Source organism: Nodularia chucula CCY0103 (assembly GCF_963923915.1).
GTDB lineage: Bacteria > Cyanobacteriota > Cyanobacteriia > Cyanobacteriales > Nostocaceae > Nodularia > Nodularia chucula.
This window is the reverse complement of the sequence record NZ_CAWUOL010000030.1, coordinates 1-48485: the sequence shown is the minus strand read 5'-3', so window position 1 is coordinate 48485 and position 48485 is coordinate 1. Positions and strand designations below refer to the sequence as shown.

Genomic DNA, 48485 nt, shown 5'->3' with positions numbered 1-48485 from the left:
CTTCCCACACTTCCCACACTTCCCACACTTCCCACACCTCCCACACCTCCCACACTCCCCACACTTCCCACACCCCCTGCACCTCCCTTTAACCGCTCCTCCATCGGTTGATAGCTCGGAAATATGCCCCCACGGGAATCTGATAAATTTCCACCCAAATCCACAGAATAATGGATAAATGTGACAAAAAAGTTAGGATAGTCCAGATGTATGGCAACCAACTAATTGGATCATCAGATACAGGCGGAAAGTAGTAAGCCACTAGAGCAATTAAACTTGTAGGCAGCACCACAAAGGCAACTGCGGCTAGCCCATAACCCCAACCTAAAGCCACCCCCTCTAACTGAGCTTCTGTCCAGTTCCAGCCATTCCAGCGCCAAATCAGGGGAGGTTGACGAGCAGGCATCTTGAGTTGCTGTTTTTCTACGTTAACCGTAAAAATTTCATGGCAGAAATCACAAGCCATAGTCTCCATCATCGGCATCGGATAGATTTTACCTACCCGACAGACAGGACAGGGGTAAACTCCTTGAAAGTCAAACGATGTTGAGAATCTTTGAGAACGGGGCATAGGCAATAGGAAGTAGGGAGTGGGGAATAGTTGATTACAAGTAATCTGCTGTGATTTTTCAACCTATTTGCGTATTTGAGGAGTGGCTAGGGGTGCAACTATTCTATTATCTAGCTTAATTTCCTTTTAACCTTCAGCAGCAATCACTACACCTAGACTTTTTCTTGGGGTGGGGGGACAATACGAGTTTTTTTCAAACCTTGATCAATATCCCGCAGTAGTTGCAAATCCTCCTCTGGTAAAAGATATCTCTCACTAGTGGGATGTTTTTCTAGAAAAGAGAAGGCTTGACGAAACTCAGTAGGCTTCGATGGAATTGGTGAATCAAAATGACAAGGAATAATCCTCTGAAAATTCCAATTGGCCACTTTTTCAGCCCAATCAATAGTTTCTCTAGGTGCGCGGTTGAGAATCAGGGTTTGTAAAATTGGTGCGACAAACAAACGCCCCTCACCACTGAGGATCTCAAATGAGTTTTGCCAATGCACATCCCATTGAAAGGGATATAAACCAAAATAAGCTTTTTGTGAGCGATTAGGGGCTTTCGTTGCTTGACGGAATACTTCAGCCCATTGAGGTACTGATAATACACTGGGGCGAAAATACAAAGCAAATAAAGAAATCCTTTGCCATCCCTTGCGGCGATTGGTGGGATGATCTGCAACCATATCAGATGCCGAGTCTTTGGCGTGGAATAATAAAGGATATGGATCTAACTGTACGATGTCTAGCGGATCTGCTGATACAGATACTACAGCATCAGTTACTAATAAAGTATGCGATCGCCTGTGGAAAAATGCCACTTCTGCAAACTTCCCCAAACCCAGTTGAATAGGTCCGAGAATTTCATAGTCAAACTCCTTCGCAAATGGTGTATTGCGGCAATCTGACGGTAATATATGAGTTCTTTTAGCAGGTAAACCCAGCCAACTTAGGGGCAGATTTAATGGAAAACTCCATTGACCAGGAGCCACAAACACTTGAGCGGTGGGAAAATTTTTGGCAAAAGGAGCAACAAAAACTTTATGTTCTATACCTGAAATAGTTGGCAAAATTATATACTTAACATCACCGTGTTTTGCCACCAACTCTTCAACCATTCTCAGACATTCTGGAGTCGGCGCAACGGGAGCATATACCAGCAGCCCTTCTTCTGCCAGCTTAACTACAGTCATGCGAATCGGAACAACAACATAGAAAATCCCCTGCATTTGGTCAAAAGTCCAGATTGTATCTTTAACCACTTCTTCCCGGATTGTCCGCCGTTGACCATAGGGGTAGAGTGGCAATATTAACCACAAAGGCCAAGAAAAATCCTGTTGATTAATCTGCTTTGGCTTTTTTGTACTTTGATCATCAGCCACTCTGCAACCCCTCCCAATTTCCCAATAATCGAATGATGCAGCTAATAACTTGCTTTTATGAATGTCTATTATCTCATAATTTAGACAACATTTATGGTTAATATGTATAGTGATTGTGATTATTTTATCCATTCCCCAAGCTCAGGAAATTTAATAAGAATCATGACTGGAGATATCAGCGATCGCAAACTTTTGTGACCTGGTATTTTTGCCATAATCAAATTCAGATTAAATATAACTATTCAGCAGTTTCATGAATTACCAAAACCAAGATTTTTGCTTCTGTACATTAGCCTTAAGACATAAATATTGTCTTTTAGCACAACAATTAGCCAATGATTTATACAAATATTCCCCTGGGACAAAATTGTTAGTATTAACAGACAAACCCGATTTTTTTAGGGATCATGCTCATGTTTTAGCAGTCCAACATCGTCAAAATGGGATTTTACATTGCTATCATGACAAAAGTATTCTCATGGAAATAGCTTTATCCAAATTTTCTACAGCAATTCATATTGATGCAGACACGCGGATATTAGGAGCTTTGCCAGAGAATTTACAGTGGAAACCAGGAATTACAGCCGGACACTACGAAAACTTGGTAGAACACGTTAGCAAGTATAATCCCGAAAGATTACCATCCCTACAAAAGGTAGCTAAACATCTAAATGTCGATTTAGAAACTGTCACCTATATGGGAGAATCTTTATTTATTATGACTCGAGATCATGGTAAAGAAAGAGAGTATTTAAAATACTGGGCAATGATCGGCAGGTATTTAGAATTAAGAGGGATTCATGCTGGGGCTGGTAATGCGATGGGAATAGCTGCGACTAAAGTGGGTTGGCAAATTTCCCAAGATAATTGGCAAGCCATTAAAAATGTGACTCACCATACAGATGCTTCTTATACTAACCAGGAAAAGAATTTATGGGAGAAGTCGCAACGCAGAATCGGTTATCACTACCGTTTAAATTTAGCTAGAATTATGGCTTTAAAAAATGCCAAATTTTATTATAGTTAAACTCTCTAGTCCAAGTGAGATGCCTTTGTTTAGACAGCGTGTGGGGAGAAGAGGCAGGGGAGCAGGGAGCAGGGAGCAGGGAGCAGGGGGGAGTGTGGGAAGTGTGGGGAGTGTGGGGAGAAAGATTTTTAGTTTCCAGTACCCATTACCCATTACCCAGTACCCAGTACCCAGTCCCCAGTCCCCAGTCCCCAGTCCCCAGTCCCCAATACCCAGTCCCTATCTATGAATCTAAATCTAAAGCCTGCATTCCTTGACGTTTAGCAAAAGTTAGGAGACTTCCCAACTGCAACCAAACTAGTAAACAAGTTAATAGACTAACTGGTAAACCTACGCCTAAAGCTAAGGGTAAGGGAAAACCAAATATCTCTAAACCTGATGAAAGAAATAGGGAGACACCAGCAGTAATTCCCAGAAATGGTACGAATAATTGCTTTAATGAAGAAGGAGATTGAGTATCTTCTGTACTATCTTCCGTCCATTGACCGACGATAACTTTTAACGTGCCTGATAAAGCCAGACCCGAAGTTAATGCCATCAAAAAACCAATCAGGAGAATAAGGTAGGGTGGTTGCCCTGGGTAATAGTACATAAAAACTCCACATTTATATAAAAAATTATACAGTAAAAAATCAGTCCCAGTTATTTTTTACTGTTTGATTGCACACTACTAAAAGTAGCAAATAACCCAGATTGGGGCATGATAGCAGCTACACTTTCTCTGGATAACTGTGTCAACATTCCGATGGCTACATTTAACAAACGATTCGGTTTAATGTCATCTTTAACCAAGTCCCAGAGACGTTGCACTTCTATGGTGTGTAAACGGTCATCTTCTGTGAGTGCTAACACTAATTGTCGGCGGAGAAATTCACCTTCTTCAGATAGCAGATATTGTAATCCCATTTGGGCTGTGGGTAAGACATCAAAGCTGCTGTCAGTCCGAGCAATTTCTAACAAATCTTCTAAACGTTGCCACTGGAATTTACCATCTTTAAATAAGACGTTGAGGAGTCGTCGCCTCAATTCGGGAGATTCACCAGTGAGTAAGCGTCTGGCGATGTAGGGATAACCCACTTCGACAATTTTGAAGTCTGGGTTGAGACTGAGGGCGATACCTTCTTGAGTCACTAGAGAACGAATAATTAAGGCGAATTGAGCCGGAACTCGGAAGGGATATTCGTACATCAATTCCGAAAATTCATCCGTTATGGTTCTAAAGTTAAATTCGTTAACGTTTTTACCGATCGCATTGCCCAAGACTGATTCTAATGCTGGGATAATTGGTCTAATGTTGGTGTCTGCTGTCAGAAAACCCAAGGCGATAAAATCGGTGGCTAAATCTTGGTAGTCTTTGTTGACTAAATGTACTAGGGCATCTACTACAGTTTCTTTGGTGTTTTCCTCCAACTGATCCATCATCCCGAAGTCAATGAAGGCTATACGTCCATCAGGCATGGCGAATAAGTTGCCTGGATGGGGGTCTGCATGGAAAAAGCCGTGTTCTAGTAGCTGTTGTAGTCCTGAAGTTACGCATATTTGGATGATGACTTCTGGATCTAAACCTGCGGCTTTGATTCTGATGGTGTCGGTGAGTTTGAAGCCGTTAATCCATTCCAGTGTTAAAACATGGGTGTTGGTGTAACTCCAGTAAATTACTGGTACTTTAACTCGCGGATCGTTGCGGAAATTGTGGGCAAATTTTTCGGCGTTACGACCTTCGTTGATGTAGTCAATTTCTTCAAATAGTTTGATGCCAAACTCGTCCACAATTAATGTTAGGTCGTGACCGAGATTTAAGGGTAGCCAAGGTGCTAACCAACCAGCTATCCAGCGCATCAAATAAAGGTCGAGGGTGATTACTGGGCCTAAGTTGGGACGTTGGACTTTGACGGCGACTTCTTCGCCGGTGTGTAGACGACCGCGATAAACTTGTCCTAAACTAGCCGCAGCCACTGGGTTAGGGGATAATTCGCTATAAACTTCCGAAATTGGTCGGTCTAGTTCGGCTTCGAGAATTTGATAGGCGATCGCATTATCGAAAGATGGTAACTGGTCTTGGAGTTTGATCAGTTCCTCTAAGAAATCTTTCCGTACTAAGTCTGGACGAGTGGAAAGAGCTTGACCTACTTTAATAAATGTCGGACCAAGTTTAGTGAGTAGTTCTCGTAATTGTGTAGCGCGTTTACCTTTGTTCTGCTCAACTTGATCTTGCCATTCGTCCCACTTGAGACTGAAAATAAATCCGGCAAAGGACCAGATAACTTGTAGCATTCGTCCCCAAGCAAGCCAGGGACGGTAACGATAGTGACTAGCGATCGCGTCCGCATTGTAGCGTCTTAGCTGACCGGGTTGATACTGACCCACGCCTTTACATACCTCTTCAACTGGGAATTATATACTTCTGTTTTTTATTCCCCTGCTCATATATTAATTTTGAGCCTGGAGTATTAGTAGTTTTGTGAGAAAACTAGGAATTTAAATTACTTCCGGGTGATATTCTCGGCGGTTTTAGCCTACCGTACTCCCTGGATGTTTTTATCTTTTCCTTAATTATACTTCATAAAACTACAAATTTTGGGGAATGGGAATTGGGGACTAGGGAGTGGGGAGTGGCGAGTGGGAATAGGAAAAAGTTTTCCCCGTCATCAACACCCCATACCCCATACCTCATGGCTAATTACTATTAGATTTGGCTTCCAAACCTGACAAGCGACTATTCAGTTCTTGATTTTGTTGTTTGAGTTGGTCGAGTTCCTCACGCATTTGGCGTAAAGCATTGTCTGTACCCACATTTTTTTGGACATGGGCAATTTCTTCTTCTGCGTAGCGACGCACTCGGCCATCTGCTGTTTGGTCCGCTAGCGATCGCAAAATTCCCATCGCTTTAGGAGTTTCCATTTGTCCCAAGGCCATGACCACAGCCACTTGAGTTAAAAAGAAGGTTTCCTTGGCTAATTCTGCTAATTTGGCTAAAATCCGGGTTAAATTCATTGGGCTTTGACCCACAGAAATTTTACCTAAAGCCCGAATTGTAGCTAGACGCAACGGTTGCGGTACACCAGGTTTAGTGTACTCCAGCAGCAGATTTAAAGCGGCTTCCGAAGTTTTCAGTTGCGCTAAACCAGCCACTGCACCACTGCGTACCACTTCATTCCAACCAGCTTTTTTCTCTAAAACTGATTGCAGCAGTTGAATTACCTTTTCTTCCTTGGGTTTTTCTCCTAAATTCACCGATGCAATTGACCCCACAGCCCGACTCGCGGCAGCTTCCACGTAATAACTAGGGTCGCCCTTTTTGACTAATTTTTTCACCGCCTTATAACTATTATGGGTTTTGATGGTAGCCAATGCTTCTACTACAGAACGGCGGACATAGGCATTATGGTCTTGTAATCCTGGAACCAATCCATCAAAGGCTTGATCTAACTTAATTTCTGCTAGTTGTTGAGCGACTTCCACCTGTACACCCCAAAATGAATCATTTTTCAGTGCATGGGATAGGGCAATGGTAGCTTCTAATCCACCTTTTTTAGCTAACGCTTCGGCGGCATAAATGCGAGAAATGGGGTTAGGGTCAAATTCCAACTGTGCTTTTAACTCCGGTACTGAATATTCCAAAGTGACAGTTTTCAGGAAATTATTTCCCACATCAAAGCTGACAAATTGGGGCTTGTCTGCTAGTGGAAAGTAAAAGCTTTGTTCCCTTTCATGCACCCGCACAGTAAAAGTTGTGATTTGTGCAGGTTTTCCCGGTTGAGTTTCACCAAAACCAATGGGAATTTTCAGGTCAAACAAATCTTTACTATCATTTTTGTCGGCTTGGGTTTGAGTAACTGTGACTTTCGCCAACTTTGCATCCCCATCCCAAGAATAAGCTACTTTAAAATCTGGATGACCACCGCGATAAACATATTGATCAAATAGGAATGTTAGATTTCGTCCAGTGGCTTTTTCTATGGCGCGGAGTAAGTCTACTGTTTCTACAGTTTTATGGGCGTTATCTTGGACAAAGGTGTGAATTGCTTGCCAAAATAATTCTTCTCCTAATTCCGCCCGGATCATGTGATAAACACAGGAACCTTTTTCGTAAATGTGGCGATCGTAAAGTTCTATGGCTTCGCGGTAAACATGAGTTACCATTGGGCGGCGGTAGCGGTGGCTATCTTCACTTAAGTAACTTCTGGCTTCTAATAGTCGATAGTATGCGGCTTCTTGGTGGCCATATTCATGTTCTGTCCACATAACTTCAGAATAGGAAGCCATACCTTCCTTAATCCAAGCATGAGACCAATGTTTAATAACTAGCAAATCACCAAACCATTGGTGGGCTAATTCGTGGACTACTAAACTTTCGGTGTTGCGATTATCTAAGGCGGCGCGTTCATCGAGTAAACATCTATCTGTTAATAGGGTGGTGGAAGTATTTTCCATCCCGCCAAAGATGAAATCATCTACACAAACTTGGGCATATTTGGGAAAAGGATATGTATAACCATACTTTTGGCTCAAAAATTCCATCATCCGGGGGGTTTTCCCCATGCTGCGTTTAGCGTCGTCTTTTCTACTCTTTTCTACATAGTAGGTGACGGGTTTTCCTTGCCATTCATCACGAATTTCGGCAAAGTCTCCCACTGCTAAGGTCATTAAGTAGGTAGGATGAATTTGCTGTTGTGACCAATGGTAAATTTTGTAATCGCCGTCGTCTTGGGTGTCAATCAGTTCGCCGTTGGAAACTGCTATTAAATGTTGAGGAACTCGTACCCGAATTTCGGAAGTTGAAAGTTGTCCGGGATAGTCGAAGCAGGGAAACCAGTAACGTGAGTCTTCGTCTTCTCCTTGAGTCCAAACTTGGGTGGGCTTGTGGGGATAGTTTTGGTCTGGTTGAATAAAGTAGATACCGCGTTGGGGTTTTTCGGCACTGTAGGCGATCGCAATTAACAAATGCTGCCCAATCTGCGTTGGTTGGGATAATTCAATAACTAGTTGTTCGCCGTTATACTCAAAATTCTGTTCGATATCGTCTACTTTTACAGTTTGAATCTTCAGGTTGACAGCATCCAAAGTCAAACGATCAATACCATTGCGGATGGGTAATAAGCGAATGCTGCAAGTCCCCTGATAACTTTGGTGGGGAATATCTAAAGAGAGATCAAGAAATATATGCTCTACTTGTCCAGGACGATCCGGGTTATAGTGCGGCCTAGCCCCTGGTAATTCAAAAGATTTGTGACCGTTATTGTCCGTACCAAAATAAAAATGCGACATTGATCCTTAATGACCTTTTAATCCTGAAGAGTCTGTTTGTGTATTCAAATGCTATAGCAACCGCCAATAAATTTACGAAAAAAATAGATAACAAAAACTTTGCTATTAGAGATTTTCGAGCCTATTTTATCCATTTTTAGGAATGCTTTCAGCAAAATAATCAGGTTGAGAAATCACCGCCCTCAAAGTATGGTGACGATATAAAATCTAGTTAATATTGTACATTGCAGCAAATTGTCCCCAAGAGTCTTTGGATTATGCCAAAAACACCTTGAGGACTTGTGATTTACTACCGAAGTATGTGGAGTGGAATAATTTTATACCATTTCTGTGTTTGGGGGGTCAATAGGGTCCATAGGATCTGGTTCTGGATCTGGGGGTGCTACGGGGTCTTCCACGGGGGGACTAAAGAAAAATTGCAGTCCTGCAAAAGTTGCTGCTGCTGCTGCTACTGCTGCTGCTCCTTGTCTGGCTCCCGGAATTGTCATATCAGGGGAAGGACGGAAAATGGGTAGGGACAAAAATCCACCCATGACGCTTTCTTGCTGTTCTAAATTTACTGCTTGAAACAGTGGGTTTGTATGACTATTTAGAGTTTGTAGATTTGTGCTTTCTTTTTCTTTGTTTTTCATGATCATTTACCTGTGGATTAATGCGAAATATTACACAATCACCGTAGGGTTAGAGGGTGGTTTTTTCCATTTAATACAAAGGGATTTCTTCCTCTGTACCTTTGTTGCTGTGATCTTCTCTGTCAGTGCCAAAGTCCTGATATTCAATATCCCCAAAACTAACTAACTGACACTGCTGACCTATACCGCAACACTTTGGTGTTTGCTGCCATAAATAGCGTACAAACAATGTTTTACTTAACACTAATTAAGGTAGCATAAACTCTAGTATATGGGTAATGAAAGTCCAATATTTAATTGGATTCATGATTCAATAGGAATTTGATATTTTTTTTATACTCACAGGCGTAAATTTGTATAGTGGTTGGTATATGCTGCTTTTATGATGTAAGTAGAGGCATAGCTAGGATATTTGGCTATATTTCGCGGTTTTTTTGCTATTGCTATATTTACTGTGTTGTTACTGGGGTTATGGAATATTTTACTACCAGTAATTTAGTGATGATTCTGCACAGAAATGTATGTTGAGTTTTGTAAATACTGTGCCGCCATATTCTTGTTTATAACCCCACTCCCTACTCCCCACTCCCCAATCTCATGACAAACTTAAATTTTTTGCCGAGTTGATCATTAACTGGGTACATTGGAAGATAGATTCAGGAAAATTTTCTGTGCAAACCTGACCCCCAAATAGTCATGAAAAACTATTATCAAGATTTTTTGATTCGTAACTGGGAGATAGGCGATCGCACCAGAGCCGCTTCTGTCGTTAGTTATGTATTATCAGAATATGGTCTGGGTTGGGAACCCAAAGGCGCAGACAAAGATGTACTGCAAGTAGAGGAATTTTATTTAGAAAAGGGAGGTGAATTTTGGGTAATCGAACACCAAAACCAGCTAGTGGGTACGGGAGCATATTACCCGATCCAGCGTGGTAAAAAAGCCGTAGAAATCCGCAAGATGTATCTTTTATCAAGTGTGAGAGGTTTAGGGTTGGGTAAATATTTGTTACAACAGCTAGAAAGTGCGATCGCATCCCGTGGTTTTGAGGAAATTTGGATTGAAACCGCCAGTGTGTTGGTGGAAGCGGTGAAGTTGTATGAAAGTAATGGTTATCAAGTAGCAACAGGAGTGGAAACACCTCGGTGCGATCGCGTGTATGTTAAAGTGCTACAGAATAATTGATATAGCTGGGGAGTAGGGAGTGGGGAGTGGGGTAAAAGCCTTTCGGTGTCTAACTTTTATGATCAGTTTATGTCCTCATGTGTATGCGTAGTGCTATATTTTCCCCTATTCCTTGCCGATCAATGTCCACTTGGAAGCACAGTTTTAACAACTTTCTCAATCTGTTTTTGCAACCCCATTGTGTTTTATGTCAAAGGCCTGCATCTACTGAATTTTGTGTTTACTGTACTAGAGAGCTACAAAAATGTCAGCAGAAAAACCCGGTGGCTTTGTGGAAACAACCAGTACCTGTATTTGGCTGGGGAAGTTATGGGGGAATTGTCAAACGGGCGATCGCTGTGATGAAATACGAAAATCAGCCGCAAATTGCCCGACCTTTGGGACAATGGCTAGGAGAAGCCTGGTTATTATCAAATGTCTCCCAACGTCAAGCAACCCTTCCTGTAGTTGTTCCCATCCCACTCCATCCCCATAAGCAAAAAACACGTGGTTATAACCAAGCAGCACTCATCGCCCAAAGTTTTTGTCAAACAACAGGGTTAAAATTGCAGTTAAATGGTTTAACCAGAGTACAAGACACTCAAGCTCAATTTGGGTTATCACCATCTGAACGAGAAAGTAACTTAGCTGAAGCATTTACTGTGGATAAAAAATTGCGCGATCGCTGTGGAGATATCCCAGTATTATTAGTTGATGATATTTATACCACGGGCGCAACCGCTAGGTCTGCGATCAAAACACTGAATCAAAATAGCATTAGTGTTTTAGGTTTAGCAGCTGTCACCACTGCCGTTAAAGATCAATATGTTAAAAGTATCTAGGCAAGTTATTCTGATAAATTAACCAATTACCTGTTTTCGTGGGAAGACCTTCTAAATAATGATCAGTCTACATTTTGTAGTGGGTTTAAAAAAACTAATAATTATTCCTACCACTTTGTTAGTAATTGGCATGAATACAAGGGTAGGATTGGCTCAAAATCAGGTGTATAATCCAATTCCTGTAACTCCCAGTACGGAAATTTCTGATACACTTTCCGCAAAGGATATTCCCACAGGACAAGGTGGCTTTGGTCGTGATTATGTGGTGAAGCTGAATCAGGGTGATAACTTACTGATTGATGCTATTTCTGAAAGTTTTGATACCATTATTACACTTTTAGCACCCAATGGCACGACAGTGGCAGAAAATGATGATGGACCCGATGGTACGACTAATTCCTTATTATTTACCCGCATTAATGAAGCTGGTAACTATATTATCCGCGTCCGCTCTTTTGGGGAAACTGGGGTGGGACCTTTTCAACTGAAGGTGACGAAGTTACAACGAGTGAAGTAATTCGTAGTATTTCCTTCGGAAACGCTGCGCGAACGTAGTTCGTAATTAAAAAATGGTAAGGATACAGAGGAATAAGGCTTCTGTCCACTCGACTACTGCGCCATAAGTGTCTCCTGTGTGTCCACCTAGTTTGTGATGAAACCATAAACCTGTAACAGTGGCGATCGCACTACCAGTTAATATCATACTGAGTGCTAAAATTAGATATTTATTGTCTAATACTATCAGTAATCCGGTCAGGGTAAATAGTAACAACAGTCCTGGTAATAAATCTTGATATGAAGTAATAGCCTGTTTGTGAAATGCACCTTTTCCCGTGGGTTTTAAATAAGGATAACAGGCGATCGCTAATTGTTGTCCCCAACGTCCCCAACTACAAGCTCCCATCAGTATCAGCCAACGATGATCTGCAATATCTACTAAGGCTGTAGTTTTCAATAATATTAATGCGATCGCCGTCATCGCCCCAAAAGCACCTGTAGCACTATCTGACATCACCTGCAATCGTTTTTCCGGATTACCCACCGCCAAACCATCAGCAGTATCCATCGCCCCATCTAAATGCAACCCTCCAGTCACAGCAATCCAGATAATTACCACCACAGCGCTACGAGTGAGTATTGGTATTCCCAGATAATTCATACTGATATCACATAAGCTTAAAATCCCTCCAATCATCAGTCCCACGACGGGGACAAAATACGCCACTCTAGTTAAATCCAACCCATTTATATAAGGCAAAGGAATAGAAGTGTAAAATATTATACTAGCAAATAAATCTAAGCCTAACCTTTTCCACCAAGAGATTTGAAGCATTTTGTTAATTAATATACATGAACTAGCTGATCTAGCAACCGTGAAAGAGGATATTAAGACACAAACAGATTAAACCCACTCCCCACACCTCCCGTAAGAAGCAAGGGAGCGGGGAGCGGGGGGGAGTTAGAAATTACTTGACACGGACGGCAGCTTAACAACTTTTCCTCTTCTCCCTTGCACCCTGCCTTTCATGGGTTGAGTTTAATGGTAATAGGTCGTATTTTCTTCAAGTTAACAACCTTTCTTCTTCTCCCTTGCCCCCTGCCCCCTGCCCCTCTGCCTCTTCCCACTCCCCCAAATTTAAAGCTTTAAATAAGATCACATCGGATTAGAGACTCATTGATAAAACTTTGTTATGCTGTTTTCAGTAATATCTTCTTTTTAGTGCTGATTTTAACTGCCAGTCAGCAAAATTAGCCAACCAAACCGCTATAAACAAGAATCTGAATTAGACAATAGCCCTATTAAGTCGATCATTGTTTAAATGTAGGATGCCAACAAGCTGTTAAATCTAGCTTTGAGCTTTGTTGTTCCTCACCTTTGAGTATCTTCTATTTTCCTATGAGTCACCATCTACCCGATAACAGGACACCAGCTCCCTGTATTGTGAATACGGGCATTATTGTGAATAAGCTCGATATCCGGCGATTGCTGTCTGATTTAGGTCGAGTCCACTACATCCACACCCAAGAAGGTAAATTACAGAGCGAGGGTGAAGGAGATGTGATGGAAGTTTTTATTCATCCCCAACGGTCTACCCTGGTTGCTAACTCTGCACTTTACTTAAATCTTGATAGTTTTGATTACCTGGAACTCAAACAGTCACCAGAAAACCAAACATACTTTGACTTGTTGCAAGAAGGTATGTGCTTACGGTTGATTCCCCTTTCCACTCCTTCACAAGAACGGAAAGAACGCAACCTGAATGTGAGCGCTATAGAAGCAATGATGGAGCAGGTATTTTCAGCTAAATGGGATGCAGAAATTGATGATGATTGTTCTGATTCATTTTGATTGGTAACTGAGAAAGCATATACTCTAAGGGTTGGTCATGATTGATTCGTAAAAATGGTAGCTAAATTATTCTCTTGATTTTTTGTCAACAGTATCTGTGTAGTTGTATGGATTACTTTTAAACCACAGAGGCACAGAGAACGCAGAGAGAAGAAAGCTATTTTACGGGTTTCAATTCGTTGTTTATACATTTAGCGTAATAGCCTTAATTTTACCTTGAGTGCCAATTTTGATTTTGAATCCCTAGCCCAATGTAGCCAGACAAAAGCCAGGGCTGGTTTATTTCACACCCCTCATGGAACTGTGGAAACCCCTAGATTTATGCCTGTGGGGACTCTGGCAAATGTGAAAACTGTCACCCCAGATCAGTTGAAAAGGACTGGGGCGCAAATGGTTCTGTCCAATACCTATCATCTCCACCTACAACCAGGGGAAAAAATTGTGGCGGGAGGTGGTGGTTTACACAAATTTATGGGCTGGGATGGACCAATGCTGACCGATTCCGGTGGGTTTCAGGTGTTCAGCTTGAGCGAAATGCGGAAAATTTCGGAAGATGGTGTAACTTTTCGCTCACCCCACGATGGAAAAATTATTCATTTAACGCCGGAACGCTCCATAGAGATCCAAAATACTTTAGGGGCTGATGTGATTATGGCCTTTGATGAATGTCCCCCCTACCCAGCTAGTCGTGAAGATGTGGAAGCTGCAACCCAGAGGACTTATCGTTGGCTAGAACGGTGTATGAATTTTCATCAACGCAGTGATCAGGCGTTGTTTGGTATTGTCCAAGGTGGTGTATATCTGGATTTACGCGCCCAAGCAGCTCAGGCTTTAGCTAAATTGGATTTGCCTGGATATGCTATTGGTGGTGTGAGTGTGGGTGAACCGCCGGAACTGATGGCGGATATTGTGCGAACTACAGCGCCACTATTACCACCGGAAAAACCTCGTTATTTAATGGGTGTGGGTACTTATCGGGAAATGGCAATTGCGATCGCATCTGGTGTAGATTTATTTGATTGTGTCATTCCTACCCGTTGGGCGCGACATGGTACAGCAATTGTGCAGGGGGAACGCTGGAATTTAAAAAATGCGAAGTTTCGTGAAGATTATGCACCACTAGATGAAACTTGCCCTTGTTATGCTTGTCAAAATTTCAGCCGTGCTTACATATCTCATTTAGTGCGATCGCAAGAAATTTTAGGCTACACATTATTGAGTATTCACAATATCACCGAACTAATTCGTTTTACCCAAAAAATTCGTGAAGCAATATTAAGCGATCGCTTCGCCAGCGAATTTGCCCACTGGCTCAACTAAAATTAAAATAACTCATCCCCAATCCATGTTAAGATACCTTTCAATTATGAACTCTGTGTTAGATTAGGTGGATTTAAACAAACATGGAAGCAGCATTGTTATTAGCAAAATTGCCAGAAGCTTACCAAATTTTCAATCCTTTGGTAGATGTTCTCCCAATTATTCCCGTCTTTTTCCTGTTGCTGGCCTTTGTATGGCAAGCAGCTGTTGGCTTCCGATAAGCTAACCAATTATCTATTATGGGGACAGGTATTTCACCTGTCCTATTTATTGAGCAATTTTGCTTTATTAAACTTGATATTTATTAACATTTTGTAATAAGCTACCATAAATTAAGTAGGATAGTTGACGGAACTGTAAATAACTCAGCTTTTCCCGCCACGCCTACAGTCAAAGAGGTATCAATCAGCTATGGGTAAGATCAAATTTATCAAAGAAAATCAAGAAGTAATAGCAGCTGATGGGGCTAATCTTCGACTCAAAGCCATACAAAATGGCATTGATATATATAAATTTATTGGCAAAATGACCAATTGTGGTGGCGCTGGTCAATGCGGTACTTGCATTGTGGAAATAGTTGAAGGAATGGAAAATCTTTCCCCCCGCACAGATGTAGAAAACCAAAAATTTAAGAAAAAGCCAGATAATTACCGCCTAGCCTGCCAAACCCTAGTCAACGGCCCAGTCAGTGTCGTTACTAAACCCTAGCATCTCCACAGTAAAATTCGCCAAACCTGAACCATTACAGCCAAAGAAGTCAAAAAATTTCAGCTAACACAGGCATCGATAATGCTATTCTAAAGTTGTTAACTAGAAACAGAAATTTAAAAGAGGCTTTCTTGCCATGCAAGTGAATGAACTAGGGTTTGTAGCGAGCATTCTGTTCGTTCTTGTTCCCGCAGTGTTTTTAATAGTTCTTTACATCCAAACTGCTAGCCGTGAAGGTGGAAAAGATTCTTGATATTTGTCCATAGAATGAAAGAACCCCAACACCATTGGTGCAGGGGTTTTTTGTTGACCAACCGCTAAATTTAGGGTAATGTTAACCCACCGTCCGCGCCAACAACACCGGACAAGTAGCATTAACTCGTACATAGTCAGACAAAGAAGCACCAATTAGCCTGTCTATATCCACAAAACTCTTAGCTACCGAAGGCCGACGGTCGGGAGAACCAATCAATAATAAGTCTGCATTTAACTCTTCCGCCAGACGACAAATTTCTTCTCCCGGTTTACCGCTACTAGTGACACAACGAGTTTGTACACCATATTTTTGCGCTTCGGCGACTGCTTCTGCCAAAACTGGATTTTTATCTGGGTCAATTTCCGTAACTTCCGATGTTTTCCCACGCAAATCTGTAGTCACATTAGTTAAAATTAACTGACTACCCTGAATATCCCGTAACAGAAACAGCGCCAAGCTTAAGCAGTTTTTGGCAGAATTGGAATTATCCATCGCCACCATCACCCGCTTAATTCTCTTGACATAAATATCATCCTTTACCAGCAACATGGGGCGAGAAGATAGCTGGAAAACGTATTGACTCACCGAATTAGATAAAATTGATTGCAGACGCTTCAGTCCCCGCGAACCCATAATAATTAAGTCCGCCTCCATCTCATTTGCTACTTGGCAAACTACATCCTTGGGATCACCTTGGCGTAAAATCGAAGACACCTGACTAGGATCTAAATTCAGAAACTGAATCGCATTAGCCAAGATTTTGCCCCCCTCTTCCCATTTATCTGTCATGGCCTCAGAGGTACTTTGGGCAGGGACAACGTGCAGAACTGTAACCTTAGCGGACTGAATTGATGGCATCTCCTTTAAGGTTTTCAGCATTTCTTCTGCATGGCCTAAGCCAGAAACTGCTAGCAAAATTTTATTAATCATTGTTACTTCTCGCCCTTAAAGTTGCTTTGGTATTTGCTGTTATTACTTGGCTCAGTTGAATGTTTCAACCCCTGGCTGAATCACCTAGTCAGTAAGTCGGCATAAACTTTTAATCATTAGCTATCACCACTAAAACACGTGACTAATAGTTAATTAATGTTGAGTTTCTTTACTAAAATTACCCAAACTATAGACTAGGCTTCAAAGATTAAGCATACTCTCAATTTAGCGTAATAAACTTCATAAATTATGATGTTAGTTATTATTTTTAATCTATAGTAATTTTTTTTAATTAGAGATAAGTTAAGTATTGCAAAGAATTTTATATAAAATCAGACTTTTATATTTATGTTTATAAACTGAGGGTGCGGAATGTGGGTTAAATCATGGTTTGGGAAATTACCACGGAAGAGTTGTTGAAAAGGTACACTTCCGGTAAGCGAAACTTCGCTGGGGCTGTGGTAGTTAGAAAAAGCGAATGTGGGCGCAACTATATTGACCTCGAAGGTGCTGTATTGCGGGATATTAACTTGCGTGGAGCCGATCTGAGTTTCGCTGATTTGAGGCTAGCCGATCTGAGTGGAGCCGATCTCTTTGGTGCTTCCTTGATAGAAGCTCGGTTGGATGGTGCGATTATTAGGGATGCTAATTTGCAGTGTGTGAATTTGTGCGGGTGTAATTTGACTGGTGCTGATTTGGTTGGAATTAGCTGGCATCATGCTAATGCCATTGATGCTATTTTCCGTAGAGCTAGATTCTCTGGCGGTGGTGAAAATAACGTTTTCATTTGTGCTGATTTCCGAGATGCTTCCATTGCCCACGACGCTATCTGTAGAGCCATGAATGTAATTTGGGATACTATCATGCCCGATGGCACTATCCAAAACGGACCCTATTTCGGAGAGTGGAAATCCATCAGCAAGTAAGGGAGCAGGTTCAATAATAGGCTTGATAGTGGAATCGCAATTCCTCGTAGGTTGGGTTGAGGAACGAAACCCAACATTAACGCTGTTGGGGCGACCTTGGGGGTCAAATTGGGTGATTTGGGCTTCGGCTAGTTGTTCTGTGGGGAGGTCGGTGATTTGGACGGTTAGGTTGAAGGTGGGGTCGAAGAGGTTTAGTAGGTTATCTTTAAATGTGTTAGTTAATGCCGAGGTGTATAGATGAAAATAACTGCTGAAGAGTTGTTGCAACGTTATTCTGCTGGAGAGAGGCGCTTCATTGAGATAGACCTCAGTGGTATTGATTTGAGCGGAGCTAACTTACCAGAAATTGCTCTGCACAAATGTAATCTCCGAAATATTAATCTTTCTGGGGCAAATTTGCTTGGTGGAAGCCTCATGGGTTCCGATTTGAGTGGAGCTAATTTGGACAGAGCCAATTTGGAAAGCGTTGCTATGCAAGGGACTAATTTGGAAAACGCCACTCTGCTGGGTGCTATCACTATTGAAGCTGAGTTTGCTGGAGCTTTCTTCCAAAATACCACTACTGAGGAAGGGAGTATTGTTGAAGGGCCTGAATACTTCGACTGATACATCTGATGCTTGGTTAAGCGGTAACTCAGCTAATAAGTTTGCCCCTTGATTAGTAGAGTGCGATCGCAATTCCTCGTAGGTTTGCTTGAGGAACTAAACCCAATATTAACGATATCTAAAATAATTGACCACTATAAATTAGCCATACAAATATTTCCACATTATAGATATTCGCTTTAAACTAGCACCATATTTTAATATTACTCACTTCCCACATCGTGTGGAAATTCTAACTTAATAGCAGATCGGTAGGCTATGTGTGTGAGGGTGGTGGTGTATTCGCTGTTATCGTTGGGGGTGGGGTCTTTGATTAAATGTATTGTTTACGTCAAGAGGTGAGTTATGACTGCCGAGGAATTGTTGCAGCATTATGCTGCTGGGGAGAGAGATTTTAGTGGCGTTGATTTGAGTGGTGTTAATTTGAGTGAAGCTGATTTGCTCCATATCAACTTGAGCCGAGCTAATTTGAGTGGAGCTAATTTGGTTGAAACAAGACTCTACGGTGCTGATATTCGCCAATGCAACCTGAGTGGGGCTGATTTGAGAAATGCAGACTTGCGTGTCAGTAGGTTGGATGAGGTTAACTTCCAAGATGCCAACCTGGAAGGTGCTAACTGGCGGAATGCTGAACGATGTGGTGCTTTTTTCTGTAACACCACTATGCCAGACGGAGAAATTGTTATTGAACCCAATCGATATGAGTGAATTGGAAGCAGAATCTTCTTTTGATTCTGTAAGTGCGATCGCAATTCCTCGTAGGTTGTTTTGAGGAAGGAAACCCAACATTAAGGATATCTAAAATAATTGACTACTATAAATTAGCCATACAAATACTTCTATATTATAGATATTCGCTTCAAACTAACACCATATTTTAATATTACTCACTTCCCACATCGTCTAGAAATTCTAACTTAATAGCAGCACCCCAATCAATTGTATATATACCCTGCGTGACATAACGATTAAAACTTGAAAACACGGGCAGGGTTGAGTGAGTTATCTTGGAATATGTTAATTAATGCAGAATTTGAGTTATGGATGCTGAGGAGTTGTTGCAGCTTTATACTGCTGGGGAGCGTAATTTCGTTGGAATCGATCTGAGTTCGCCCAGAGTCCTTGAAGATGTTGATTTGAGAGGGATTAATTTGAGGGGTGCTAACCTGGGTGGCGTTCGCATTGCAAGAAGTGATTTGAGTGAAGCTAATTTGTTCGGAGCTTGTATGATTGGGAGTACTCTGATCGATGTCAATCTGAGCAAAGCCGATTTGTCTTATGCTATTTTGTGTCGAGTTGATTGGCATAATGTTGACTTGAGTGAAGCTTACTTGTTCGGAGCTAATTTGACCAAAGCTGCTTTGAGGAATGCAAACTTGTTCTACACCAATCTGGAAGAAGCTCTTTTGATTCGTACTAGCTTGAGGGGAGCTATCAATACGGAGGATGTCTTCCGAATCCATGATGCCTTCATTTGGAACCTGCGGCTTCCTGATGGAAGTATTGATGAAGGTCCACGGTTCGAGTTTCTGGAATACTGAGTTGTCAGTTCGCAATTCCTCGTAGATTGGGTTGAGGAAGGAAACCCAACATTAACGCTGTTGGGGCGACCTTGGGGGTCGAATTGGGTGATTTGGGCTTCTGCTAGTAGCGCTACTCACCATTTTAATTCAGGAAAATGCTTAATTTTGACCAGACAGCAGCATCAATAAGTTAAGGTGCGTTAGCCTACGGCATAACACACCCTACTAGACAATCGTTAATTTACAGTCGCTAATAAACCAGTATGCTTGAGTAACGAAGTCGTACTAGGTTCACGACCTCGGAAAGATGCAAACACATTCATGGGGTGTTGACTCCCACCGAGAGCTAAGACTGTATCCCGGTAACGTTTACCTGTAGCTTTTATCGCTTGTTCATCTTCTAAACCAGCTTCTTCAAAAGCGGCAAAGGCATCAGCACTCAGAACTTCAGCCCATTTGTAACTGTAATAACCAGCCGCATAACCACCTGCGAAAATGTGACCAAAAGCACATAAAAAAGCGTCTTCTGGTAGAGGCTGTAAAACTGTAGTAGTTTGGGCTAGGCGTTGACGGACATCTGCAACAGTTTCATCACCACCAGGGCGATAACGATAGTGTAGTTCCACATCCACACTGCTAAAGTGAATTTGCCGCAACATCACACTACCACTCATATAGTTGCGGGCGGCTAGGAGTTTTTGGTAATAATGCTCCGGTAAGGGTTCCCCAGTTTGATAATGCTTGGCCATGCCAAACAAAGTCGGTCGCTCATAACACCAGTTTTCCATAAACTGGCTGGGTAGTTCCACGGCATCCCATTCTACATTATTAATACCTGCTGCCCCTGTGTAATCTACTTTGGTCAACATATGATGCAAGCCATGACCAAATTCATGAAATAACGTTTCTACTTCATAAAAAGTCATTAAACTGGGCTTACCATCCACTGGGGGACTTTGGTTACATACCAAATATGCCACAGGTAAACGAATGGATGTGACACCATTTTCGGTAATTTTGCTGCGATTAATACAGACATCCATCCAAGCACCACCGCGCTTTTCGGCTGGACGACTGTAGGGGTCTAGGTAGAAGTAAGCTAGGGGACTACCAGTTTCATCAGCAATTTGGAAATAACGTACACTCTCATGCCAAACTGGGGCTTGACCATCAGCAGGGGTGACGGTGATTCCAAATAACCGTTTTACCAGTCCAAATAAACCATCTAAAACTTGAGGTAAGGGAAAGTAAGGGCGTAATTCTTCGGCGGTGAAGGCAAATTTTTCTTCCCGTTGCCGTTCTGCCCAAAAGCTGGTATCCCAATGTTGTAAGTCGTCGGCTTCTGGTGCGTTTTTGCTAGCAGCAAAGGCTTTGAGTGCTTCTAAGTCTTGGACAGCAGCATCATAACTGGCTTGGCGCAGTTCTTCTAATAATGCTTCGACTGCGGCGACATTAGGAGCCATTTTACTGGCTAAACTCAATTCCGCATAATTGGCAAAACCGAGTAATTGAGCTAGTTCTTGCCGTAATTCTAAAGTGCGCTCTATTAATGGCTGATTATTTAACTCCCCTGATGAAGCACGAGTAATGAAAGCTTTATAAAGTTGTTCCCGCAAGTCTCGGCGGGTGCTGTGCTGCATGAATGGACCGTAACTAGGAAAGTCTAAGGTGATGCGCCAAGGACCATTTTCTGGGGTGGCGTTTTCTGCTCCGGCTTCACGGGCGGCCTGGGCTGCTAAACTCAGGAGGCTATCGGGTAAGCCGTGGATTTCGGCTTTGGTGGTCAGGGTTAAGCTAAAGCCTTTGGTGGCATCTAGGACATGGTTGGAGAATTTGGTGGCTAGTTCTGCTAGTTCCATTTGGATGGCGTTGAAGCGCTCTCTGGCTTCTCCTTGTAAGCCGACTCCAGACAGTTCGGCATCTCTGATAGCAGCTGTGACGATTCGCTGTTGGGCTGATTCTAAGGTTTCCCAATTATCACTGGCGCGCAGTTGTTTAAGAGCGTTATATACAGGTTGGCTTTGACCAAGCTTGTTGCTGAACTGTACTACTTGTGGTTGTACGCTTTCGTAAGCGGTGCGGAGTTCTGGGCTATTTTTGACACCCATTAAATGGCTAACTATGCCCCAAGTCCAGGTCAGCTGTTCTGTGAGTTTTTCTAGTGGTTCTACTAAGCCTTTCCATGTCGGCTGGATGTTGGCTTCTAGGTTGGTGAGCTTTTGGTCAAGTTCTGCTAGGAGTTCGGTAAAGGCGGGTATTATTTGCTCTGGTTGTATTTCTGGGAAGGGAGGTAAGCCAGAACCTTTAAGTAAGGGATTTTGAGAAATAGTGACATTTGCGGTCATGGTTTTGTGTGAGTTAGCTATAAATATCTTGATGTATCTTCTAATGTAGCGATCGCAGCGTGATTTAGCCGTGTCAACATGGCAAAATGTTGAGAAAGTCTCAATTAATTACCCAATGAAATTACTGATTCCTGTTTTGCTTGCACCTGTGCTGGTGTCGTTATCTTCTACACAAGTGCTGGCTGCGATTCAAACCAGAACTATTGAGTATAAACACGGGAATACTGTTTTAGAAGGTTATCTAGCTTACGATGATGCTATAACTGGGAAGCGTCCTGGTGTTTTAGTAGTGCATGAGTGGAATGGGTTACAGTCCTTTGCCAAAGAACGTACTGAGGAATTAGCTAAACTTGGTTATGTAGCATTTGCTGCCGATATTTACGGTAAAGGCATTAGACCAAACAACCCTGAAGAGTCAGGAAAACAAGCCTCAATTTATCGTCAGGATAGACAATTATTGCGCGATCGCGCGATCGCCGGATTAAAAGTTTTACAACAAAATCCCCTCACCGATATCCAACGCATCGCCGCCATTGGTTATTGCTTCGGCGGTGGTACAGTCCTAGAACTAGCCCGTAGTGGCGCAAATATTGCTGGAGTTGCCAGTTTTCATGGTAATCTGGACACCCCTAACCCCAATGATGCCAAAAACATCACAGCCAAAGTCTTAGTATTACATGGTGCTGATGACCCCATTGTCCCAGATGAACAAGTACAAGCATTTGCTACCGAAATGCGAGAAGCAAATGTGGATTGGCAATTAATATCCTATGGTGGCGCAGTCCATAGCTTCACCAACCCAGAAGCCAACAACCCACCACAATCACTTTATAACCCCGTTGTACAAAAGCGCTCTTGGCAAGCTCTCAAACAGTTTTTTGCCGAAATATTTCAAAACCCTAATAGCTAAATAATCCCAACAAAAAACCTCAGCTTGGCAACTGAGGTTCCTGATTAGGAGAAGTAAGAATGACAATTTTGATACACGAATACTAAGAAGCTGAATTTAAGCCCAAGGCAACTTGATTAATAGTTATTTAAGTAGGTTGTTTTAGGTATTTGCTAACTTATGTAAACAATATTAACAAGTTCGTTACAAAAAGTCAACAAAGTTTACAATAAAGATTATACCAACCTTGCAGAATGCCTCAAACCCATACAGAGTTAGAAGGGTGTTCAAAAACATCTATTCCCAGCGCCTAACTTCAAACCCCCGCAAATTTTCAGGCTGTTCATACTCAACCACCACATCCTTAACCACAGCCGCAGGAGGGCCAATATGACACCAGCGCAGCATCTCTTCCACCACTACCCGCGCCCCCTCAAAAACTGCCTCCACCCTGTTATCAGGGAGATTTCGTACCCAACCAGTTAATCCCAATTGGCTAGCTGTATCAACAGTTGCATAGCGATATCCTACCCCCTGTACCCGACCGGAAATAAATACATGGGCGCGGACTATCTTTGGCAGTGATGTAGAGTTCTGCATATACCAGTCAATGGTTTATCGTTTCCAGTCTAGCTAACTAGGTGCATACATGAGCGAATTTTTCAGTCAAACACTTGTAGTTTTGGCGGATAACTTTTTAATTAGATGTAAAAAGAGTTAAAATCATCCTTATTTGTAGGATTCTATTTGTTAATTTTCCATCATTTATGTCTAACTTACCCCCACTGAATACAGAAACAATCTGGGCAATTCTAAATGATCAAATTGATAATTCCGTAGTCCATCAATTAGTATGGCACTACTTAGGTTATCGCTATGACTCTGCAACTGGTAAATGGGATAATCAACTAGTACAAGCAGAATGGCGCGATGAGTATCCAGAACCGCCGAATTTTCTGGAGAGTCGCCCGGCGACAATGAAATTAACCCGTTCTATTCCCAAAGAAAACAAACAAATATTAAAAGAAAAATTAGGTTTCAAAGGTTATAAAATTGGTGAATTTACTCCTAGAGAAACTCGCAGAGCTACAGCAGCCAATTGGTTATTAAGTCATTTACAAATCACCCAGAGCAAAATAGAATAATTAACCAGTTTGACGTAAAAAAATTACCTGATATACACAGGACTTACGCAAAAACTCTCACTTCGACAAGTATTACAGCAATGCTTTAATAGGATGTTTTAAAAGTTTTGGGCGAATATAATTCGCTACTACACAAGCATGACGCGTAGCGGCTTCCCGTAGGGAAGTCCACCTCCGTGGACTAAGAAAAATCAAGGTTTTCAACCCGCGCAGGCGGGTTTAGTTTGTGTAGCCGCGACTTCTAGTCGCCAGGGCTAGTTGTAAGACTCAAATCCTGATTCCTCCGTGTTCTCTGTGTCTCTGTGGTTCCTTATTCCGTAAATTGTGCGTAAGTCCTAATTATTTACGATGACTTACTTATTTTGTGCCAACTAATTCCCCGATTCCAACCCACACGAATACCATTTAGAGACTCCTGGATATATTTACACAGCATTTTATAGGAAAGATTGTGAGTAAATTTCAGGCGAATAATTCTTAAAAAGCAACGATAAATCAATAATAAACTTAAGCGAATCACTAACACAGGAAATGGTATTTTATTAAAAGCGTGTTTTAAAGCAAAATAGGTAGTATTTTTTGCCAGAGAATACCAACAAGTGAGATGCTTTTGGTCTAAGCGATTATGACTAGGTTGGGGGTAATGATCTACAACTACATCACAATGGTGGATTTGATAGCCTGCTTGAATCAAACGCAAACAGACATCAGTTTCATCTAAAAAATAATCAAAAAACTCATCATAGCCGTTAATCTTTTCTAATAAATCTTTGCGATAAGATGAGTTCGTACCCATCAAGCCATTATACCAAAAACCTTGGGGTTGATTATAGTTAATCACACCAGCCAAACAAATGGGACTAGTATTACTAATCAGATTTGTGATGCCACGATGATATTGTAAAGGATAACCATTTCTGGTCATATCTCGCACAGCGCCACCAACCCCAGCACATTTATCACCATATAAAAGATATGTAGATAAAAGTTTTTCTATCCAGTCAGGGGGTGGAATTGCATCATCATCAATAAAGGCAATAATTGCACCTGATGCCAACTTTATCCCCACATTCCGCGACACACTAATATTTTTTTCTGCTACAGTTGCAAACTTGAGGTTTCTATTGAAACTGTTGGACATAACAGTTAACATTTCCCTAGTTTCACTATTTGAGGACGCATCAATTACAATAACTTCACAAAATGAATAGTTAATATTATTGATTGCTATCAGTGTCTTCTCTAAAGAAATCCGACGATCAGCCGTACAGATGACAATAGATATCAAAATTGTGTGATTTTGGTTTATTTCGGCTTCTAATAAACTACTGCAACACATTATTTTTCTTTAAAACCCCCTTTATATAAATCCTCATTGGTACAGATAGAGATATTGTGTCTGCAAAACGTTTAATGATTTTCCAAACCATTGCTAAAAATAAAGTTTTCAGTTCATAACCGGAGAGATATTTAAAATTAGTGGCATATATGTTACTTGGTTGCAGATGAATTTCTTGTAATCGTGTAAATAAAAAATAATTAGAATTAACCTTGGAGATTTGCGGTGCTTTAATCAATTGCGTGAATACATCAACATCAAAATCTGAAATTGGTTGTGACTGAATTTGATTCAACATCGCTGGATTTTGGATAATTTCAGTTAAAAGTGCAGTTAGTCCCTCCACAGAACCATCAAACTTATAACAATTAACTCCATGCTGAAAATGTCCTTTAAATGCGGGAATATCAGCTAAAACTAGAGGGACTCCCATCCAGTTAAGCTCATGGGCTGCTAAACAAAATGTTTCCACACGAGACGCAAAAATTGCCAAATGGGACTCTTGGGCTATTTTTAAGTATTCCTCTGCGGAATATTGCCCAGGAAAAGCAAAATGTTTGAGAAATTTTGGAGAAATAAAACTTTTAACTTCCTCCAGATAGGAGCTATATTTTAAGTTGGTAGTAGGTAAATTGTATCCCGCAAACGTGACATGAATCTGGTCAGTCAAAGTTTGACAAATGGCTGCACAAGCACGAGCGATAATGTCCGTACCCTTTAAATGTACTATTCTTCCGGGACAGAGAATTTTGAGAGGAAACTGAGGAGAGTTAACTACACAGTGGCTATTTGGTTCTGCCAATTTACGATAAGGTAAAGGAGAGAGAAAAACTTGATTATGAATGCGAAAATAATTACTGTACCAATCTGCTACAGACTGAGAAGGGCTTTTCCATCCATCTGCTAATTCTAAACAAAATCTCTCAGCATAATTAGAAAATATATAATCATTCCCGACATCCAAAGCGACAGGATAACGGTCTATTAAATCCCAAATTTCTCTAGCCCCATGTAAATGAACCCACATAGTTATATTCTTAAAGACTGAATGGGGATTAAAATGTTTGTCTCGCAGTGTCTGAAATCCCATTCCGCCATGTTCACACCATTCCACCCCAAGGATATTTTTTTCAGCAATGATTTTTTTTAACCCCTCGGCTAATGCTAGGGAAGTTTTTTCTAAATCATAAATATCTTCGGAATTTAGCTGAGTATCAGCCAATTCATTAATATGATATATTACACATTTGCAGCTAGATGATGCAAAATATTCTCTGGCTTGAATAGCCTTAATTTCAGGAACACCATACAATAATATTAAGGGTGTATATGCTGAAGTTTGTAAATATTCAACAACTTGTGATGTGTACTGACCTATGCCGCCATTAATAAATGGAGCAATTTCGAGGGTGGGAAAAACTATATACATACAGTTATATTTTCATCTCCTTTAAATATTCTCGTTGTGCAGATAATCAAGATAATTATGCCAAGATGTCCTTGTGAGTCGCTCAACAACATGAGGATATTTGGGGTTAATGTGATACTTATTTTCAAATTTGCGTCGATTTATTTGATTATTTCTATTACCCAAAGATGGGGGATGGGGAATATGTATGATGTAAGATTCAAAACAACTAGCAAAAAAATAACCTGCTAACCAAGCTCTGTATGTAAAATCAATATCATCAAAACCATAATTACCATCGTAAATAGGATCAAACCCTCCTAAATCAATAATGGCTTGCTTACACATTCCCATATTAGAAACTAGCACTCCTGTCCAATTAGCTATGGGTTTATCAGCCGCAGGTTGCATCATACTGACTGGTTCATGTCCCCAAAGAAAATTCACAGCACCACTACAATCTGAGTTTGCATATTCCAGTCGTGGCCCTGTGGATAAGACAGGATGAGGATTTGATAAGTGAAGATTTACATGGGCTTCAATATGTGTGCGTGATGGAACATGATCTGCATCTAGTATGATGACTAAACCATCAAGACAAGCGGAAACACCTTTGTTACGCAGGGTATTGAGTCGAAATGCGTTTTTAATTGTTGGTTCTTGAACAATTTGATAATTAAGTTGATGTAAGTTGCAATGTTCAATAAATACTGCTAGGGAATTATCTGTTGAACCATCATCACACAAAATAATTAAATCTGGTTGCAGTGTATTTTTGGCGATCGCACCAATTACAAAGGGTAATTCCTGAGATTTATTATAACAGATAATTACTAGAGAAATTGGTGTATTTACTTGATATTTATGTAAACTAATTAGTTGGGGAAATTGATAAGTATGGTTTTCTGTATTTATGGCAGTTTGCTCTATTGATTTGTGGGAGAGAAAGGACTTTTTGCCCAAGAGTAAGGCTACATTAATATAGTGAAAGCAGTCTAATAATAATCTACCGATGATTCGGAAAATGGGGTTTTGTTTAAACTTGGTGATAATTAACCATGTGCGAGAGTTTTTAATATCTGCCAGTTCTGCTAATAAACAGTTGTGAGATAAGTTTAATTGCTCTATCTCTGCAACCAGGGATTCACATTGCTGCGCGAGGCGATCGCACTCTTGACTACATAATTTATTGTCCATAATTATCACTAGTTTCCCTAATTTAAAATCTTTTGTAAATAATAATTAATCGCCTTTTCAGTTTCACCAATAAACATGATTTTACCTTTATCTATCCACATTACACGCTCGCAAGACTGTTGCACAAAATCCAAATCATGGGATACTACCAAAACCGTAGTTTTTTCATGCCAAAAATTTTCAATTCTCTGCTTACACTTATTTTTAAAACTTTCATCACCAACAGAAAGGATTTCATCTAATATTAATATATCTGGCTGGACATCCGTAGCAATAGCAAAACCTAACCGTGCTACCATCCCCGAAGATAAACCCTTCACAGGTACAAATTCATATTCCTTCAATTCTGCGAACTCCAAAATAGACTGCGCCCTTTTTTTAATTTCAGCCCGTGAAAAACCCAATAGCACACCATAAAGTACAATATTATCGATCACAGAAATCTCTGGATCAAAACCTGCACCTAGTTCAATCAAAGGAGCAATTTTACCCCGGACTCTGACTGTGCCACTGGTAGGTTGCAAAATCCCAGAAATTGTCTTTAAAATAGTTGATTTACCAGAACCATTTGCGCCAATAATGCCAATTTTTTCCCCTTGTGCAATCACCAAATTAATCTGATCTAAGACTAATCTTTTGGCTGGGTGGCGATATTTACCTTCTAATAAAGATAAAAAAGTTTTCTTCATATCATAAGAAAATTCTTCTTGTGTTCGTCGCCATAAAAACACTTCATCAAGGCGAATTACTTCCATATTTTTCCAATATCTTGTTTTTAGCAGTTACTGCTTTAACTCTAGAAAATTCAGCACCAGATGGCTAGAAATATAGGACTTACGCACACTCCACCAATTCTTGGCGTACTACAGCCCTTACGGGCATCGCTGCGCGCGGGCGACTTGGCGGTATGCGCTTCGCGCACGCTACGCGAACATTAAATTAAGCCTTTTGGTAATTTCTGCGTAAGTCCTAAAATAAAGGCGTTGCTGAGTAGAAATAAGAATTTGTAGCACGCAGAGGCGCAGAGTCGCAGAGAGTAAGAGTTGAGATGAGTTGATTTTTAAATTTCATATTCAAATTCAGCAATGCCAAAATAAATTCCTAATCCAGTTCTTTCGATAAACCCAATTTGTATTTAACTTTAAACCAAAGTTTTCGGAATTGCCAAAATTTAGATGATTCCATCGCCGCAATTCGTTTTTTCAATTCATAGATTTCATAACTATGATTTCCTGAATTTCCCCACTCATTTGCTATTTCCTGATCTTTCCATAATTGCGTGAGATACTGCACCATAACATGAGAATATAAACGCACAGTTTTTTGGTGTTTTCCCAACATATACTGAATTAATTGCGTCCGGTGAGGCTGTGCTATTGTCCATACCATTGAATCGTAGTGGCGACGATAAAGAAATAATTCTATTGGTAAAATATCCCCAATACAGCCATTTTCATATAAGCTAATAAAATAATCCCAATCTTCATAAGAAATTAACTCTTCATCAAATTCTCCGACTTTTTCAATGGCTTCTCGGCGATATAGATTTGTACTATTTACCACATTAGTATTATGAAAAAGCATTAATTCGGGAATAAAGCCCACAGGTGCTTGAGTATATTCATAAGCTTCAAAGTTGCGCGTATAACAACCTACATAACTAAGTTCCTGATTATTTATCAAAGCCATCAGCGCTTTTTCCATATATTCGGGATGAATTTTGTCATCTGAGTCTAGAAGCATAATAAATTCACCAGAACAGACTTTTAGCCCCGCATTCCGCGCCGAACTTAAGCCCCCGTTGGGTTTAAAGACTTTAATCACACCAGATAAATTGTGAAAAACTTCATTGGTTTCAGCATCAGTAGAACCATCATTAACAACTATAATCTCTACATTTTTATAACTAGATACTTGAATAGAGTTAATGGCTTCTTGAATATACTTTCCTTGGTTATATAGAGGAATAATTACGGAAATTTTAGCTTCTGAATTAACTAGCCATTGTTTAGGTGAACTATTTACTTGATAAGTTGCTTCCACTTGCTGAGAGGCTAACTCAGGATCGCACCATTGCTTAATGCTTGATTTTGCATTTTCGGAAATCTCCTCTAAATAAGCAATATTTCTGTAATTATCTAAGATGGTATGGGCAATTTCTTCAGCATGGGAGGGATTAATTAAAAAGCCGGATTTTCCGTGTTCAATCATTTCTGACATCCCACCTGCTTGACTACCAATCACCACACACCCCAAAGACATCGCTTCTAAACAAACATTAGCCCAGTTTTCCCACCGTGAAGGAAATACACAAAAACAAGTGTTTAATAAAATTTCTGGAATTTCTTCATAGGGTGCGGTTCCTTTAAAGACTATTTTATCTTTTAAATCATAGGGAATACGTTTTCTAAGATATGCTGTATAAGAACCTTGAAAAGGTGCAGAATAGGTATCTCTGCCATACATTTCAAATACAAAGTTAGGCTCCTTCGCCAGAATTATTTTAGCGGCTTCAATAAATTTATCTACACCTTTTCTGACTTGAATACTCCCCAGAAAGGTAATTTTTTGAATTTCAGATTTAACAAATTTGCGGGGAGAACTCAGATGTGTTAATAATAAGGGGTAAGGACTTCTAACAATAGAATTTAAATTCAGTCTTTGGCTAAAATATTCAGCCAGTGAGGCGGAAGGTGAAGTAACAATATCGGCATTTTTAACACAGTAATCTTCTAAATATATATCGATGGGGGTTTGAGTATTTGTATGCTTTTCTTCATCTATTGTGACTAACAGAGAGCGGGGTGTATGTAATTTGACTACTAGTTGGGTATTAGCAAATTCATTTAACAGTTTTTTGGCTCTAATGGTGGTGAAGCCTTCGGCGTTGTATTCAGCAAATTCAATAATATCAAAAGGACTGAGTAACCTGAGAGTTTGATAAACTCGATCTGAATAATTTTGATTATAGGTGAAAAAATGGCGATCGCTGATTTCTGGCTCAGTCCGAATCAGTGTGACATTTGGGGGTAAATAATGTAAATTAGACTCAGAAAAACAGTCAGTAATTAAATAAACATTATGCCCTCTTTTTGCCATATATTTAGTAATATTAGCAATATAAGTACCAATTCCCCCTCCTGTAATGGGGCCAAACTCACGAGAAATATAAGCTATTTTCATTAGTAAATTTATGGGGATTTTTCCAGAATATTAGTGATATAAAGGATACAATAAACTTCCGTGAATGAGCAACCATATACACAAAACTTTTACCAATCTCAGCGCGCAGGTTCACGACTTTCTGCTGAAGCAGTTGTTCCCTTAGTTATAGAACTAACCCAACCCAAAAGCCTAGTAGATATTGGTTGTGGTGTAGGAACTTGGCTTTCAGTATTTCAAGATTTTGGGATAGAAGACTATTTGGGAATAGATGGAGATTATGTAGATGTTAATATGCTGGAAATTGCACCCAGCAAATTTATCTGTTTTGATTTAAAGCAACCCCTAGAAATTGAGAGAAAGTTTGATTTAGTTGTCTCTTTAGAAGTTGCGGAACATCTTCCTTGCGAGTCAGCGGAAATCTTTATTCATTCATTAACCAAGTTGGGGAATGTCGTACTATTTTCCGCAGCAATTCCCCATCAAGGTGGTTTGAATCATCTGAATGAACAATGGCCAGAATATTGGGGTGAGATTTTTACCCAGTATGGTTATGTGGCCATTGATTGCTTACGCCGAAAAATCTGGAGTAATGAAAAAGTGGAACCTTGGTATGCTCAAAATCTCTTAATTTTTGTTAAGGAAAGTTGCCTAGATAAATATCCCTTATTAGCCAGGGAATTTGATCAAGGTGAGCATAACTTAGCAATGGTGCATCCTAAAATTTACCAGAGTGCGATCGCCGCAGTCAAATGGCAAATGCATCTAGAGTTAGAGAAATTAAAATCTCAGCTAGAAACTTAAGCCATACCTGCAATTTCCCAACCAGCCGGCGCATTAGGCAAATTAGCAAAACCTGTATAGTTAGTTCCATCCATCAACCAAATAGAATTCCACCCTTCAGTGATATTATTCATAATAATGTCAGGTTGACCATTGCCATTAAAATCTCCCGTTCCTAAAGATTGCCAACCCGGTGAACTGGGTAAATTTTCATAACCAATGTAATCTGTGCCATCTAAAAACCAGACTGTATTCCATCCTTCCGTGGGATTATTCAAGAGAATATCCACTTTACCATCCCCATTAAAGTCTGCAACACCAGTAATATTCCAGCCATCAGCTACAGGTAAATTACCATAACCTGTGTAAGTAGCACCATTCTCACCGCCTAAAAACCAAACTGTGTTCCAATTATTGGCAGTATTATTCAGTAGAATATCAACATTACCATCACCGTTGAAGTCTGCGGCTCCTTTAATTTCCCAACCTTGTGCTGTGGGTAAACCGACACCGCCAAGATAATTCATCCCATCCAGAAACCAAACTAAGTTCCAGCCATTGCTGGGATTATTCACCAATAGATCTGTGTTACCATCTTTGTTAAAATCAGCCGTAGCCATTGGTCGATAACCAGCTAAACCAGGGAGATTCATCTCTCCTACATAGTTAGTCCCATCCATTAACCATGCTTTATTTAATCCTTCACTGGGGTTAGTTAAAAGGATATCTGTTTGATTATCTTGATTGAAGTCTTTTGGTGCTTGGGGGCGAGGAATTGTGGAGTTGGATAAACTTAAGGAATAGTTAGTATTGATATTAGCACTATCCCCTTGAACTTCGATAAAGTAATTCCCTGCTGGCAAGGTAGTATTAATTGTACCGTTAGTATTCACGGTAGCAGTATCTGTGAAAAGTCTTTCTCCGTTATCAATTAAGCCATTATTATTTTGGTCAGAAATAATACTAGTTCTTAGGCCACTTTCAGTTATTCCACTTAATTGCAGATTAATTTGACTGGTATCTGCAAGGGAAAATTGATAATAATCGACGGGATCTACAACACCTACAAATTGCTGGTAACTCCTATTACCAGTCAGATTGCCAATATTGTAAGCGGTATTCAGGGTATTTCCAGGGTCGAAAGGAATGGAAGCCGGAGTAGGTGTAATTCCTAGCTCTAAAGAAAACCTATAACTGGTAGTGCTATCCAGACTAAAGGGTTTAACTTCAATTAAGTAATTACCAGCCCCCAATGTAGTATTAATTGTGCCATTTGTATTGAGAACAGCCGTTTGAGTGTAAAGCCGTTCTTCGGGATCTAGTAATCTATTATTATTTCTGTCGAAAATAATACTACTTTGAACAGTCCTTTCAGTAAATGCATTGAGGAGTAAACTAATTGTACTAGTTTCTGAAAGGAAAAATTCATAATAATCCACTGGTTCTACACCAGGGACTTGATTGAAATCCTCCACAGGTGTGAGAGTGGTGGCATTATTAGCGGTATTTAGTGTATTATCTGACATATTTTTAGTTACTTGTTAATTTGATACACTTAATATAGCGCTTTTTATCAGTCTCGACAAATCAACCCTGGGTGTGATAAATATTAATTTTTACTATGCAGAGATGCAGAACAGCAGAGTTGAAAATCTGTAATTATTTTTAGTTAAACCTAAACTTTTGTTAATTTGCTCCAAATTTGTTTTAATTGCCAAAACTTGCTAGATTGAAAATGATTAATTGTATTTTTGGATAGCTCAAGCTCAGACTCAATATTTTTGATGTGCAATCTCAAATCAGATAATTCGGCGCTTAATTGGGATATGAGAACAGACTCAGATGCTGTTGAATCAGAAGCTGATTTATGACCATTGATTTCATGAGAATCAAGATTATTATGTCCAGCTTCTAAATAGGGAATACCTTGTTGAAAGCCATAGATAAATTGACCATTTTCAGACACCAAAGAATTGTCTTGTAGATGCAATGGTTGTTTAGTCATGGGACAAGCTAGAAGTGGAAAAAACCAATTTTGATCATTTTTCTGTGTCAAAGCTTGCATATAGTGAGGTTTAATATTAATATCTCCCGGTTTCCGCACAACAATATAATGAGTATTGTGTGTATTGGGACTATCTCCTTTGAGTAATTTTCCTAACGAAAGCTGGCGAATCAAATTTTTCCAAAAGAACCAAGTAATTTTATGGGGTGGATGAAACTGTAAATATTCCCATAGTAACCAAGCTAAAGTTTGACCAAAATGATGGACATAACTAGTTTCAATGACTTCAAATCCGGCATATTTAACAATTTCTATTAAGCCATTTTCAGTAAACCGAATGTAGTCTCCAGGAAAGTCATGTTGCGGCTGGAGAAAGGGAACTGCAATAATTCCATATCCCATTGGTCTGAGGACTCGATAAAATTCTTCAGCAATTTGCCAAGGATAACGAGTATGTTCTAAGACTGCAATAGAAACTATTGTATCTACTGATTCATCTAGTAAAGGAATATGATGTAAATCGGCTAATATATCCGGCTGATTCCACTCGGTAATATCAATATTTAAATCTTTTTCACCTAATTTAATACTTCTTTGTCCCGAACCTGCATTGAGAACAATACCATAGCAGTATTTACGAAAAGCACTGATTTCTTCAGATAAAGGCATCCAAACTAATGGGTTAGCAAAAATAGTCATATATATTAGCTGGTGAGTAAAGATAGAATGTAGGCACGAGAATTTATTAGCTTAAAGTAGATCCATAAATTGATGTTTCCAAAGATGAAAACAACACCAACCCAGAGATAAAATAATCATACCACTGAGTAAAGCACCCCAAATTAAACCGAAATCCACTGATGTTCCTGATAATGTAATCTGACGCAAACTTTCAATAATTGGTGATAATGGATTTAAGATCAAAAACTGCTGGACGTGGGATGGAACAATGGCGGCGGGATAAAATATAGGACTACTCAGCCAAATGACAAATACAACCAACTCATAAAAGTAGGGTAAGTCTCTAAAAAATACATATAAACCACTAACAAAAAAGCTCACTCCAGTGGACACTAAAACTAAGGCGAAAAACGGCAATAGTAATGCCAAGACATTAACTAAGCTATGGGAATAAATGAAGGTAATTACTGCTAATACAGGTAGGACTCCTACTGAAAACTGGAAGACGTTGGACGTGATTACAGATACAGGAAATACGCTGGATGGGAGAGAAATTTTATTCAAGAGTGAGCCGTTATTCACTATGCTATTCAATGCCTGTGAAGTGGAGGCTGAGAAAAAATTGATCACAACCAAGCCGGTAAAGGCTGCTAATATGTAGTTGAGTATGGAATTGTCGTAATAGGATGCAAATGCTGTGCCAAAAATAGCCGAGTATAATCCTGTCATCAGTAATGGATTCAATAGCGACCAATAAACTCCCAAAAATGACCCGCGATAACGGACTTTTAAATTCCGTGATACCAGGACTTGGAGCAATTCCCAATAGCGGCGCACTAGCAACCAAGTAAAATTAATGTTCAGAGAGATTTTCATTGGTAAAAATGCCATAGACGCTGATTTTTTTAATTTCTGTAAGCCGCACATTGGTAATTTCCAGTGATGAGTTCGGCTGTTGAGATTATGTTAAAATTAGCATACTGATAAATTTAAGTATAAACGATTTACAGCAGCAACTGATACCCAACATTCTTGAGTGTAGTCTTGCGGGTCAAAAATTTTATTATACAGAACACGGATAGATTATCCCCTTTTTAAGTGATGAAAAGAAAACAATTTTAGACTTTTCAAACAACCTTTTACGGAGTTGGAACCCTATTACAGCACTTCCCGGTATTATGAGGTACAAGAACCCCACCCCCAACACCCTCCCCGCAAGCGATGAGGGGGCTAAGATTTACCTTAACCTTATAGATTTACCTTAACCTTATATAATTGGAAATCGCTGCACAATGGCTTACCTACTATTTGGAGTTTTATGGTGACGGTTGTTTAATGTCAAAATTATCAGACAAAAATAATTTACTGTTGTCTTTTTGATTTAAAATAAGATATTAAATTAACACCTAAGTAAAATAGCAAAATTTACAACTTTGGTTCCATGCACAATAAATTATTTAATACTAACATCAAGAGTTCGCACGTATTATTAACACCCAATGAAGTAAAAACGAAATTACCTTTAACTAAATTGGCTGAACACACTGTCTTGGAACATAGACAGCAAATCAAAAATATTCTGGATTTTCAGGATAGGAGAAAATTTATTGTAGTGGGACCCTGTTCAATTCATGATACGGAAGCAGCGCTAGAATATGCCCAAAAATTAAAGCTGTTGTCTGAGAAAGTGCAGGATAAACTGCTACTAATTATGAGGGTATATTTTGAAAAACCCAGAACAACTGTAGGATGGAAAGGATTGATTAATGATCCAGATATGGATGATTCTTTCCATGTAGAAAAAGGTGTATTAACTGCACGTAGCTTGCTATTAAAAATAGTGGAGTTGGGTTTACCTGCTGGGACAGAAGCATTAGATCCAATTATCCCTCAATATATTAGTGAATTGATTACGTGGTCTGCCATTGGCGCACGGACTACAGAATCCCAAACCCATCGGGAAATGGCGAGTGGACTTTCTATGCCTGTAGGGTTTAAAAATGGGACTGATGGCAATATTCAAGTGGCTTTAAATGCTTTACAATCAGCTAAAAGTTCGCATAATTTCCTGGGAATTAATCATAAGGGACAGGTAAGTGTATTTGAAACTAGAGGTAATCCCTATGGTCATGTAATTTTACGCGGTGGTAGTGAGCCTAATTTTGAAGCTGAAAATGTGAAGTTGGTAGAGGAGAAATTAAAGGAGGCTAATTTATCACCGAGAATTGTGATTGATTGTAGCCACGGAAATACTAATAAAGATTATAAGTTACAACCAAGGGTGTTGGAAAATGTGATTCAACAAATAGCTGATGGTAATACTTCTATAGTGGGGGTGATGTTGGAATCCCATTTATATGAAGGTAATCAACCAATGAATGGGAAAAAATCAGAATTAAAGTATGGTGTTTCTGTCACGGATAAATGTATTAGTTGGGATGAAACGGAGAAAATTATTTTGGCTGCTTATCAAAGTTTAAGTTAGTCCTGATATTCTGTCTAGCACCGCACCCCCAAAGATGATTATGTAGGCTTATGATCTAAACGAGTTGCTTGCTCTAGGGCGGCTTTTTCTTTGGCTCGTTTGGCGTAGGATTGTAGTTGGGCGCGATCGCATCCTGTGAGAATAGTCAGGTTTTCCCAACTCACTCCCCGCATTAACATTTCTACACACCAAGTATGTTGAGCCTGGGCGATCGCTGGCGGTTGTCCTTGAGGCGTTGACAATCCCTGAGTCCAGGTTTCCCAATGTTGCAATAAATCTGATTCCGTTATCCCCTCACCTGCTGGATTCACAAACATTGCAGGTTGATGATCTTTACGACTTTTTAACCATTTAATTAAGGGGTTATTACTGTAGGAACCATAGCGTTTACCTAAAATCCACTGATTAACTGGGACTTGACGGGGCAATTCTGTGGTAGTAATTTGCAGGAAATATCCCGACGGATCACAGATTTGGTGGTTTTGCTGCAAGCTAATAATTTCTGCGGGAGATAAGCCAGCACCAAACAACACATAAGCCAAAGCATAATCTTGTGTTCCTAGTTTTTTGGCTTGTTGTAAAATTTGATGAACTAAACCCACAGGTAAATCAGCTACCTCCGGTACATTTTCCCGCACTGTGAATAATCTTCCTGAAGATGACATCGCACCGTGTAAAAATAACTCCACTAAATTCTCCAGAAAATCATTCCGATCTTCCCACAATTCGTTAAATTCACTGGTAAATTCAATTACCGCATACCCCAAAATCATCCCATTCAGTAAACTAGCTAATTTTTCGGCGGGGAGATAGGTATGTAAATCTCCTTGCTGAATCACAGTGGCTAAATACTCGGCTACATAGCGGTTAGCTTCAGTTAAACCACGTCCCAAAGCCCGACGATTTTCCATTGGGTACTGGTTCGCTTCACCCACAACTGATCGCACTAACTCTGGTATCCGTTCCAACGCTTGTAAGCTATCACTTGCATAATCTTTGAGTGCTTGGTAGATATCACCAGGAGGATTAGCTCTCTGGACAAGGGACTCGCCCAAATTCTTAAAAGCTGCGGATTCTTCCAACACAGACAGTAATAGTCCATGCTTATTCCCAAAATTTCGGAATAATGTCACTTCGTTGACTTCGGCTTTTTCAGCGATTTGACGGGTTGTGGTGGCGCTGACTCCCTGAGCCGTAAATAATTCCAGTGCAGATTGAATCAGACGTTGACGTGCTGAAATTGGTTTATATGTCATAGGGAATAATGCAAGTGACACTTGCAGTAAAGTTACAGGTCTGTTAGCATTAAAAATGTAAGTGATACTTGCTTTTCTTTACTGTAACTAACTGCTGTGCAGAGTAGGGAAGATCCTGCTGGGGTTGCACCAAGAAATAGTAAATCGCTTGATCATCCATTCACAGGAAGTTTTATGACTGCGAAGTCTCTGGCGTTCACTACTAATAATGTAGGAAATTCACCTCGTCTTAGATGGGTGAACGTGGTCTTTTTTGCTGCATTTCATGCCTTAGCTCTCCTCGCTCCTTGGTTTTTCTCTTGGTCAGCACTAGGTTTAATGGTGTTTCTGCATTGGCTTTTCGGGAGTATTGGCATTTGTCTAGGATATCATCGGTTGTTGAGCCATAAAAGTTTTCAAGTACCTAAGTGGTTAGAATATGCGATCGCCACTATTGGAGCTTTGGCTTTACAAGGAGGGCCAATTTTCTGGGTTGGTGGACACCGCCAGCATCACGCCCACACAGAAGATGTTAACCTCGATCCATACTCCGCCCAAAGAGGATTCTGGTGGAGCCATATGCTATGGATTTTTTACCCACGGGCTGAGTTTTTTGATTATGAAGTTTATCAAAAATATGCCCCTGATTTAGCACGCCAACCTTTCTATCGCTGGCTAGATCGCTACTTCTTACTCATGCAGATTCCCTTCGGTGTACTGCTGTATGTCATCGGGGGTTGGCCTTTCGTGATCTACGGTGTATTCTTGCGCTCAGTTTTATTGTGGCATTCCACTTGGTTTGTTAACTCAGCATCACATCTTTGGGGTTATCGCACCTTTGATGCAGATGATGGCGCACGTAATTTGTGGTGGGTATCCCTGGTGACTTATGGAGAAGGTTGGCATAATAACCATCACACCTATCCCCACATGGCCAAATCTGGATTATCTTGGTGGGAAGTTGATATTACTTGGTGGAGCATTAAGCTCTTACAAACTCTGGGTTTAGCTAAAAAGGTGGTTTCTACTCCTCCTCCCGGCGCTATGCTCAAATAAGTTACCATTTTTTAGGCCGACAGCAAGATTAGCAGTCGGCTTTCAGCTTTTTTTACCAAGATTTGCTCATGCCATATTTAAATTCTGCTAGTGATATTCAGGCCATTGTCGCTAAATATATCCATGCAAAAACCTTATGGATTGATACAGAGGTGGCTGATTATCAAAGTCGTCATCCGAGATTGTCACTGATTCAGGTGTTGGATGATCCTAAAGATATGAGTGGCGACCGCGTTTATCTTTTAGACGTGTTAGATCAACCTGATCTAATAGCTGAATTTATTCAGCAAATTATGGTCAATCCTGATATTCAGAAAGTTTTTCATAATGCCAAGTTTGATTTAAAGTTCCTTGGTAATCAGCAAGCTCAAAATATTACTTGTACTTGGGAAATAGCTAAAAAAATACCTTATTACATTTTACCATTACCTAATTACCAACTAAAAACTTTAGCTACCGCACTCTGTAGATTTAATTATATTGATAAACAGGAACAAACCAGTGATTGGGGCAGGCGACCTTTAACTGAAGGACAAATTGAATATGCTTATTTAGACTGCATTTATCTGGCTCAAGTACATTTGCAGTTATTAGAGTTATGAGTGGCTAGTAATCCCAATCCAGAAACAGAAGATTTAACAGCACTTGATGCTAGATATACAGAGTTATGGCAAAGTTGGCAATTGTTAAATTCGGAATTTGAACATCTGCAAGAACGCTTAAAAAAAGCGATGCAGGCTCAAAATGTGACGGAAACTTCTGTCTGTAAGTTAAGTAGTTATGAGCGCCAAACTGTAAAAGTGCCATTTACGGAATTAGCTAAATTGGTGGAAAACCAAAATGTGAATTTAGATTTTCCCATTACACTGACTCAGAAAATACAAAAAGATTTAGGTGAAATTTGGCAGGAATTGCCTGTAGATATTAATACTACTACTGCTTGGCGACTGTCTAATAAAAATCCAGAAGATGAAGATAGTCAAAAATAAACAAATTTATGATCTGCTGTAAGTGCAGATTGAACAGAAAAACTAATATTAATTAAGTTATAGCATTTCTCTGTTTATTGAGGTAGAAGACAATACAGTTTAGTTAAACCTCTCTCTCTTTCTTTCTTCTCTTTGTGTCCTTTGCGTTCTTTGCGGTATGCGCTGCGCGCACGCTACGCGAACGTTCAAAAAATTGACTTTAACCAAAAGTTTTAGCCTTAAATGAACTGTATTGAGGTAGATGAGGTAGAAGAACCCCATCCCCGCAAGGAATGATGAAGAAAAACTATACTTTTACCACCTGATTCTGCATAAAGTATAGGAAAAAACATAAAAAAATTTTGTCTTTATTTAGAATAGAGTTCTCATAATAAAGAAATAATTTATCTAAGTTAAATATTGTGATCCTTCATTCCTGATTTAGCAGGTAATAAGTTTTGTAGAGATACAGCTAACCTTGTTTGTATGGGGAAAAGCTTTGAGATATTTTCTATGGTGTATTTGGTTTTAGATTGACTAACAACTGAGTATCCATAACTAAATTTAGTGTGCATTGTAATCCAGGTGTAATGACAGTTAGGGTAACTTATGAAATTGCGGTTATTTCAGCAAGAGCAACTGAAGGTAAGAAAAATCTTGAGCCTAGTTGTGGTGACAGCATTGAGTATTACTACTATTTCTTGTAGTGAGAATAAAGATGTGTTGATCACACAAATTGATATTAGTCCTCCTAGTAGTGGAACAGCTCAAACATCAGCAGCAGGTAATCTTTATGTTCAGGCGAAGAATCAACACTTTCAAGGTGATTTACAAGGGGCGATCGCTACCTATAGCCAAGTGATTGATAGCGATCCGAACTATGCTGAGGCTTACAAGAGTCGGGGACTAGCTTATTTTGATGCGGGGGACAAGCAAAGGGCGATCGCAGACTATAGCCAAGCCATAAATCTTGCTCCTGATGATGCAGAAGCCTACAATAGTCGCGCCAATGCACTGGCTTCCCAGGATAATCATCAACAGGCGATCGCCGACTATAACGAAGCTATTCGCCTCGCTCCTCGCTATGCAGAAGCCTACAATAATCGGGGAAATGCTCGCCTGGCTCAAGGAGACAATAACGGAGCTTTAGATGATTTCAACCAAGCCATTAGCCTCGATTCTCGATATGTGATTGCTTACAATAACCGGGGAAATGCTCGCGCTGCTCAAGGAGATCGAGAGGGTGCGATCGCCGATTACAATCAAGCCATTAACCTCAATTCTAGTTTTGGCCCCGCCTACAATAACCGAGGAAACGCCCGTGCTGCTCAGGGAGACAGAGAGGGAGCGTTAGAAGACTTGCAAAGAGCCGCCACTATTTTTCAAGAACAAAATAGCAACGACTTATATCAGCAAGTCATGAGAAATATTCGGGAATTGGGGCGTTAACGGCTGACTTATTTACTGAATAAAGACTCAAATTCAGCTTGTAAAGAAGTCATATCTGCCAGCCGAGCCACGAGTATATTCTCATTACCAGCATCAATCAAACGGACTTTCCAATAACGAATACTTTCGGCGTTGTTTAACCAGAACTTGACTACAGTATCTCTGACTTGTTCCGTATTCCAACCCCATTTTACTGGTAGGGGTTCTACAGATGCTAATAAGGCATCTAATGTACATTTATGGCTGCTGAGATATTCTACACCCCCTCTACTTGGTTGGTTGATGGTTTGTTGTTGATGATGAAAAAATTGCCAAGTAGGAGATACGCCTACAATGTCAAAAGTATATTTCATGCCATTCCTCCCAAGGATTAGTTAGTGATATTCAGAATTAAGATTCTGCTGATGAACTGTTGCGAAAAAGCATTTGAGACTAGCTCAAAAAGTAATTGATGTGGCTATAACATAGAGTTATTTGTGTTTAGTGAAATTAGCACTCTCTCTATTAGAGTGCTAGAACATTGACAGGTATTTATTGTATTATTAAAGAGTTTTGAGCAAGATTTAAAGGGTAAATTATATTTTTAATAATTCTTTAATAAATGGCAGAGGTGAACTAGCTGCTTTAGCTGCTGCTGGTTTGTGGGCGATCGCCTCTGTGCTGTATGGGATTGTAGGACAGCAGATTCCACCGCTACGGCTGAATGTGATTAAGGGAATAGTAGCGATCGCACTGCTAATTTTTACCATCTTGCTCACTGGCGAATCTTTATCCACATCCGCCCCCCAATCCATTTTGCTGCTGTGCTTGAGTGGGGTGATTGGTATTAGCTGGGGTGATACAGCTTTTCTGGGAGCGCTGAATTATTTAGGCGCACGTCGGGTATTACTGATTGGGACTTTATCTCCGCCCATGACAGCCATTCTCGCCATGATTTGGCTTCAGGAAACTTTAAATCTCACCGATTGGTGTGGAATTATGATCACCACATTAGGAGTGGCTTGGGTAGTCACAGAACGAGTTCCCGGTAGCAGTCTGGATGTTGCAAACCTGTGGAAAGGAATCAGTTTAGGCTTATTAGCTGCGATCGCCAATGCCATCAGTACAGTTATTTCTCGCGTAGCCTTTAGCACTGGCAGTGTATCATCTTTATGGGCGGCTTTATTACGCCTGGGTGCAGCAGAATTGATACTTTTAGCTTGGCTGTGCTTACCCAACCGTCAACCCGAAACATTATCATCTTCTGGTAGGGTAACTTCGCGGGTGATTTTTGCGACTTGTTTCGCCGCATTTTGTGGTACTTATTTGGGTATTTGGTTACAACAAACAGCAATTAAATTCACAGCGGCCGGAATTGCTTCCACCTTACTACAAACTAGTCCCCTGTTTGTGATTCCCATAGCTGTCTGCATTGGGGAAAAAGTCAGTTGGCGCGCGATCGCCGGTGTGATTATTGCCATCATCGGTATTGCATTATTATTTTTTGCTTAAGAGAGCAACCGCCAAGGTAGTTAGGACATAAACGGATAATAAAACCGAGATAGAAAAATGGTTTTAACCCAGTCCCCAGTCCCCAGTCCCCAGTCCCTAGTCACCAGTCACCAGTCCCCAGCTATATTACCTTAAATACTGAGCAGAACAAGGACTTCCCCAACACACTTGACCCGGCGGCATATCAGTAAAAACACTACTCCGAGCGCCAATTACCGCATTAGCACCAATTGTCACACCTACACCCACAAAACAATCTGCGGCTACCCACACCCCATTACCAATGGTAATGCTGCCTGTTTTCAACCCAAAAGCCGGATCATGAAGATCATGGCTACCAGTACAAAGATAACTTTTCTGGGAAATTACGCAGTGTTCACCCAGATAAATTTTATCTAAACTGTAGAAAACGACATCATCACCAATCCAACTGTAATCACCAATGGTAACTTTCCAAGGATAAGTAAAACGGGCTGTGGGGCGAATTAACACCCTTTTGCCAATTTTTGCGCCAAACAATCTCAATATAGTACAGCGCCAACTATTGCAAGGATGAGGAGTGAGGGGAAAAGCGATCGCCTGCACAAACCACCATAATAAAATATACCAACCAGGTCTACCCCGATCAAACCAAGATTGGTCATATTTACGTAAATCTACAAAAGATTGGTCATTAGTCATTAGTCAATAGTCATTAATATAATCATCGGCGTTTTACCCTTTGGGAAACCCCTGGCGCGTTTACGGGGAATATAGCAACCGTCAAGGAAGTGAGGACAAAAACAGATCATGAAACCCTTGCAATTAATGAGTTTCAATGCTCCACCCTGCACCCAACTCCCCACTCCCCCTATCAGTCTATGATTTCTGATTAATTGATAGTAACCCTTGAATAGCAGCATTTAAATAACCTATTTGCCCATAAGCATAGACAAACTTATCAAACCGTTCGGCGGGATCGGCAAAATATTTTAATGCCTTATATAAACCTAAAATCAATCGTTCGCCACCCCGTTGTAACTGCCAAATATCTCCTTGATTAGCTAGTTGTTCACGATAGCACTCACTGATACCTTGCCACCAACTGCGATTTAAAAACCAGGAGCGTTTCAGCCGTTCGGGAGCCACATTATGAGCCACTAAAGCTTGGGGAAGGTATGCAACTTGCCAACCACGCTGGAGGGCAAATTCTGTCATTTGCAGTTCTTCATTGGATAATAGGTTTTTGCCCACTCGGCCAAGATGAGGATCAAAACCACCCATTTCCTCCAGAAAACTTCGCCGGAGGGAATAATTCAAGCCTCTAGGGGTTAAACCTGGTTGTTGAATGTAAACCATACTGTTCCCCAAATCATAAGCGCCTAAATTGCCCGCTAACCCAGGAGATAGCCAAGATGGTGGTTCAGTGTTGGGTGGCCATAAAAGAGTGACTTTCCCGCCTGCGATCGCCAATTGAGAGTTATCCTGATAGGCAGCATACAACACTTGTAGCCAAGAACTGCTGGCTACGGCATCATCATCTAAATAAGCCAGAATTTCTGCACTAGCCACTCTTGCGCCAGTATTGCGAGCCACAGATAAACCAATGGTAGGTTCAAAGACATATTTCAGCCGACTATCGCCCAATCTAGCTTCTACCACTTCACGAGTGCGATCGCTAGATCCATTATCCACAACCACAACTTCAAACTCAGCCGGAAAATCCTGTACCAACAAACTATCAATGGCCGCACCTAAGTAACTATCTCGATTATGAGTGCAGATGATGGCAGAGATTTGGTTATCTGGCATAGATATAGATCGTCAATGTAATAATGTTTCAACTTCAGCACAAAATCTTTTCTCGGTTACAATCAAGCTTGTTGAATGTTACTATGCAACATTACCAGAGTTTCTGCCAATTGACTCAGACGAGTTTCTAAATATTGTTTCCGCCCCAACAATTGCCGTAATTTCTGATGACGAGCAATAGCCATACTCACCATCGGTAACTGATCTGATGGACAGTCACGAGACCAAACCTTTCCCGCCGCATCTAAACCACAAAGTCTGTAGCCACTACGGGGTGGATTTTCTGATACCTCCTCATTGACTTTCTCATTAGTTGTACAAATTTCCTCTACATAATCCATCAAATTCACAACTTCCCCATGTCGGAGAGTCGCAGTTGCGCCCTTTTCTGGTTCTTTCAGCTTCGACTCTAACCAGCCATTCACAATTGGTCCTTCTAAATAAATATCTTGAATTTGCTGTAAAATTCCCTGTAATTCCCTTTGCCAACCTGCAATATGCTCCTGAATTTCCTGCAATATATTCATAGCTAAAGCCGGGTTAGCACCGTGGCGATGGTTACTAAAGCTAGGACTTTTGAACTTTGGTAGGCTGGGTGTTTTGCCCCCAATTTCTTGGGCGGGAAACGTTGACACAGATGGATGTTCAGCAAACAGATTCCCCTCCCCAGAATCCTCACTTGCAGATTCTGTGGTGTTTTTCTCCCTTTGTTTTTCTGATGTGGTATCTTTACTGGCTGTAGATTCCGTTGCTCCCACGCTAATCCTAAAGGAAAAAGAAGACTTTAAGGAATCACCCCCGTCTGTAGGGGCAGTGTGACGATTCCCCAAATCATGTAAAGTTGCCTCGATACGTTTTAAACCTGTTTTCATAAACATATCCTGAAACGTGGTATCCCCAATAGCTTGGCATAATTTAGCATTGGGTTGTGAAGATAATGAAGCTAATTTTAACTTTGAAAAGGATAAAGTTTTGGGGAAAGTCATCTTAGTCACAGGGCCAGCCAAGTCTGGGAAAAGTGAATGGGCAGAAACCCTGGCCATTCAGTCAGAAAAAAATGTGGTTTACGTCGCCACAGCCACGGAAAACCCAGAGGATAGCGAATGGCAAAAACGCATTCAAGAACATCAAATCCGTCGTCCTTCACATTGGGTAACACTACCAGTACCTGTAGAATTATCTGCTACCATAGCCGATGCCAAACCCAATACCTGCCTCTTAGTAGATTCTTTGGGAACTTGGGTAGCTAATCTTCTAGAACAAGATGACCATACCTGGAAAAATACTTTGATAGAATTGTTAGAAACAGTGGATTTGGTAGCTGCTGATCTGATATTTGTCGCTGAAGAAACAGCTTGGGGTGTAGTTCCTGCCTATCCTCTAGGTCGCCAATTCCGCGATCGCTTGGGTGCTGTAATTCGTCAGTTAGGTGCTATCTGTCAACCTGTGTATTTAGTTACTGGCGGTCATGTTCTCAATCTCAGTCATTTGGGTACACCATTAGCACCACCGAAATTTTAATTTTAAATTAAACATTTCACCACCAAAATCATGCGCCTAAAATTTAAAATTGTGATATGGCAACAAAAAAAGAAGTTAAACAGTATCTTGCTTACTGGTTTCAGTTAGTTGACACTCCCCGCGATAAATCGACGGGGATTCTTGGTTCAACGAAACCACTTAACCTAGAGTCCTTGCGTCATCTAGACCAGAGGTGGGATTCTCCCCAAGCGTTAATTCGGGTATGCCCTACCCTATTTGCATTAGTGCAAGTCCTGTTTTGTTTGAAACAATTTGTTTCAAAATGCTGATTCGTCTAGTCCCTATAAATCTTTTACCTACTGCTAGGAGGAAACTAGAATAATGCAGTAGAACCGCATAGATGAGGCAGTGCGGTCTTGGGGTTTCCCCAATTAGAGCAACTGCCGTTTAATTATCAAGGTATGGCTAACGCCAAGCTAGCGCTAACAGTGCTTTGTCTTTCGACGGCTAGGTTTTTTAAGTGGTTGATTACCTTTCCACTACAATTACTATAGCAGCATACTGGTACAATAATGAATTAAAAGCCGTCGTAGAACGACGGGGAACCTCAAACCCAATTTTTCGGTAAGAAAGTCGTAATAGGCGACGGTAAAGCAAGCTTTCTGCCCCAACCCGTCCCGGAAGGCGATCGCTACAGCGAGGAATTTGAACAATGTTGGCAAGAAATTCTCTCTCACACCCCAGGGGACTGTTATCTAGGGGGTACTCATGAAAGCATCAGTGAACTACTAACACCAGCATGGGAACTATTACCTTGTGGTCGTTGTCGATGCCAGTACCATTGCGTAGCCTTGGGATACCTGCGTTATCATGTCCCTGCAATGATTTACCTGAATGGCCTAACACTGAATTACCAGAACCCCGTAGCCCAATTAATAGCCAAGAGCAACTAATGGTAATTAGAAAACGCCTTCAGAATGATACTTCCACAAATAATAAATAACTTTATTTGTAGCTTTCTATCTATCATTCATTAAAAAATGGTTTTATCCGTGACGTAAATTAACCTTACATTCTGGAAAAACCAGACAGAAACTAGAGCAAATTCAGAGGGGATGGGCAAACCATAAATTTATGGATAATGGTAAAAATTTGGCTGGATTAAAATGGTTTTATAATTTACCAATTCGCCATAAACAATTAATTGGTTTATTCTCTTCTGAAGTAATTTCTATTGTAGGACTCTTGGGTGTTGGCGCGTTCTTAATTATTACTGGCGGACGGAGTGTACTAGTTAATCAGGCTAAATCTGAGTTAGCTGTAACTCAAATTAATTATAATATAAAAATAGATCAAATGGGATTTGGTTTTCGGGGGCAATCCGATAACATCGCCATTATTGCTGCTGCGCGAGAACCAAGATTAAACCCAGAGTTAAAGGAACAAGTGCAGCAAATTCTTCAGAATGAAATTAAAGCTAGAAATATTGAATATGCCACTTTAGTAGGCAGGGATTCACGAATTATTGTTAATGCTAATAGAAACCGTACTGGGGAGATTTTCAACCCTAATAATTTAGTTACTCAAGTATTAAATAATCCCCAACAAATTAAATCTAGTGAAATTATCAGTTGGCAAGAATTAACTCAAGAATCACCCCCACTAATTCCCCAACTAAAAACGCAGCAATTATTAATTCGCTATACAATTACACCAGTCAAAGATCCAGAAACTCAGGAAGTTATTGGGGTTTTAGTATCTGGAGATATTGTCAATGAAAAACTGCCAATAGTTCAACAGACAGTTTTAACTTATGGTAGTGGCTATAGTGCAGTTTATTTACTCCCAGAGGACGGAGATTTTCAATTAGCTACAGCTGCATTAGCTGAGGATAGCTACAACAGTTCTGCTACTATTAATTCCCCTCAAGATAAAATTTTATTGCATATCTCTTTACCCAATAATTCCTTACTTAAAGCCGCAGTTACAGCACCAGGTAAAACAGTAGCTCAACGGATAAAATTACAGGGTAAAACCCAGAAGTGTTGAATGTTAAGAAAGAGGTGATAAAAATAACCCAAAATATG

Annotated in this window: 45 protein-coding genes and 2 pseudogenes; 24 read left to right on the top strand and 23 right to left on the bottom strand. The window is 40.4% G+C overall.

Translation table 11 applies throughout. The annotated features are described in order from the left end of the window. Window positions 1–88: 88 nt before the first annotated feature. Window positions 89–571, bottom strand: coding sequence for a hypothetical protein (locus ACM0OP_RS10955; protein WP_414528435.1), 483 nt, complete (start codon window positions 569–571; stop codon window positions 89–91). Window positions 572–723: 152 nt separating this feature from the next. Then, on the bottom strand, window positions 724–1935 hold the full coding sequence (locus ACM0OP_RS10950) for a DUF4336 domain-containing protein (protein ID WP_414528434.1): 1212 nt from the start codon (window positions 1933–1935) through the stop codon (window positions 724–726). A gap of 253 nt (window positions 1936–2188) precedes the next feature. On the opposite strand from ACM0OP_RS10950, the gene ACM0OP_RS10945 reads away from it, so the two are divergent. After that, window positions 2189–2962: a hypothetical protein gene (locus ACM0OP_RS10945; RefSeq protein WP_414528433.1), complete on the top strand. Its 774-nt coding sequence runs from the start codon at window positions 2189–2191 to the stop codon at window positions 2960–2962. Between the two features lie 223 nt (window positions 2963–3185). On the opposite strand, the gene ACM0OP_RS10940 is transcribed toward ACM0OP_RS10945, so the two are convergent. The 4 genes from ACM0OP_RS10940 to ACM0OP_RS10925 all read right to left on the bottom strand — a co-directional run bounded on the left by ACM0OP_RS10940 (window position 3186) and on the right by ACM0OP_RS10925 (window position 8862). Next, complete coding sequence (locus ACM0OP_RS10940; protein ID WP_414528432.1) at window positions 3186–3554, bottom strand: hypothetical protein; 369 nt, start codon at window positions 3552–3554, stop codon at window positions 3186–3188. A gap of 50 nt (window positions 3555–3604) precedes the next feature. Further along, complete coding sequence (locus tag ACM0OP_RS10935) at window positions 3605–5329, bottom strand: ABC1 kinase family protein (RefSeq protein ID WP_414528431.1); 1725 nt, start codon at window positions 5327–5329, stop codon at window positions 3605–3607. Between the two features lie 309 nt (window positions 5330–5638). Further along, complete coding sequence (locus ACM0OP_RS10930) at window positions 5639–8230, bottom strand: M1 family aminopeptidase (RefSeq protein ID WP_414528430.1); 2592 nt, start codon at window positions 8228–8230, stop codon at window positions 5639–5641. A 317-nt stretch (window positions 8231–8547) separates the two neighbouring features. Beyond that, window positions 8548–8862 carry a hypothetical protein gene (locus ACM0OP_RS10925; protein ID WP_414528429.1) on the bottom strand — a complete coding sequence of 105 codons (315 nt, stop codon included), beginning with the start codon at window positions 8860–8862 and terminating at the stop codon, window positions 8548–8550. Between the two features lie 696 nt (window positions 8863–9558). On the opposite strand from ACM0OP_RS10925, the gene ACM0OP_RS10920 reads away from it, so the two are divergent. The 3 genes from ACM0OP_RS10920 to ACM0OP_RS10910 all read left to right on the top strand — a co-directional run bounded on the left by ACM0OP_RS10920 (window position 9559) and on the right by ACM0OP_RS10910 (window position 11385). Beyond that, the gene (locus ACM0OP_RS10920) at window positions 9559–10047 is read left to right on the top strand and encodes a GNAT family N-acetyltransferase (RefSeq protein WP_414528428.1); all 489 of its coding nucleotides are present in this window, start codon (window positions 9559–9561) and stop codon (window positions 10045–10047) included. A 122-nt stretch (window positions 10048–10169) separates the two neighbouring features. Next, entirely contained in the window at window positions 10170–10868 is a 699-nt protein-coding gene (locus tag ACM0OP_RS10915; protein WP_414528427.1) for a ComF family protein, read from the top strand. Window positions 10869–10926: 58 nt separating this feature from the next. Continuing rightward, a complete protein-coding gene (locus ACM0OP_RS10910) occupies window positions 10927–11385 on the top strand; it encodes a PPC domain-containing protein (protein WP_414528426.1) in 459 nt (152 codons plus the stop codon). 45 nt (window positions 11386–11430) lie between these two features. On the opposite strand, the gene cobS is transcribed toward ACM0OP_RS10910, so the two are convergent. Continuing rightward, a complete protein-coding gene (gene cobS / locus ACM0OP_RS10905; protein ID WP_414528425.1) occupies window positions 11431–12201 on the bottom strand; it encodes an adenosylcobinamide-GDP ribazoletransferase in 771 nt (256 codons plus the stop codon). Between the two features lie 564 nt (window positions 12202–12765). On the opposite strand from cobS, the gene ACM0OP_RS10900 reads away from it, so the two are divergent. From ACM0OP_RS10900 to psbM, 5 genes are all read left to right on the top strand, one after another. Continuing rightward, window positions 12766–13218, top strand: a complete 453-nt coding sequence (locus tag ACM0OP_RS10900; RefSeq protein ID WP_414528424.1) for a hypothetical protein — start codon at window positions 12766–12768, stop codon at window positions 13216–13218. A gap of 216 nt (window positions 13219–13434) precedes the next feature. Next, window positions 13435–14538, top strand: a complete 1104-nt coding sequence (gene tgt, locus ACM0OP_RS10895; protein ID WP_414528423.1) for a tRNA guanosine(34) transglycosylase Tgt — start codon at window positions 13435–13437, stop codon at window positions 14536–14538. Between the two features lie 83 nt (window positions 14539–14621). Continuing rightward, the gene (locus tag ACM0OP_RS10890) at window positions 14622–14759 is read left to right on the top strand and encodes a photosystem II reaction center protein K (protein ID WP_414528422.1); all 138 of its coding nucleotides are present in this window, start codon (window positions 14622–14624) and stop codon (window positions 14757–14759) included. A gap of 190 nt (window positions 14760–14949) precedes the next feature. After that, window positions 14950–15246 (top strand): 2Fe-2S iron-sulfur cluster-binding protein, encoded by a 297-nt coding sequence (locus ACM0OP_RS10885; protein ID WP_414528421.1) that lies wholly within the window; start codon window positions 14950–14952, stop codon window positions 15244–15246. A 136-nt stretch (window positions 15247–15382) separates the two neighbouring features. Continuing rightward, complete coding sequence (psbM, locus tag ACM0OP_RS10880; protein WP_006195024.1) at window positions 15383–15499, top strand: photosystem II reaction center protein PsbM; 117 nt, start codon at window positions 15383–15385, stop codon at window positions 15497–15499. An 81-nt stretch (window positions 15500–15580) separates the two neighbouring features. On the opposite strand, the gene ACM0OP_RS10875 is transcribed toward psbM, so the two are convergent. Continuing rightward, on the bottom strand, window positions 15581–16432 hold the full coding sequence (locus ACM0OP_RS10875; RefSeq protein WP_414528420.1) for a universal stress protein: 852 nt from the start codon (window positions 16430–16432) through the stop codon (window positions 15581–15583). A 386-nt stretch (window positions 16433–16818) separates the two neighbouring features. Between ACM0OP_RS10875 and ACM0OP_RS10870 the strand changes: the two genes are divergently transcribed. The 4 genes from ACM0OP_RS10870 to ACM0OP_RS10855 all read left to right on the top strand — a co-directional run bounded on the left by ACM0OP_RS10870 (window position 16819) and on the right by ACM0OP_RS10855 (window position 19505). Continuing rightward, the gene (locus tag ACM0OP_RS10870) at window positions 16819–17358 is read left to right on the top strand and encodes a pentapeptide repeat-containing protein (RefSeq protein WP_414528419.1); all 540 of its coding nucleotides are present in this window, start codon (window positions 16819–16821) and stop codon (window positions 17356–17358) included. Window positions 17359–17595: 237 nt separating this feature from the next. Next, on the top strand, window positions 17596–17964 hold the full coding sequence (locus tag ACM0OP_RS10865; protein ID WP_414528418.1) for a pentapeptide repeat-containing protein: 369 nt from the start codon (window positions 17596–17598) through the stop codon (window positions 17962–17964). Between the two features lie 345 nt (window positions 17965–18309). Further along, window positions 18310–18672 (top strand): pentapeptide repeat-containing protein, encoded by a 363-nt coding sequence (locus tag ACM0OP_RS10860; RefSeq protein WP_239731180.1) that lies wholly within the window; start codon window positions 18310–18312, stop codon window positions 18670–18672. A 332-nt stretch (window positions 18673–19004) separates the two neighbouring features. Continuing rightward, window positions 19005–19505, top strand: a complete 501-nt coding sequence (locus ACM0OP_RS10855) for a pentapeptide repeat-containing protein (protein WP_414528417.1) — start codon at window positions 19005–19007, stop codon at window positions 19503–19505. A 218-nt stretch (window positions 19506–19723) separates the two neighbouring features. On the opposite strand, the gene ACM0OP_RS10850 is transcribed toward ACM0OP_RS10855, so the two are convergent. Further along, entirely contained in the window at window positions 19724–21832 is a 2109-nt protein-coding gene (locus ACM0OP_RS10850) for a M3 family metallopeptidase (protein WP_414528416.1), read from the bottom strand. A gap of 115 nt (window positions 21833–21947) precedes the next feature. Here ACM0OP_RS10850 and ACM0OP_RS10845 point away from each other — a divergent pair, with 115 nt between their 5' ends. Beyond that, window positions 21948–22742, top strand: coding sequence for a dienelactone hydrolase family protein (locus ACM0OP_RS10845; RefSeq protein WP_414528439.1), 795 nt, complete (start codon window positions 21948–21950; stop codon window positions 22740–22742). A 276-nt stretch (window positions 22743–23018) separates the two neighbouring features. Here the strand turns inward: ACM0OP_RS10845 and ACM0OP_RS10840 are convergent, their stop codons facing one another. Continuing rightward, a complete protein-coding gene (locus ACM0OP_RS10840; protein WP_414528415.1) occupies window positions 23019–23321 on the bottom strand; it encodes an acylphosphatase in 303 nt (100 codons plus the stop codon). A 167-nt stretch (window positions 23322–23488) separates the two neighbouring features. Between ACM0OP_RS10840 and ACM0OP_RS10835 the strand changes: the two genes are divergently transcribed. Next, window positions 23489–23866, top strand: a complete 378-nt coding sequence (locus ACM0OP_RS10835; RefSeq protein WP_414528414.1) for a DUF1823 family protein — start codon at window positions 23489–23491, stop codon at window positions 23864–23866. A gap of 343 nt (window positions 23867–24209) precedes the next feature. Here ACM0OP_RS10835 and ACM0OP_RS10830 read toward each other — a convergent pair whose 3' ends face one another. The 5 genes from ACM0OP_RS10830 to ACM0OP_RS10810 form a co-directional block, all read right to left on the bottom strand. Continuing rightward, entirely contained in the window at window positions 24210–25205 is a 996-nt protein-coding gene (locus ACM0OP_RS10830; RefSeq protein WP_414528413.1) for a glycosyltransferase family 2 protein, read from the bottom strand. After that, on the bottom strand, window positions 25192–26634 hold the full coding sequence (locus tag ACM0OP_RS10825) for a glycosyltransferase (RefSeq protein ID WP_414528412.1): 1443 nt from the start codon (window positions 26632–26634) through the stop codon (window positions 25192–25194). The genes ACM0OP_RS10830 and ACM0OP_RS10825 overlap by 14 nt, the downstream gene beginning before the upstream one ends. Before the next feature lie 21 nt (window positions 26635–26655). Beyond that, window positions 26656–27810: a glycosyltransferase family 2 protein gene (locus ACM0OP_RS10820; RefSeq protein ID WP_414528411.1), complete on the bottom strand. Its 1155-nt coding sequence runs from the start codon at window positions 27808–27810 to the stop codon at window positions 26656–26658. Between the two features lie 17 nt (window positions 27811–27827). Beyond that, the gene (locus ACM0OP_RS10815; protein ID WP_414528410.1) at window positions 27828–28565 is read right to left on the bottom strand and encodes an ABC transporter ATP-binding protein; all 738 of its coding nucleotides are present in this window, start codon (window positions 28563–28565) and stop codon (window positions 27828–27830) included. A 346-nt stretch (window positions 28566–28911) separates the two neighbouring features. Beyond that, a complete protein-coding gene (locus ACM0OP_RS10810; RefSeq protein WP_414528409.1) occupies window positions 28912–30993 on the bottom strand; it encodes a glycosyltransferase in 2082 nt (693 codons plus the stop codon). 60 nt (window positions 30994–31053) lie between these two features. On the opposite strand from ACM0OP_RS10810, the gene ACM0OP_RS10805 reads away from it, so the two are divergent. Next, entirely contained in the window at window positions 31054–31776 is a 723-nt protein-coding gene (locus ACM0OP_RS10805) for a class I SAM-dependent methyltransferase (protein WP_414528408.1), read from the top strand. Here ACM0OP_RS10805 and ACM0OP_RS10800 read toward each other — a convergent pair. The 3 genes from ACM0OP_RS10800 to ACM0OP_RS10790 form a co-directional block, all read right to left on the bottom strand. Next, complete coding sequence (locus ACM0OP_RS10800; RefSeq protein WP_414528407.1) at window positions 31773–33281, bottom strand: FG-GAP repeat domain-containing protein; 1509 nt, start codon at window positions 33279–33281, stop codon at window positions 31773–31775. The genes ACM0OP_RS10805 and ACM0OP_RS10800 overlap by 4 nt on opposite strands. Before the next feature lie 149 nt (window positions 33282–33430). Next, window positions 33431–34459: a methyltransferase domain-containing protein gene (locus tag ACM0OP_RS10795; protein WP_414528406.1), complete on the bottom strand. Its 1029-nt coding sequence runs from the start codon at window positions 34457–34459 to the stop codon at window positions 33431–33433. A 51-nt stretch (window positions 34460–34510) separates the two neighbouring features. Continuing rightward, on the bottom strand, window positions 34511–35317 hold the full coding sequence (locus tag ACM0OP_RS10790) for an ABC transporter permease (RefSeq protein ID WP_414528438.1): 807 nt from the start codon (window positions 35315–35317) through the stop codon (window positions 34511–34513). 565 nt (window positions 35318–35882) lie between these two features. On the opposite strand from ACM0OP_RS10790, the gene ACM0OP_RS10785 reads away from it, so the two are divergent. Then, on the top strand, window positions 35883–36926 hold the full coding sequence (locus tag ACM0OP_RS10785) for a 3-deoxy-7-phosphoheptulonate synthase (protein WP_414528405.1): 1044 nt from the start codon (window positions 35883–35885) through the stop codon (window positions 36924–36926). A gap of 38 nt (window positions 36927–36964) precedes the next feature. Here ACM0OP_RS10785 and ACM0OP_RS10780 read toward each other — a convergent pair whose 3' ends face one another. Then, on the bottom strand, window positions 36965–38182 hold the full coding sequence (locus ACM0OP_RS10780) for a TetR family transcriptional regulator (RefSeq protein WP_414528404.1): 1218 nt from the start codon (window positions 38180–38182) through the stop codon (window positions 36965–36967). 174 nt (window positions 38183–38356) lie between these two features. On the opposite strand from ACM0OP_RS10780, the gene ACM0OP_RS10775 reads away from it, so the two are divergent. The 3 genes and pseudogenes from ACM0OP_RS10775 (at window position 38357) to ACM0OP_RS10765 (ending at window position 41634) form a co-directional block, all read left to right on the top strand. Further along, window positions 38357–39217 (top strand): acyl-CoA desaturase, encoded by an 861-nt coding sequence (locus ACM0OP_RS10775; protein WP_414528403.1) that lies wholly within the window; start codon window positions 38357–38359, stop codon window positions 39215–39217. A 68-nt stretch (window positions 39218–39285) separates the two neighbouring features. Then, window positions 39286–40206 (top strand): annotated as a pseudogene (locus ACM0OP_RS10770) (ribonuclease D). Window positions 40207–40794: 588 nt separating this feature from the next. Next, window positions 40795–41634 (top strand): tetratricopeptide repeat protein, encoded by an 840-nt coding sequence (locus ACM0OP_RS10765; protein ID WP_414528402.1) that lies wholly within the window; start codon window positions 40795–40797, stop codon window positions 41632–41634. Window positions 41635–41642: 8 nt separating this feature from the next. Here the strand turns inward: ACM0OP_RS10765 and ACM0OP_RS10760 are convergent, their stop codons facing one another. Further along, on the bottom strand, window positions 41643–41987 hold the full coding sequence (locus tag ACM0OP_RS10760; RefSeq protein ID WP_414528401.1) for a hypothetical protein: 345 nt from the start codon (window positions 41985–41987) through the stop codon (window positions 41643–41645). A gap of 244 nt (window positions 41988–42231) precedes the next feature. Here ACM0OP_RS10760 and ACM0OP_RS10755 point away from each other — a divergent pair, with 244 nt between their 5' ends. Beyond that, window positions 42232–43125, top strand: coding sequence for a DMT family transporter (locus ACM0OP_RS10755; RefSeq protein ID WP_414528437.1), 894 nt, complete (start codon window positions 42232–42234; stop codon window positions 43123–43125). A 126-nt stretch (window positions 43126–43251) separates the two neighbouring features. Here the strand turns inward: ACM0OP_RS10755 and hpsU are convergent, their stop codons facing one another. The 3 genes from hpsU to ACM0OP_RS10740 all read right to left on the bottom strand — a co-directional run bounded on the left by hpsU (window position 43252) and on the right by ACM0OP_RS10740 (window position 45788). After that, a complete protein-coding gene (gene hpsU / locus ACM0OP_RS10750) occupies window positions 43252–43806 on the bottom strand; it encodes a hormogonium polysaccharide biosynthesis acetyltransferase HpsU (protein ID WP_414528400.1) in 555 nt (184 codons plus the stop codon). Between the two features lie 177 nt (window positions 43807–43983). After that, the gene (locus tag ACM0OP_RS10745; RefSeq protein WP_414528399.1) at window positions 43984–44916 is read right to left on the bottom strand and encodes a glycosyltransferase family 2 protein; all 933 of its coding nucleotides are present in this window, start codon (window positions 44914–44916) and stop codon (window positions 43984–43986) included. A 62-nt stretch (window positions 44917–44978) separates the two neighbouring features. After that, on the bottom strand, window positions 44979–45788 hold the full coding sequence (locus ACM0OP_RS10740; RefSeq protein ID WP_414528398.1) for a hypothetical protein: 810 nt from the start codon (window positions 45786–45788) through the stop codon (window positions 44979–44981). Between the two features lie 100 nt (window positions 45789–45888). Between ACM0OP_RS10740 and cobU the strand changes: the two genes are divergently transcribed. The 3 genes and pseudogenes from cobU to ACM0OP_RS10725 all read left to right on the top strand — a co-directional run bounded on the left by cobU (window position 45889) and on the right by ACM0OP_RS10725 (window position 48447). Then, a complete protein-coding gene (cobU, locus tag ACM0OP_RS10735) occupies window positions 45889–46437 on the top strand; it encodes a bifunctional adenosylcobinamide kinase/adenosylcobinamide-phosphate guanylyltransferase (protein ID WP_414528436.1) in 549 nt (182 codons plus the stop codon). A gap of 584 nt (window positions 46438–47021) precedes the next feature. Further along, a pseudogene (locus ACM0OP_RS10730) lies at window positions 47022–47401 on the top strand (hypothetical protein); the annotation flags it as partial. A gap of 131 nt (window positions 47402–47532) precedes the next feature. Beyond that, complete coding sequence (locus tag ACM0OP_RS10725; RefSeq protein WP_414528397.1) at window positions 47533–48447, top strand: hypothetical protein; 915 nt, start codon at window positions 47533–47535, stop codon at window positions 48445–48447. Window positions 48448–48485: the final 38 nt, after the last annotated feature.

Bases quoted from the DNA above. Each gene is read 5' to 3' on its own strand.
- ACM0OP_RS10955 (WP_414528435.1), bottom strand. From the start codon at position 571: ATGCCCCGTTCTCAAAGATTCTCAACATCGTTTGACTTTCAAGGAGTT.
- ACM0OP_RS10945 (WP_414528433.1), top strand. From the start codon at position 2,189: ATGAATTACCAAAACCAAGATTTTTGCTTCTGTACATTAGCCTTAAGA.
- ACM0OP_RS10940 (WP_414528432.1), bottom strand. From the start codon at position 3,554: ATGTACTATTACCCAGGGCAACCACCCTACCTTATTCTCCTGATTGGT.
- ACM0OP_RS10930 (WP_414528430.1), bottom strand. From the start codon at position 8,230: ATGTCGCATTTTTATTTTGGTACGGACAATAACGGTCACAAATCTTTT.
- ACM0OP_RS10925 (WP_414528429.1), bottom strand. From the start codon at position 8,862: ATGAAAAACAAAGAAAAAGAAAGCACAAATCTACAAACTCTAAATAGT.
- ACM0OP_RS10920 (WP_414528428.1), top strand. From the start codon at position 9,559: ATGAAAAACTATTATCAAGATTTTTTGATTCGTAACTGGGAGATAGGC.
- ACM0OP_RS10915 (WP_414528427.1), top strand. From the start codon at position 10,170: ATGTCCACTTGGAAGCACAGTTTTAACAACTTTCTCAATCTGTTTTTG.
- ACM0OP_RS10910 (WP_414528426.1), top strand. From the start codon at position 10,927: ATGATCAGTCTACATTTTGTAGTGGGTTTAAAAAAACTAATAATTATT.
- cobS (WP_414528425.1), bottom strand. From the start codon at position 12,201: ATGCTTCAAATCTCTTGGTGGAAAAGGTTAGGCTTAGATTTATTTGCT.
- ACM0OP_RS10900 (WP_414528424.1), top strand. From the start codon at position 12,766: ATGAGTCACCATCTACCCGATAACAGGACACCAGCTCCCTGTATTGTG.
- ACM0OP_RS10890 (WP_414528422.1), top strand. From the start codon at position 14,622: ATGGAAGCAGCATTGTTATTAGCAAAATTGCCAGAAGCTTACCAAATT.
- ACM0OP_RS10885 (WP_414528421.1), top strand. From the start codon at position 14,950: ATGGGTAAGATCAAATTTATCAAAGAAAATCAAGAAGTAATAGCAGCT.
- psbM (WP_006195024.1), top strand. From the start codon at position 15,383: ATGCAAGTGAATGAACTAGGGTTTGTAGCGAGCATTCTGTTCGTTCTT.
- ACM0OP_RS10875 (WP_414528420.1), bottom strand. From the start codon at position 16,432: ATGATTAATAAAATTTTGCTAGCAGTTTCTGGCTTAGGCCATGCAGAA.
- ACM0OP_RS10870 (WP_414528419.1), top strand. From the start codon at position 16,819: ATGGTTTGGGAAATTACCACGGAAGAGTTGTTGAAAAGGTACACTTCC.
- ACM0OP_RS10865 (WP_414528418.1), top strand. From the start codon at position 17,596: ATGAAAATAACTGCTGAAGAGTTGTTGCAACGTTATTCTGCTGGAGAG.
- ACM0OP_RS10860 (WP_239731180.1), top strand. From the start codon at position 18,310: ATGACTGCCGAGGAATTGTTGCAGCATTATGCTGCTGGGGAGAGAGAT.
- ACM0OP_RS10855 (WP_414528417.1), top strand. From the start codon at position 19,005: ATGGATGCTGAGGAGTTGTTGCAGCTTTATACTGCTGGGGAGCGTAAT.
- ACM0OP_RS10850 (WP_414528416.1), bottom strand. From the start codon at position 21,832: ATGACCGCAAATGTCACTATTTCTCAAAATCCCTTACTTAAAGGTTCT.
- ACM0OP_RS10845 (WP_414528439.1), top strand. From the start codon at position 21,948: ATGAAATTACTGATTCCTGTTTTGCTTGCACCTGTGCTGGTGTCGTTA.
- ACM0OP_RS10840 (WP_414528415.1), bottom strand. From the start codon at position 23,321: ATGCAGAACTCTACATCACTGCCAAAGATAGTCCGCGCCCATGTATTT.
- ACM0OP_RS10835 (WP_414528414.1), top strand. From the start codon at position 23,489: ATGTCTAACTTACCCCCACTGAATACAGAAACAATCTGGGCAATTCTA.
- ACM0OP_RS10830 (WP_414528413.1), bottom strand. From the start codon at position 25,205: ATGTGTTGCAGTAGTTTATTAGAAGCCGAAATAAACCAAAATCACACA.
- ACM0OP_RS10825 (WP_414528412.1), bottom strand. From the start codon at position 26,634: ATGTATATAGTTTTTCCCACCCTCGAAATTGCTCCATTTATTAATGGC.
- ACM0OP_RS10820 (WP_414528411.1), bottom strand. From the start codon at position 27,810: ATGGACAATAAATTATGTAGTCAAGAGTGCGATCGCCTCGCGCAGCAA.
- ACM0OP_RS10815 (WP_414528410.1), bottom strand. From the start codon at position 28,565: ATGGAAGTAATTCGCCTTGATGAAGTGTTTTTATGGCGACGAACACAA.
- ACM0OP_RS10810 (WP_414528409.1), bottom strand. From the start codon at position 30,993: ATGAAAATAGCTTATATTTCTCGTGAGTTTGGCCCCATTACAGGAGGG.
- ACM0OP_RS10800 (WP_414528407.1), bottom strand. From the start codon at position 33,281: ATGTCAGATAATACACTAAATACCGCTAATAATGCCACCACTCTCACA.
- ACM0OP_RS10795 (WP_414528406.1), bottom strand. From the start codon at position 34,459: ATGACTATTTTTGCTAACCCATTAGTTTGGATGCCTTTATCTGAAGAA.
- ACM0OP_RS10790 (WP_414528438.1), bottom strand. From the start codon at position 35,317: ATGAAAATCTCTCTGAACATTAATTTTACTTGGTTGCTAGTGCGCCGC.
- ACM0OP_RS10785 (WP_414528405.1), top strand. From the start codon at position 35,883: ATGCACAATAAATTATTTAATACTAACATCAAGAGTTCGCACGTATTA.
- ACM0OP_RS10780 (WP_414528404.1), bottom strand. From the start codon at position 38,182: ATGACATATAAACCAATTTCAGCACGTCAACGTCTGATTCAATCTGCA.
- ACM0OP_RS10775 (WP_414528403.1), top strand. From the start codon at position 38,357: ATGACTGCGAAGTCTCTGGCGTTCACTACTAATAATGTAGGAAATTCA.
- ACM0OP_RS10765 (WP_414528402.1), top strand. From the start codon at position 40,795: ATGAAATTGCGGTTATTTCAGCAAGAGCAACTGAAGGTAAGAAAAATC.
- ACM0OP_RS10760 (WP_414528401.1), bottom strand. From the start codon at position 41,987: ATGAAATATACTTTTGACATTGTAGGCGTATCTCCTACTTGGCAATTT.
- hpsU (WP_414528400.1), bottom strand. From the start codon at position 43,806: ATGACTAATGACCAATCTTTTGTAGATTTACGTAAATATGACCAATCT.
- ACM0OP_RS10745 (WP_414528399.1), bottom strand. From the start codon at position 44,916: ATGCCAGATAACCAAATCTCTGCCATCATCTGCACTCATAATCGAGAT.
- ACM0OP_RS10740 (WP_414528398.1), bottom strand. From the start codon at position 45,788: ATGAAAACAGGTTTAAAACGTATCGAGGCAACTTTACATGATTTGGGG.
- ACM0OP_RS10725 (WP_414528397.1), top strand. From the start codon at position 47,533: ATGGATAATGGTAAAAATTTGGCTGGATTAAAATGGTTTTATAATTTA.